Consider the following 57,671-nt stretch of genomic DNA (forward strand, 5'->3'; position numbering starts at 1 on the left):
CAGGCTTTATGCGGCCTGCACGTACTATTTTAATTATGCAACTGTCAAACTCCCGCCGACAAAATGGGTTAGTCATTGATTCTGCCATAAAAAAGTGATATAATTATAAACCAGATTTATATGTAAAGAAAAGCGAGGTACGCAAAAATGAAAAAAATAGAAGATTACGTAAGAAGTATCCCGGATTTTCCGGAACCGGGTATTATTTTCAGAGACATTACAAGTGTTCTGCAGGATGCAGATGGACTTCAGCTTGCAATTGATTCCATGCAGGATTGTCTCAAGGATACGGATGTAGATGTAATCGTAGGAACTGAATCCAGAGGCTTTATCTTTGGTGTGCCGATTGCATATAATCTTCATAAACCATTTGTACCGGTTCGCAAAAAAGGCAAACTTCCATGTGAGACTGTTTCCAGAAGCTATGATCTGGAATATGGAAGTGCAACTATAGAGATGCACAAAGACTCTATCAAACCAGGACAGAAAGTAGCAATCATTGATGACCTGATCGCTACCGGTGGTACGGTGGAAGCTGCAATTAAGCTGGTAGAAGAACTTGGCGGTGAAGTAGTCAAAGTTGTTTTCCTTATGGAGCTTGCAGGATTAAAAGGACGCGAAAGACTCGCTGGTTATGATGTGGCTTCTGTGATCAGATACGAAGGTAAATGATTCTGCGGCGGCAACAGCGTGAACAGTAATAAATAACGGCAGGCAGGTGGGAGATAATGGCAGATAAGAAAGAGAATGTACAGCTTGAAAAAACAATGGACAAGGCAGAACAGGAAAAGCTTGAATCCGTAAAAAAAGCAGATGCAGCGGTCAAAACCATGCAGGATTTTACCAGCCCAGAGGTTTTGTATGAGGAGCTGATAGCCAGTGTGAAGAAATATCACCCTTCTACGGATATTTCCATGATACAGAAAGCCTACGAAGTGGCCAGGGAAGCCCACAAAGATCAGAAGCGAAAATCAGGAGAGCCGTATATCATACATCCTCTTTGTGTGGCAATCATACTTGCAGATCTTGAGCTGGACAAAGAAACGATCGTTGCAGGTCTTCTTCATGATGCAGTTGAAGATACCTGGATGACAATAGAAGAAGTAGAGAAGGAGTTCAGTGCAGAAGTTGCACTTCTGGTGGATGGCGTTACCAAACTGGGACAGTTAAGCTATTCAGCTGATAAAGTAGAACTTCAGGCAGAAAACCTTCGAAAGATGTTTCTTGCCATGGCAAAGGATATCCGTGTTATTCTGATCAAGCTTGCAGACCGCCTGCATAATATGCGCACCCTGCAGTATATGAGACCGGAGAAACAGCAGGAAAAAGCCCGTGAAACGATGGATATTTATGCACCGATCGCTATGAGACTTGGTATCTCCAAAATCAAAGTAGAGCTGGATGACCTTTCGCTGAAATATCTGAAACCAGATGTATACTATGATCTGGTGGATAAAGTTGCTCTTCGTAAAAGTGAACGACAGGAGTTTGTAAACAATATCGTTAAACAGGTCAAGCAGCATATGGATGAGGCATCCATTAAAGCGCAGGTTGACGGAAGAATCAAACATTTCTTCAGTATCTATAAAAAGATGGTCAACCAGGACAAGACGATCGATCAGATTTATGATCTGTTTGCAGTACGTATCCTGGTAGATACTGTCAAAGACTGCTATGCGGCACTTGGCGTCATCCATGAGATGTATAAACCGATTCCGGGCAGGTTCAAGGACTATATTGCCATGCCGAAGCCAAATATGTATCAGTCTCTGCATACGACGCTGATCGGCCCGAACGGACAGCCATTTGAAATTCAGATCCGCACATTTGAGATGCACAAGACTGCGGAATATGGTATTGCTGCACACTGGAAATACAAAGAATCATCCGATGGTAAAGTACCTGTTGATAAGAGAGAAGAAGAGAAACTGAACTGGCTGCGTCAGATTCTGGAATGGCAGAAAGATATGTCTGACAACAGAGAATTTATGAGTCTTCTTAAGAATGACTTAGATCTTTTTGCAGACAGTGTTTATTGTTTCACACCGCAGGGAGATGTCAAGAACCTGCCAAATGGATCTACACCGATTGATTTTGCCTACAGTGTACACAGTGCTGTTGGTAACCGTATGGTTGGGGCACGTGTCAATGGTAAACTGGTTCCAATTGAGTATCAGATCAAAAATGGGGACCGTATTGAGATCATTACTTCACAGAATTCACAGGGACCGAGCCGTGACTGGCTGAATCTTGTCAAGAGCACACAGGCAAAGAATAAGATCAATCAGTGGTTCAAGAAAGAACTGAAAGAAGATAACATCCTGAAAGGCAAAGACATGCTGACACAGTATGCCAAGTCCAAAGGATATAAACTTGGAATCTATACAAAACCGCAGTTCCTGGAATCCGTTATGCGTAAATATGGATTCCGTGACTGGGATTCTGTACTGGCTGCAATCGGCCATGGTGGTCTGAAAGAAGGACAGGTCTTCAATAAGCTGATGGAAGCTTATGATAAAGAAAATCAGAAGAATCTTACAGACGAGCAGGTATTGGAGGCTACTGGGGAAGCACAGGAGAAACTGCATGTTACCAAAAACAAAGGTGGTATCGTTGTAAAAGGTATCCATGATGTTGCAGTTCGTTTTTCAAAGTGCTGCAGTCCGATCCCTGGAGACGAAATCGTTGGATTTGTTACAAGGGGACGGGGAATTACCATTCATCGTACAGATTGTGTGAATGTGCTGAATATGTCGGAAATGGATCGATCCCGTCTGATCGAAGCTGAATGGCAGCCAACGGACAATAAAGGTTCTGAGAAATATATGGCTGAGATTCAGGTCTATGCAAATAACCGTACTGGTCTTCTGGTGGATCTTTCCAAAATCTTTACAGAGAGAAAGATTGATATGAGAAGCATTAACAGCCGTACAAGCAAGCAGGAAAAGGCGACGATTTCAATCAGCTTTGAGATTGGAAGCAAAGAAGAGCTTTCATCACTTGTTGCCAAGATACGTCAGGTAGAAAGTGTGATCGACGTAGAACGTACAACCGGTTGATTTAGATGAGGATAATAGTATGAAAAGACTGGATTTACAGAAATGTATTGTTGGAAGTGTGTTTACGAACTGTTACTTCCTGAAAAATAAAGAAACAGAAGAAATGCTGATCGTTGATCCGGGCGATAATGCCGACAGAATCGAACAGAAGGTTCTTGAAATGCAGGGCAGACCGGTTGCAATTCTTCTGACACATGGTCATTTTGACCATATTCTTGCAGCAGAAGAAATCAAAAAGAAATATAATATTCCAATTTATGCATGTGCCAAAGAAGAAAAGACGCTGCAGGATCCAAGAATCAATCTGACAGCATTTCACACGAGCAGCTATACATTGAAGGCGGATGTGTATCTTACGGATCTTCAGGTTGTGGAACTGGCAGGTTTTTCGGTTCAGATGATCGAGACTCCCGGACATACGTTAGGAAGCTGTTGCTATTATTTGAAAGATGAAGGAGTTTTGTTCAGCGGAGATACTGTTTTCTGTGGGTCGGTGGGAAGAACTGATTTTCCGGAGGGAAGCACCGCGGCAATCGTAAACAGTCTGCACAGACTGCTGGAAGCACTTCCGGATGATACGGAAGTTTATCCGGGACATGATACGTCAACAACGATTGGTTATGAAAAGAGGTATAATCCATTTGTATAAGATTGGTATTCTGTTTCAGGACAGAGAGTTTGAACACGATATATATGAACTGATCCGTGCGTTTTATCCGGGAAGTGAGATTTGTTCTTTCTATGAAGAAGAGGAAGCGGGCTGTGATCTTTATTTTCGGATTGAAAAGCAGGGTGATTCCTGTGTGATCCGGTATGAGGAACATGAGAATAAAGGCGTGACAAGTGCAGAGTTTATAGAAGGGCAGTCTTCGGATGCCCTTATTTCTTGTGTGGATGCTGATGACAGTGAGGCAAAAGAACGTGCACATGCGATTCGTAAGGAGCGTAAGGATATTGTTAAGATTGCACTGTACAAGTTATTAGTAAAGCTGACGGGGAAAACACTTCCGTGGGGAAACCTGACAGGTATCCGGCCGGCGAAACTTGCAATGGGACTGATTGAATCTGGTATGAAGAATACGGAAGCGGCACAGGAAATGAGAGAGCGCTATATGGTGAGTCCGCAGAAAACAGCACTTGCGATCACAATAGCGAACAGAGAAAGAGAGATTCTCAAAGATATTGATTATGAAAATGGTTACAGTCTGTATGTGGGAATCCCGTTCTGCCCGAGTATATGTCTTTACTGTTCTTTCAGTTCCTATCCATTGAAACAGTGGAAGAACCGTGTGAACCAGTATCTGGAAGCACTTTGCAAAGAGATAAAAGAAGTTGCTGCAATCATGAAAGCAAAAGGCAGAAAACTGGATACGGTTTATATTGGAGGAGGTACACCGACAACGTTGGAACCGGAGCAGCTGAAAGTCCTTCTGGATGCACTGATGGAGAATTTTTGCTGCGAGAATCTTGCAGAATTTACGATTGAAGCAGGAAGACCGGACAGTATTACCAGAGAAAAGCTGATGATGATCCGCAATTATCCGATTACAAGGATTTCTGTAAATCCACAGACGATGAATCAGGAAACGCTGGATATTATTGGAAGACGTCATACAGTAGAGGAAACAAAGCAGGCATTTATGCTTGCAAGAGAGTGTGGTTTTGACAACATCAATATGGATCTGATCGTTGGTCTGCCTGGAGAAGATAAGATAATGGTAGAAAACACATTGAATGAAGTGAAAGCACTTGCACCAGACAGCATAACCGTACATTCCCTTGCTGTTAAGAGGGCGGCACGACTGAATATTTTTAAAGATAAATATCAGGAAATGACTTTTGAGAACAACCAGGAGATCATGGATATGACCATGAAAACAGCCTACGAAATGGAAATGGGTCCTTATTATCTGTACAGACAGAAAAATATGAAGGGAAATTTTGAGAATGTTGGCTATGCAAAGGTTGACAAAGCCGGGATTTACAATATACTAATTATGGAGGAAAAACAGCCGATCATCGCTTTGGGGGCCGGCGGTTCTTCCAAGCTTGTCTTTGATCAGGGCAAACGTATTGAACGTGTGGAAAATGTCAAAGATGTTACAAATTACATTGACCGTATTGATGAAATGATAGAACGAAAACGCAAAGGAATCAATACCTGGTTATGACAGCAGGAGGTGGACGTATTGCAGACAGCAGAGAAAGAGCCGGGACAGGCGGAAATATTCAAGTCTGGTGACAGATTGCTGGATTTTGATCTTTCTGAGGAACTGAATCATGGAATTGCTGTCAGTAATCTTGCGTATGCTGTAGCTGCCGAACTGGGGCAGGACGAGGAGTTCTGTTATCAGATGGCGATTGCCGGAATGCTCCATGATATTGGGAAGCTGAAGCTTACCGGCTATATCAACGGACAGGAAAATGATCCCCTTCTGATAGAAGAACTGAAGTATGTCCGTATGCATTCTTCGCTGGGATATGAAGAACTGAAGGATCAGGGGTATTCAGAGCTGGTACTTCAGAGTGTTTTGTATCATCATGAAAATTATGATGGCAGCGGCTATCCGTCGAATCTCAGGGGGGACAGCATTCCGCTTGGGGCCAGAATTTTGCGTGTCTGCGATGTTTATGCGGCACTGAGCTCAGACAGACCTTACAGAAGAGCGTTTGATGTCAGTACAGTGATAGAGCTTATGATCGATGAGATCAAAAATTTTGATATGGAAGTTTTTCTTGCATTTCAGAGAGTTGTACACAATAACAAATAACAGGAGGACAGTATGGCGTTAAAGAAGAAACCGGTTACCGGTATGAAAGACATTTTACCAAAAGAGATGGAAATTCGTAATTATGTGATGAACATGATTCGTGAAACATATGGAAAATTTGGATTTTCTGCAATTGAGACACCATGTGTGGAGCATATCGAAAATCTCAGCAGCAAACAGGGTGGAGAGAATGAGAAACTGATCTTCAAGATTCTGAAACGAGGAGAAAAACTGAAACTGGATACAGCAGAGTGTGAGGCTGATCTGGTTGATTCAGGCCTTCGTTATGATCTGACTGTACCGCTTTCCAGATATTATTCCAACAATGCAGGACAGCTTCCGACTCCGTTTAAGGCACTTCAGATGGGCAATGTCTGGAGAGCGGACCGTCCGCAGAGAGGCCGTTTCCGCCAGTTTATGCAGTGTGATATTGATATTCTTGGTGAGCCTACTTATCTTGCAGAAATTGAACTTGTCATGGCAACAACGACATTGCTTGGCAAACTGGATTTCCATAATTTCACGATCCGTATCAATGACCGAAAAATCCTGAAAGCTATGGCACAGTACAGTGGATTTCCGGAAGATAGCTTTGATACAGTTTTCATCATTCTGGACAAGATGGACAAGATTGGTCTGGAAGGTGTAGCTGAAGAACTGGAAAAAGAAGGTTTCAGCAAAGACAGTATTGATACCTATCTTGCTATGTTCAAAGAAATTACAACTGATATTGAAGGCGTACGTTACTGCAAAGAAAAACTGAGTGATGTTCTGGATCCGAAAGTAGCAGAAGATCTTGAGACCATCATCACAGCAGTTGATTCTGTGAAAAATGCAGACTTTAAGATTTCCTTTGATCCGACTCTGGTTCGTGGAATGTCTTACTACACAGGTCCGATCTTTGAGATCGCAATGGATGAGTTTGGCGGTTCTGTTGGTGGCGGCGGACGTTATGATGAGATGATTGGTAAATTCACCGGACAGAATACATCTGCATGCGGATTTTCCATTGGATTTGAGAGAATCGTTATGCTGCTTCTGGAGAGAGGGTATGAAATCCCGACAAATGCAGCTAAGAAAGCGTATCTGATCGAGAAGAACATGCCGGCTGATAAACTTCTTCCGATTCTGAAACAGGCAGAAGAAGAACGTAAGAATGGTGTTCAGGTCAACATTTCTATCATGAAGAAAAATAAGAAATTCCAGAAGGAACAGATGACAGCGGAAGGATATACAGAATTTGTAGAATTCTTTAATAAATAAGTGCTTCAAAAAGGAGAAAAATCATGGCTGAAAGTATGAAAGGTCTGCACAGGACATGCCGATGTGCAGAAGTAACAAAGGATATGGTCGGCAGCAAAGTAACCCTGATGGGATGGGTGCAGAAGGCACGTAACAAAGGAGGTCTTGTCTTTGTTGATCTTCGTGACCGTTCCGGTATCATGCAGGTAATCTTTGAAAATGGCAGCATTGACCAGGAAGGTTTTGAAAAAGCAGGCAAACTGAGAAGTGAGTTTGTAATCGCAGTTACCGGTACAGTTGAGAATCGCGGTGGTGCTGTAAATGAAAATCTTGCTACAGGTGCACTGGAACTCCGTGCAGAATCTTTAAGAATTCTCGCAGAGTCTGAGGTTCCGCCTTTCCCGATCGAAGAGAACAGCAAGACAAAAGATGAAATTCGTCTGAAATACCGTTACCTTGACCTGAGAAGACCGGACCTTCAGAGAAATTTGATGATGAAGAGCAAAGTAATGATGCTTACCCGTAAATTCTTCACAGATGAAGGATTCCTGGAAGTTGAGACACCAATGCTTGGTAAGAGTACACCGGAAGGTGCGAGAGATTATCTTGTTCCGTCCAGAATTCACCCAGGTTCTTTCTACGGCCTTCCACAGTCTCCGCAGCTGTACAAACAGCTTCTGATGTGCTCCGGATATGACCGTTACATTCAGATCGCACGTTGTTTCCGTGATGAGGACCTTCGTGCAGATCGTCAGCCGGAATTTACACAGATCGATATGGAGCTTTCCTTTGTAGACGTAGACGATGTTATCGATGTAAATGAGCGATTCCTTGCTTATCTGTTTAAAGAAGTTCTGGATGTGGATGTCAAGCTTCCAATTCAGAGAATTACATGGCAGGAAGCTATGGACCGTTTCGGTTCTGACAAACCGGATATGCGTTTTGGGATGGAACTGCATGATGTAAGTGAAGTAGTGAAAGATTGCGGATTCGTAGTATTCAAGAATGCACTGGAGGCTGGTGGAAGTGTCCGTGGTATCAATGCAGAAGGCCAGGGAAGCATGCCTCGTAAGAAGATTGACAAGCTTGTTGATTTCGCCAAGACTTATGGTGCAAAAGGTCTTGCTTACATCGCTATTGCAGAAGATGGTACACGCAAATCTTCCTTTGCTAAATTCATGACAGATGAAGAGATGGATGCTCTGGTTCGGGCGATGGAAGGTAAACCGGGAGATCTGCTTCTCTTTGCAGCAGACAAGAACAAAGTCGTATATGATGTTCTTGGTGCTCTTCGTGTAGAACTTGCAAAACAGATGGATCTTCTTGACAAAAACGAATATCGCTTCGTATGGGTAACAGAGTTCCCGCTTCTTGAGTGGAGTGAAGAAGAAAACCGCTATACAGCAATGCATCATCCATTTACGATGTTGATGGAAGAGGATATCCCACTGATCGAGAGTGGAGATCTTGGAAAAATCCGTGCAAAAGCTTATGATATCGTATTGAATGGTAATGAGATCGGTGGAGGTAGTGTTCGAATCCATCAGAATGATATTCAGGAAAAAATGTTTGAGATGCTTGGATTTACGAAAGATGCAGCTTACAAACAGTTTGGTTTCCTTCTGAATGCATTCAAATATGGAGTTCCGCCTCACGCTGGACTGGCATATGGACTTGACCGTCTGGTTATGCTGATGGCAAAAGTTGACAGTATTCGTGATGTCATTGCATTCCCGAAAGTAAAAGATGCCTCCTGTCTGATGACAGAATCACCGAGTGTGGTAAGCGAACAGCAGCTTGAGGAACTTGGGCTTGAAACAGCTAAAGAAGAAACAACAGAAGAATAAGAGCAGCAAATAGGCTGCAGATATAAAAGAAAACGGCTGTCCCGGATGTGGGACGGCCGTTTTGAAGTATAAAAATTAGTTTTGTTCAGAGGAATCAGCGGTATCGTTTGCTTCTTCGGATACCGGAGTACTGCTGAGTGTTCCGAAAATGGCATTTCCGATTGCAGCATTGCTGTCCTGGAGTTTCCAGGAAACACCATCATTGGTAAGATGGAAAACAGCAGCAGTCTGTACAGTCGCTGTATTTGATTTGATTTTTGACAGAAGCAGCTGCATGGATTTTTCATAACGTTTGACAGAACCATCAATTACAGCATCGGCAGAACTCAGATAAGTATCCAGTTCATTCTGATAGGCAGTAAGGATCGCATTGCTGTCAAAGGTAGTGATCTTAGTCTGAATGACAGCATTGTAGCTTTCTTCGTCACAGCTGGAAATATTGAAATCAAAAGTAGAGTGAAAAAGCTCCACCAGTGCGGCAGCAATAGAATTCTTGTCTGTATCGGAAGTATTGAACAGGCTTTCGATTCCAAGATAATTGCCCATTTGTTCTGTATTCATTGTTTTAAGGGTATTCAGATAGACGGTCAGGGTTTCCTCAGGTGAGAGGAGGTTGTTATCAGACAGATAAGTCATCAGACCGCCGACAAGATTGTTCTCCAGGGAGTGTGAACGTATGATCTCCCATTCGTCTTTGTCATCATTACTTCCCTTATTACAAAGTTTCACAGTACATTCTCGTTCTACGGTAGCATAATTGTTATTGCTGAGGAGTTGATCCAGCAGGAGATAACGTTCTTCCATGGAATCTGTGGTTTTTTCTGTAGCCTGTTCTTCGCTGTCAGCCGCTTTGAGAATTGCATTTTTCAGAGAAGCTTCGCCGTAATCTTTGGCAAGAGAGGCTGCATCTATTGTGGATAAGCGCAGGGAAGCTGTGGCTTCTTTTTTATCGTTGTCGACGTTTACACTCAGAATTTCGTAATCAAAATTCTGGAAGAAGAGAGAAAAGACTTCTTTTACTTCATTTGAGAGTTTGATCTCTTTGGTAGCGTCGGGAAAAAGTTCTTTGTAGGATACATATTTCTGGGTCGTATCAGAGTCCAGATTTTTCAGTAGATCCAGTTCATTTGTGATAACTGCCTGTACATCTGTCTTATCCACGTGGGAACAGCCGGTCAAACATATGACAGCCAGGATAATCAGCAGAAATGGCATCAGACCTTTTGCGATCTTCATAGGTATCTTTCCTTTCAAAAATAATCCTTTATATTTTATCAGATAAGCATGGAAAAGTCAAAAAATGGTAATTTTATGCTGTTTTGGAAGACATTTATGAAAATATTGTGAAAACCGGGATGATTTTGTACAGCTCTTTCATTTTCAGGTGTAATCTGATATGATATATAAGTTAAAAAGTGATTTTTACAAAGTAAACACATGAATAGTGTATCATTAAGTCAGTAATGTCTGGACTGATAGGAGGAAACACAGATTTATGAAAAAACGTATTTTAATCCTTCTCGGGATATTGATAATTGGTGGCGGCGCTGCTGCAGGAGTATGTTGGAAAATGGGCGTATTTGGTCAGCAGGAGACAAGTGGAGATTCTGTATATGTAACCAAAATAAGCGACCTTACCGGACAGACATCAGGAGTTTCCAACCGCTATGCAGGAGTAGTTGAGCCTCAGGAGACTGTTTCTGTAGAACTGGAGAGTGGACGGACAGTAAAAGAAGTCCAGGTTAAGACCGGTGATCAGGTCAAGAAAGGGCAGCTTTTGTTTGAATATGATCTGAGCAGCATTCAGGAGAGCCTGGAAGAAGCACAGCTTGACCTTGACCGCCTGAAAAATGAGGCAAGCAGTCTGAACGAGCGGATTGCCACGCTTGAAAAAGAAAAGAAAAAAGCAAGTCAGGATAATCAGCTTTCTTATACGATTGAGATTGAGACAAACAAAATGAATCTCAAGAAAAATGAATACAGTCAGAAAAGCAAGCAGGCTGAGATTGACAAACTCCAAAGTGCGACCGGCAATACAGAAGTCCGGAGTTCAATTGATGGTGTTATCCAGAAAATCGATACATCGAAGCTGACAACAGAGGATAACAGCAGCGTGGATGATACAGATTCAGGAGATTTTTCTCAGTCTGATGATAGCAGCAGCGGGGGCAGCAATGCATTTATTACAATCCTGAGTACAGGTGCTTACCGTATAAAAGGTACAGTCAATGAATTAAATGTAAACAGCATTGTTGAGGGCGAACCGGTAATCATTCGATCTCGTGTGGATGACAGTCAGACCTGGAAGGGGACCATGGGAACGGTTGATAAGGACAGTGCATCTTCCGGCAATAATAACAATTCTTTTTACGGAATGACGGACAGCAGTGATTCTCAGACGAGTACCAGTACTTATCCGTTTTATGTAAATCTCGATTCATCAGACGGGCTGATGCTTGGCCAGCATGTTTATATTGAGATGGATGAAGGACAGGAAAGTCAAAAGACAGGAATCTGGTTAAGTGAGGTTTATATTGTTGATGCAGATACAGACAGTCCGTATGTGTGGGCAGCAGATAAGAAGGGCAAACTGGAGAAACGTAGTGTGATTCTGGGACAGCATGATGAAGAACTTGGAGAATATGAGATTGCAGATGGTCTTTCCAAGGATGACTGTATAGCATATCCGTCTGATATACTTGAGGAGGGAATGTCTACGACGACCAATATAGAAGATGCAATGGATACAGACAATATAGATATGCAGCCGCTGGATGATAGCAGCTTCAGTGAAGATCCTCTTCCGGATACGGCTGATACAGAGGGTGTCAGTGAATATGAAATGAGCGATGACGGAACCGTTGTTGATGATCCGGAAGCAGTTGATGACAGCATTGTGGATGACAGTTCATCGGATGAAACATATATGGATGAATCAATGGATATGACAGACGGAAGTTCCGATTCAGGTGAGATACTGGATGATAATCTTATGCCGGTAGAGGAGGATACGGAGGAAGCACAATGATTTTGGATTTAAAGGGAATCTTTAAGAACTATCAGCAGGGAAAGATGAGTGTGCCGGTTCTGAAGGACGTTAATTTTTCCATGGAAGAGGGAGAATATGTGGCAATCATGGGACCATCCGGATCAGGAAAAACAACACTCATGAATATTATAGGATGCCTGGATAAGCCGACAGAAGGGAAATTTTTTCTGGATGGACAGGACATTCTCAACTGTTCAGAAAATGATATGTCAGATATCCGACTTAATAAAATCGGATTTGTATTTCAGAGTTTCCACCTTCTTCCAAGACAGTCTGCGCTTGCTAACGTAGAACTTCCATTGAATTATGCCAAAGTCCCGAAGAAAGAAAGACGGGAGCGGGCAATGAAGGCACTGGAAAGAGTAGGACTTGCTGATCGTGTAGACTTTCAGCCGAACCAGCTTTCCGGTGGACAGATGCAGCGAGTTGCGATTGCCAGGGCAATCGTAAATAATCCCAAACTCCTTCTGGCAGATGAACCAACAGGAGCACTTGACAGTAAATCAGGTGCTCAGGTCATGGAGCTTTTCCAGAAGCTGAATGATGAGGGGGTTACAGTCCTTATGATCACTCATGATCCGGACATTGCTGCACATGCAAAGCGGGTTGTGATGATTCGCGATGGAGAGCTGAAGGAAAAAGAGGTGAAGTAGTTCATGAAGAAAAAAATCATCATAGGTATCCTGATCGCAGCTCTGGTCGCAGGAGGATCTGCCGGCGGAGCAGTCTATTATAAAAAGTCTCATCAGAAAACGGTGTCTGTTGTAAGCGTTGACAGTCTGGCCGGTCAGTATTACATGGATGATACAAATCTTAATGGAAATATTGTTACCAGTGCGACGCAGAGTGTTAACATAGACAAAGATATGATCATTAAGGAGGTCTATGTATCAAAGGGGGATTCCGTTAAAAAAGGGGATCAGTTGATGTCTTTTGATATGACACTTGTTCAGATGGAACTGAATATAGCCAAGCTGAAACAAAAACAGCAGGAACAGGATCTGAATAAAGCGATTAACAGGCTGAGCAGCCTGAAAAACGGCGGTAAGATAGAAGAAAGTGATGGGGAGACACTGGATACTTCCGGCAGCACATCGGATGATACAGATACAAGCAGTGCGATGGATGACAGTAATGAAACTGCTTCGACGGGTGGAAGTGTGAAGGGCAATTATCTGGCTGCAATTATCCAGCCGGTTCTGGCGGCTGCTGTGGAGAAGACAGATATAGAATCTGCAAATACAGAAGAGACTGCTGTTGAGGATTCCGAAAGTGCAGCTGCACAAACACAGGGAACAGAGAGCGGCTCTGAGAACAGTTCAGATGGAAATGCAGATTCATCAGACAACAGTAGTACAGATGTGAAGGTTGAGTTTGAAGAGCCGGATACGACAGGAAATGATACCACAGTAACGATCAGTCCGGAGCCGACGAATATACCGGATGATAATGCCGATGAAGATTTCACAGACGAAATCGAGATCGTTGACACAGAACCGGATACTGGAACAGATGATCTGACGGATGGAAGTCCGATGTTTTATCAGGTTCTGGATGAAAATACAGAACCCTATACCGGAACAGGTACAGAGGATGATCCATATGTATTCCTCTGCAGTTCTGCAAAAGGCTATGTAGTTGCGAAGGGATCCTTTTTGAATAAAATGGCTGCTTTTCAGGCTGATGGTACGAAGGAACCTGGCAGAGAAGGATACTGGTATCAGCTGGAGTTTCATCAAAATGATACGATAACAAATCTGCTGGACCGTAAAGAATCCTGCACAGGCTATTATCTTGTAGATGGAGGCCTGCTGGAAAAAATGGTAACCGATAACTCTGAAGTTGAGTTTTCGCTGGACGGGGCATCTCATTATGAGAAGCCACCGGCTGATGGAGGCGGAGACGGAGGCGGCGGTGGAGATGATGGTGGTTCGGCATCTATCTCACGTGATGAGGCGATCAAGATTCAGCAGACTAAGATTGACAGCCTGAAACTGGACATCAGAGAAAGTAAACTGAATATTGAGAAACTCGAGAAAAAAGTAAAAAAAGAGGTAATATACAGCAAGCTGGACGGAACGGTTGCAAAAGTAGGCGATCCGGTGACTGGCGCATCTGATGGAAATTCTTTTATGACGATCAAAAGCAAAGAAGGTTACTACGTAAAAGGTACAGTCAGTGAACTGATGCTGGATCAGGTTAAGGAAGGTACGATACTGAACTGTTCAAGTCAGAATGGTGATTTTGAAGCAGAGGTGATCGATGTATCTGAGTATCCGGTTTCAGGTGATAATTATTCCGGCAATGGAAATCCAAATGTATCTTATTATACATATATTGCAACGATTCCGGACAAAACCGTCAAAGTATCGGACGAAGACTGGCTGACGATTTCTCTGACAAATAATACACAGAGCAAAGGAATTGTTCTGGACAGGGCATTTGTACGGTCAGAAAATGGAGCCAGTTATGTATACAAGGATGACAACGGAGTGCTGAAGAAACAGGTGCTTACCGTAGGTGGTAATGTAAATGGCGGCTACAGTGTACTGATAACCGGTGGAATCACCAGAGATGATAAGATTGCTTTTCCGTATGGTGACACGGTAAAAGAAGGTGCAAAGACCAAGGAAGTTTCTTCCAGTGAGATCTATGGATATTAGAAAGGTGGTATTTTATGCTTGAAAATATGAGGATATCCATTCAGGGAATCTGGTCTCATAAAATGCGATCTTTTCTGACTATGCTGGGTATCATTATTGGTATTGCATCGATCATTGCGATCGTGTCTACGATCAAGGGAACAAGTGAACAGATCAAAGAAGACCTGATCGGTGCGGGAAATAATACAGTTTCTGTGAGTCTGAATTATGGTGACAGTGATTATGATCCGGAGTATGGAATGACCGATGGTACGGAACCGCCGCTTCTCTCAGATCAGCAGAAAGAAGATGTTATGAATCTGGATCATGTGGAGAATGCGACATTCTTTTACAGCCGTACATATACCAGCAGCGTATATTATGAAAATACCAGTTTTCAGGGTGGAAGTATTTATGGAATTGATATGAATTATCTGGATACCTGTGGATATATGGTAAGATCCGGCCGTGGTTTTATACAGAAGGATTATGATGAGATGCGAAAGGTTGTACTGGTAGACAGCAATGCGGCAGATAATCTCTTTGCAGGAAAAGATCCTGTTGGAAAAACAATAGAGATTGGATCCGAACCGTTTACCGTTATTGGTGTGGTAGAACAGAATGATGATTATCAGCCAAATATCAAAACCATTGATGAGTACAATCAATATTATCAGATGATCATGGGAACAGTCATGATTCCGAATAAATGCTGGCCCATGGCATTTAAGTTTGATGAACCTGAGAATGCCGTGATCCGAGCAGATTCAACGGATAATATGAGTTCCGCCGGAAATGCAGCAGCGGATATTATGAATCAGGGAATCAACACCAATACATCCAAGTACAAATATAAAGCGGATGATGTAATGCAGCAGGTCAAGAACTTGCAGAAACTCAGTGAGAGCACCAATACACAGCTGATCTGGATTGCAAGTATTTCATTGTTGGTCGGAGGTATCGGCGTTATGAATATCATGTTGGTATCCGTCACTGAACGAACCAGTGAAATTGGTCTGAAAAAAGCAATCGGTGCACGAAAGAAAGTGATTCTGTTTCAGTTTTTGACAGAAGCCTCCATGCTGACAAGCATTGGAGGAGTGATCGGAGTTATTGTTGGAATTGCACTTTCCAAAGTGGTATCGGAACTGTCGGGGGCTCCGACAGCTATCAGTATACCGGCGATCATTGGTTCCGTTCTTTTTTCCACATTGATTGGCGTGATCTTTGGATTACTTCCGTCAGTCAAGGCTGCCGATTTAAATCCGATTGATGCACTTAGAAGTGAATGACAGAGGTTGGAGTTTGTTGATCAGAGACAGACTCCAATCTCTTTTTCTGTTATGAGGGGCATTTTTGATATTTTAATTGAGATGGAGAAAAAAATGTGTTAGACTATAATCAATATGCAATGATTCAGATATGAAGTAAAATACATGAGGAGATGCAGTATGAGAAAAATTGCAATTGTAACAGACAGTAACAGTGGTATTACGCAGGATGAAGGAAGAAAACTGGGAATCTCTGTTCTGCCTATGCCTTTTTATATTAACGATGTGATGTATCTGGAAGGAATCACTCTTTCACAGGAGGATTTTTATGAACGTCTGAAAAATGATGAATCCATATCTACTTCACAGCCGAGTCCGGCTGAAGTATGTGGTTTATGGGATAATCTGCTGGAAGAGTATGATGAGATTGTACATATTCCGATGTCCAGTGGACTGAGTGCGTCCTGTGATACAGCTACCATGCTTGCCAGAGACTACGATGGCAGAGTACAGGTCGTTAATAACCAGAGAATCTCAGTTACGCAGCGTCAGTCAGTACTTGATGCAATGACATTAAGAGATGCCGGAAAGAGTGCGGCAGAGATTAAAGAAAAACTGGAAGAAGAGAAGATGGAGTCAAGTATCTATATTACTTTGGAAACTTTGAAATATCTGAAAAAAGGTGGAAGAATCACTCCGGCTGCAGCTGCGATCGGAACGGTTCTGAATCTGAAACCTGTTCTTCAGATCCAGGGAGAGAAGCTTGATGCATATGCAAAAGTGCGAGGTAAGAAGCAGGCAAAGAGAGTTATGATGAAAGCAATGCAGGAAGACTGGGATACACGTTTTAAGAAATATGTAGAATCCGGTGAGATGTGTCTGCAGATGGCCTATGCAGGAAACAAAGAAGAGGCCGAGGAATTCAAAAAAGAAGTTCAGGCAGCATTTCCTGGAATAGATATCCATATGGATCCACTTTCTTTAAGCGTTGCATGCCATATCGGACATGGAGCACTTGCTGTTGCATGCGCAAAGAAAGTAACTGTATAAAATAAGGAGTCAGAAAAATGAAAAAACTTATGGAATTAATGGCAGAAGAACTTGCTTCTGCTTTTGAAAAAGCCGGATACAATCCGGAATACGGTAAAGTTACCGTTTCCAATAGACCGGATTTATGTGAATTTCAATGCAATGGAGCCATGGCAGGAGCCAAAGCATATAAGAAAGCACCATTTATGATCGCAGATGATGTAGTTGAACATCTGAAAGACAGTCAGATCTTTGCAATGGCAGAAGTTGTGAAGCCGGGATTTATCAATCTGCAGGTTAAAGAAGAATTTCTTGCTGATTACCTGAAGAAAATGGCAGCAGATGAGAAATATTCTGTAAAAACAGCTGAGAAACCGAAGACGATCATTATCGACTACGGCGGACCGAATGTTGCAAAACCACTTCATGTAGGTCATCTTCGTTCTGCAATCATTGGGGAGAGTATCAAACGTATCGGACGTTTTGTCGGACATAAAGTGATCGGTGATGTACATCTTGGAGACTGGGGACTGCAGATGGGGCTGATCATTACAGAACTGAAACACCGCAAGCCGGAACTGGTTTATTTTGACGATACTTACGAAGGAGAATATCCGAAGGAAGCACCGTTTACCATCAGCGAACTGGAGGAAATCTATCCATGTGCAAGTGGTAAATCCAAAGAAGACGAAGAATACCGTAATGAAGCTCTTGAAGCAACACATCAGCTTCAGCAGGGTAAACCTGGATATATGGCTCTCTGGAATCACATCATGCAGGTTTCTGTTACAGACCTCAAGAGAAACTATGCAAACCTGAATGTTTCCTTTGATCTGTGGAAAAAGGAATCTGATGCACAGCCGTATATTCCGGATATGGTTCAGAAAATGAAAGACCAGGGATTTGCATATGAAGATCAGGGAGCACTGGTAGTAGATGTCAAAGAAGAATCTGATACCAAAGAAATTCCGCCATGTATGTTGTTGAAATCAGACGGAGCTTCTCTGTATACCACAACAGATCTTGCAACGATCGTAGAGCGTGTCAAACTCTTTGATCCGGATGAAATTCTTTATGTAGTAGACAAGCGTCAGGAACTTCATTTCATTCAGGTATTCCGCTGTGCAAGAAAGACCGGACTTGTAAAACCGGAGACGAAACTTTCTTTCCTTGGATTTGGTACCATGAATGGAAAAGACGGAAAACCGTTCAAAACAAGAGAGGGCGGTGTTATGCGTCTGGAAAATCTCATCGCAGATATTGACGAAGAGATGTTCCATAAGATTGTCGAGAACAGAAGTGTCAAAGATCAGGATGCAAAAGAAACAGCGGAGATTGTAGGACTTTCTGCAATCAAATATGGTGACCTGTCCAATCAGGCAACCAAAGATTATGTGTTTGATATTGATCGTTTCACTTCCTTCGAAGGAAATACAGGTCCGTATATCCTGTATACGATCGTTCGTATCAAATCCATTCTCAATCGTTATAAAGAAGAAGGTGGAAACCTTGAAGCAGGAGAAATCCTTCCGGCTGTCAATGCAAGCCAGAAGAACCTTATGCTGGAGCTGACAAAATTCGGAAGTACCATTGAGAATGCTTTCGAAGAAAAAGCACCGCATAAGATCTGTGCATACATTTATGAAGTATCCAATGCATTCAACAGTTTTTACCATGAGACTAAGATTCTCAGCGAAGAAAACCAGGCACAGAAAGAATCCTTCCTGAAACTTCTCGGTCTTACAAAAGATATACTTGAAACAAGCATCGACCTTCTTGGGTTCTCAGCACCGGATCGTATGTAATTGAATTAAAGTCTCACCTCCCATCTGGAAGGTGAGATTTTTTTAGAAAAAATTTATTATTTTCCATTCCTTTTTATGATATACTTATTTCATCTCAAAATTCTATAAGTTGGAATTCCCAACATTTTTCCATACAGATATTTATAAAAATCAGCGAAAGGAGCGATCGATATCGATCTAACAGGAATCATACTGAAAGGACGCTACTGCATCGTTGAACAGATTGGCAGAGGCGGTGAAGGTTCCATGTATCTGGCACGTGATCTGGAACTTGGCATTTTTCGTGCGGTAAAAGAGCTGCCTGCCAGCAGCAGAAGAGAGGCCGGACTGCTCAGACTTCTTGAACATCCCTATCTGCCAAAGATGATTGATTACACAGAGAGGGGTAACTTTTGTTACATCATCATGGAATATATACATGGCAGATCTCTGGAAGAGTATATGCAGGAAGGATATGTTTTTTCCATAGAGGAGATACTGTGCATAGGTGATGTGACCTTGCAGGTACTGGAATATTTTCATTCCAGGAAACCGGCAGTTTTTTATGGGGATCTGAAGCCGGCAAATATAATGATGACAGATCAGAAACGCCCTTATCTGATAGATTTTGGAAGTGCGGTTTTTTCATATAGTGCTTCTTATAAAGAAACAAAGGGAACAAGAGGATATGCTGCCCCTGAACAGCTGCAAGGAAAGATAAGTGCAGCCAGCGATTTTTATGCACTTGGAAAAACAATGGAAGTGCTTTGTGGCAAAAAGAAATTCCGGTATTTTTTGAAATGTCCTGCTTTGGGGAAATTTATTTTCAGATGTTGCCGTACAGAGCCGGAGAAGCGCTGGCAGGGTACCGCGGAGGCAAGAAATGAATTATGTAAAATTCATCCGCTGAATTTGCGGCTGAAAGCTGTACTTTTCCCGCTGGCGGTAGCTTTGGTGGTGTTTGTGGCTGTTCTGGGTTCAGGATTAGACAGAGAAAAACTGCCAGAGCTGTCGCAGATGCTGACACCGGTGACCGCGCAGTATTTTACCATGGAATATCAGACTGGTTCTGCAATATGGAAAGAGAAAATACATGTTCACATAGAAAAAGAGCTGCAGAATTTGCAAAAAGTTTATCAGAAGACACAGGATCAGATTCGAATTCTGGAACTGCTTGCGTGGAACGGGCAGCTGGCAGACAAAGCAGATCATGCAGAAATCTACTATCGGCAACTGTTAACATATGAGCCGGAGTATAGTAAGGGCTATCTGGAATATGGATTATTTTTGTGCAGACAGGGCAGGTATCAGGAAAGCAGAGCAGTATATAGACAGTGGAAAAACAGGGCAGAAGAAAAAAGAATGCAGATAGCAGATGCATTTGCTGAAGAATGGCAGGAATGGAAGAAGGAGGCAGGAATTATTCTTGGAAGGACGAAACAATCTTTTTTGGAAGGTGCTTTTTAGTTTACTGATAATGGCAGTGTATGGAAGTTGTTCAGCTGCATATGCAGCTGAGTTTGGTGGGTTTGAGGTTTCAACAGGGACCGGTGAATATGAAGGAACCGGAGAAGAATGGGAGGATGAGCCGGTATGCAATACACCAGAACAGAATGACAGTAATACTTATGTAGATGAAGCACGAAATGACGGACAGGAATCAGAACAAAATACTTCAGGAACGGTATCCTCATATAATGAGGAGTATGAACAAGTGCCTGTACAGAATTGGAATGCACGGGAAAGTTCCACAACAACTGAAAAAAACCGTTCTTCTGTAACAGAATATGCGGAAAGGTATAGAGGAGAGAACGAAAATGTAAGTAGTTCGATCATGGATGAAGACAGAATCCTCGAGTCTGAGAGTACGGTAGTATCGATTCCCGCAGAAACGAGTCCGACATGGATACCAACCGTGACTCCAACTCCGGTTCCTGCGCCAACAGCAACTTCAATACCGGTATTTACAGAAGTCCCGAAAGAAGAGGTGGAAACAGTAACAGAGTACAAGGAAGAGTACCGTCTGCCGCCTGCAGAATGTCTGCGAAAAATGAAACTCTTATGTTTGAGACAGGAATTGGGAAAGGGAGAATATGCAGAAATTCGAATCAAGAAGAATACAGTGGTAGAAATTGTAAGTGTACGTGTAAACGGACAGGAAAAAGACTGGGATACAGAGGGAGAATTAGTCAGAGTACATGACCTTGTCAATGAGATAAATCTGCTGGAGATTGCAGCTATGATACCGGCAGATTTTACGTGGACGGGAGAGAAAAAGAATGTTATACTGACCTATAATGTTTTTTAGACGAATTTTTTGATACAAAAGAAAAATTATCTGTAAAAAATCGGAGGAATTATGTATAAAGCAATCTTATTTGATCTGGATGGAACGCTGACAGAGTCAGGTGAGGGAATCACAAAATGCGTGCAGTATGCGCTTGAAAAGCTTGGCAGACCAGAGTCGGATCTTGAAAAACTGAAAGTGTTTATCGGACCACCGCTGATGGAGCAGTTTATGAAGTATGCAGATATGGATGAAGCAACTGCGCGCAAAGCAGTGGAATATTACAGAGAGCGTTATTCTACGACTGGAATATTTGAGAATCGTCCATACCCGGGGGTGGAAAAGATGCTTCAGGAATTAAGGAGAAAGAAATACCTTCTGGCAGTTGCATCTTCCAAACCGGAATATTATGTGAAACAGATTTTAGATTATTTTAATTTGACGGAATATTTTGACGAAATTGTGGGAAGTGAAATGAATGGAGCCAGAACAAATAAGACAGAGGTGATTGAAGAAACCTTGAAACGCCTTGGATTGGATCATCACCGTGAGCAGGTGATCATGGTAGGGGATAAGGAGCACGATGTTCTTGGCGCCAGAAAGGCAGGACTTGATTGTGTGGCTGTTTCTTATGGTTATGGGACAGAAGAAGAACTTGCGGCCTCCCAGCCATTGCAGATTGTGGCATCAGCTGAAGAGATACTGGATTTTTTCGCCTGAGCCCCCGACGCAGACAAAGCCATGTCAGACAGATCTGGAGAGTAGCATATCCCTGTGGGATTCATTTTTTGATTTCACAGATCGTTGGCTACGCAGGTCTGTGGCTGATCATGAAATCTGGCGGGGGAATGGATACTTATTATCAAAATGCAATTCTTTTTACAGGGCTGACTGGATTACTTGCTATGATTCCCTGTCTGTGGTTTTACAGTAGAGACCGTGCAGCGAGAAAAATTGGCGGACTTGTAACTTCGCAAAAACCATGGCAGTTGAAAATTCCGGAAATGTTACTGTTGCTTGGAATGGGAGCGGCATTTTCTCAGTTTGCCAATATGCTTGTGGGAATACTGCAGTCGGTTTTGAATTATCAGGAATATCAGGAATCTATGGACCAGCTGATGGAAGGAAAACAAATGTGGTTCCTGATCTTATCTATGGGAATCATAGCACCGCTTGCAGAGGAAATCGTTTTTCGCTGGCTGATCTATCTGAGACTTCGGGATTATATGCGAATGGGAGCAGCTGCTGTAATTTCTGGCCTGATTTTTGGAATCTATCATGGAAATCTGGTACAGGCTGTTTATGCGAGCCTTCTTGGAATAGTGTTTGCATATATTCTGGATATCAGTGGATGTCTGTGGAGCAGTGTGCTATTGCATATGGGGGCTAATATCTGGTCACTGATATCGCCGGATTTGTATACATGGATCATTGCCAGGAATCCGGCTGCAATCATGATATTATTCCTGATCTTACTGATGGTAATGATTTTGGGCTGTTTTTATTTTACAAAAAGAGTACAGGGAAGATCAAAACGAGTTATATAGCAGAGAAAAGTAAAAATTATGATACAAATGAAAAGCTTTCAGATGAAATAAAATCTGGGAGCTTTTTTATATAAAGAAATAATGGTAATTAGATTTCGGGGTTTAGAAAGATTTTATAATTAGAAAGAGATTGCGCTTAAGGGGAATATATGATATCATAAGTGTATTAAAACAATTAATACACTAAATACACATGCGAAAAAATGATTTACAGCAGAAAGGAGGGACAATGATAATACTAGATTATCAGGACAGACGTCCGATATATGAACAGATAACTGAAAAGTTCAGGACGCTGATCTATCAGGGAGCATTGCCGGCCGGTTGCAGACTTCCTTCTGTCCGGCAGCTGGCAATGGAATTATCTATCAACCCGAATACGATTCAGAGAGCTTATATGACACTGGAGCAGGAGGGACTGATCTATCCGGTAAAAGGCAAAGGGAATTTTGTTGCAGAGACGCGGCAGATTCAGGAAAAAAGCAAAGAAGATTTTCGAAAAGAATTTCTGGAACTTGTCAGACGTGGAATCAACACAGGTATGACAGAAGAAGAACTGATGACATTGGTTCAGAAAGGGTATGAGGAGGAACAGAGATGATAGAGATAAGGGGATGCAGCAAAGCATTTGGGACGCTTATGGCAGTCAGTAAGGTTTCGCTGGAAATCGGGGAAAGAGAGGTCTTTGGTCTGGTTGGAAGCAACGGTGCAGGGAAGAGTACACTTCTTCGTATGATTGCAGGAATTCTGAAACCTGATGAGGGTGAAATAAAGATTGATGATATGGCAGTATTTGATAATGAAAAGGCAAAAGAACAGGTTTTCTACATATCTGATGATTGCTATTTTCCGACAAACTATACAGCGTTGGATATGGCTGCGTTCTACCAGCTGCATTATCCGAAATTTGAGAAGCAGAGATTTGCAAAACTGATGAATCAGTTCCAGCTTGATGAAAGAAGAAAAGTCGGCAGCTTTTCTAAGGGTATGAAAAAACAGTTGATGGTACTTCTTGGAATCAGTGCAGGGACAAAATATCTTCTCTGTGATGAAACATTTGACGGATTGGATCCGGTAGTACGTCAGGGGGTTAAGAGTTTGCTTGCAGCAGAAATCATGAGCAGAGATTTTACTCCGGTTCTTGCTTCACACAATTTGAGAGAACTGGAAGACATTTGTGATCATGTGGGACTTTTGCATAAAGGAGGCATGCTTTTGAGTAAAGACCTGGAAGATATGAAATTCCATATTCATAAAGTACAGTGTGTTTTGACAGACAGGAAACAGGAAGAGGAATTGAAAAAAGAACTGGACATATTAAAGGTTGATCATCAGGGATCACTTGTATTGTTTACAGCAAGAGGTACGCGGTCAGAAATTATGGCAAAGATACAGGAGAAGAATCCATTGTTCAGTGAAGTGCTTCCACTGACTCTGGAAGAAATATTTATCAGTGAAACGGAGGTGGCTGGTTATGAGATCCAGAATATTTTCTTCTAAATATATAAAGACGATTTCTAAAGGTCAGATATGGATGCCGGCATTTATAGCACTCGGATTTCTTCTGGCATTTCCGGTGACTGGTATGGTGAAGCTGAGTTCCTGGAGTGATCTGAAATATTCAGCTTTGCAAAGTCAGATTTTGTATAACAATTTGTGGAAGGATGGCTTTGTACTGTCAGGCCTGATCATTGCATCAATAGCAGCTTTCATAAACAGTGTGAATGGATTTATTTACCTGTATTCTGGCAAAAAAACAGACTATTATCATGGACTTCCGATGAAAAGATCAGAAATGTTTCTGGAAAGAATATTTTCAGGATTGGTATATTATCTGATACCATATATCGTTACAGAATTTCTGATGATCTGCATTGGAGCAGCGCGAGGATTTTTCAGCTTGAATATTATGGGGATGGCAGTCAGGATGCTTTTCCTGCATCTTATCATCTACCTGGTGATCTATTTTAGCATTGTGCTTATAATCAGTGTGACGGGAAATATGCTGATGGGTATTCTTTGTCTGGGTGGAATGTACTTGTATGGTATTGTGTTGAATCTGATTCTTGTAGCCTATGGACAGTCATTTTGGCAGACCTTCTTCTCGGCGGAATACCAGTATGGTCGCTTTAATGCGCTTTTACATATGGCATCTCCGGGAACGCTGATTCTCAATATGGTCAGTGATTATGCGGAAGGAAAGACAGGAAAATTACTTGCAGCAGTCATTATTCTTGGTGTTATATTTGGAGTCCTGGCATGGACAGCATATAAGAAACGGCCATCAGAATCAGCTGGAAAATCTATGGTTTATTCGTGGATTTCAATCGTAGTGAGATTTATGGTCGTGGTTCCGGGCGGCCTTGCAGTCGGCTGGATATTCTATTCTCTTACTACCGGAAAAGTCAGAATCCTTTGGTGGATTTTCGGAATGATACTTGGAACAGTCATAATACATGGTTTATCAGAAACGATATATCAGATGAGTTTCCAGGGATTTTTTACGAAAAAGTTACAGCTGGTAATTGCAGGGGCACTTGTAGCAGTTTGCGCACTTATTTTCCAGAAAGACCTGCTGCATTTTGACAGCTATATTCCAAAACAGGAAGATATTGCATCCATGAATCTCAACATGATGTCTTTTGACCAGGATTACTATGAGAATGTCCAAAAGACCAAAGATGGAGAATATGAAATAACAGATGCAAATAACTGGGCAGAACCGGCTATGGCATTTGTCGGTAAAAATGGTATAGGTGATCAGACTTATAAGGCTCTTCAGGATATCGTTTCCAGCAATCCCAAAGGTGAGGTGATTGATGGCGATTATACATATTATTCAATTATAAAATATACACTTAAATCAGGAAAAGAGATCTACCGAAAATACTGGATAGGGACGGAGAACTTAAGTGCTCTTGTAAAAGGATTATATGAGGAAGAAAATCTGAAAGAACAGAAATTTGGTTTTCTTAATCTTGATCAGAAATATCTGAAAAATATTGGATTGAATGATGCAAGCGGAAATGGATACAGTATCTTCCAGAATGATTCTGATAAAATGAAACAGCTCCTTGAAGCAATGAAGAAGGATGTCGACGCTGCAACAGCAGAAGATTTCATGCAGGCACCTGAGGTAAAAATGGATTTTGCTTATCAGTTTCCTGGCAAACAGGATGTGAATAATATGATACCAGGTAATACCAATGCAAATGTACAGTATGCGAACTGGATAGTCGGTATTTATCCTTCATTTAAAAATACGCTTGCAATTCTTAAGGAAACAGGTTATCCTCTGACGGTAGAAGATCTGGATATTGAAAAGATCATGCTGAACTATTTTAACGATGAGGATGGTCAGCAGGAAGATGTGACTTATGAGATGCTGGAAGAAATAAAAGCTCTGAAAGAAGCATTGACTGTAAGATATAATGGATACGTTGACAAAGATTCCGAGATCTATCAGAATATTTATGTATCTGTGTATACGGATAAAGGCGAGGCTGTGAATGCATACGGATTGAAGACAGAAAAGCTGCCTGATTTCGTAAAAGAAAAAATTACAGAGATGGGAATCATACAGAGTAGTATGCAGATGGATGCACCGGTAACAAAAGAAGAAACGGTGTATACGGATGACAGCGAAGATATGGTATCACAGGAGATCATAGGTGGAGCAGATGAACCAACTTCAATCTATCTGGAAAGCAGCGGCGATTCAGGTTCATCTGAGACAGAATAAGGAGTAGATATGGCAAAGGCAGTAAGGCTGGACAAATTTCTTGCTGACGCAGGAAAAGGAACCAGAAGTGAAGTGAAAAAATTCATACAGAAAGGGCAGGTTCAGGTCAACGGAGCTCCGGCGAAGAAACCGGAACTGAAGGTTGATCCGGAGAAGGATACCGTTATACTTTCAGGTGAAACAGTCGGTGTGGCACCGGAATTTGTTTATTATCTTCTGAATAAACCAGCCGGCTGCGTCAGTGCAACAGAAGACCGCAATGACAGAACAGTCATGGAATATGTACCTTCCGATCGCAAAGGAATTTTTCCGGTAGGAAGACTTGACAAAGATACAGAAGGATTACTTCTTATTACAGATGACGGTATGCTGGCACATGAACTTCTTGCCCCGGGGAAACATGTGGACAAAACCTATTTTGTCCGCGTGGAAGGAAAGCTTACAGTGGAAAAGATCGAGAAACTGGAAAATGGTGTGGATATCGGCGAAAAAAAACTGACGATGCCGGCTAAGGTAGAAATTGTTGGCGGAAGCTGGGAAGGTGCAGGTGAACCAGAACCAGGGCGCGTCCGCAGAGAAAATCTCCCGGAAGTCTATACAGAACTGCATCTGACGATCCACGAAGGAAAATTCCATCAGGTGAAACGCATGATGGAAGCGGTCGGAACCCCCGTCATTTACCTTAAGAGAATCTCCATGGGTCCCCTCATCCTCCCCGACGACCTTAAAAAAGGAGAATGCCGATCCCTGACAGATGAGGAACTAAGAAAGTTGAAAACATGATACCGATACAACAAATAAAATATCTTTTGAGGAAATTACAGATGAAAAACATCTCCGTGCAGGTATAGAAATACTCACGAGGCTTTCGTCATGAAGTGCAGGCAAGCTGCCGTCATCAAGCGCACTGTCTGAGGCGAAGCCGAGTTTGCGCGACTGACGGCAAATAAGCGCATGCACTGAATAGAAAACACAGTGGTATTTCTGAACCGCACGGAGAAACTTTCATCGTAAAACTCAAAAATAACTCAAAACCCTCTTTACACAGAGGGTTTTCTTATGCTATACTCTAGAAGTTGCAATGTGCGCAAAACCGCACAAATAAAAATCACGTACAGAGATTCCGATGGATGGTGCCCTTACGGTGTGAGGTTGGGTCCGGATAGAAAATGATCTGTACGGAAGAATTTAACCAAAAAGGAGAACAAATCATGAGCGTTATTTCAATGAAACAGCTTTTGGAAGCAGGTGTTCATTTCGGACATCAGACAAGAAGATGGAACCCTAAAATGGCTCCATACATCTACACAGAAAGAAACGGAATCTATATCATCGACCTTCAGCAGTCTGTAGGCATGGTTGACGATGCATACAATGCAGTAGCTGATATCGTAGCTAACGGCGGAAACATTCTTTTCGTTGGTACTAAGAAACAGGCTCAGGATGCTATCAAAGCAGAAGCAGAGCGTTGCGGACAGTTCTATGTAAACGAAAGATGGCTTGGTGGTATGCTTACAAACTTCAAGACAATCCAGAGCCGTATTGCAAGACTGAAACAGATCGAAGCTATGGAAGCTGACGGAACTTTCGAAGTACTTCCAAAGAAAGAAGTTATTGAATTAAGAAAAGAACTTGCTAAACTGCAGAAAAACCTTGGCGGTATCAAAGAGATGAAACGTCTCCCAGACGCAATCTTCATCGTTGATCCTAAGAAAGAAAGAATCTGTGTTCAGGAAGCTCATACATTAGGTATTCCGCTTATCGGTATTTGCGATACTAACTGTGATCCGGAAGAACTGGATTATGTAATCCCGGGTAACGATGATGCTATCCGTGCCGTAAAACTGATCGTTTCAAAAATGGCAGACGCTGTTATCGAAGCAAATCAGGGAACAACAGAAGCTGAAGAAGCAGAAGTTGAAGAAGCTACAGAGGAATAATTAATTTAATAATTCCAGGAGGAAAATACAATGGCTATTACAGCAGCTCAGGTAAAAGAATTAAGAGAAATGACCGGTGCCGGAATGATGGATTGTAAGAAAGCTCTTACAGCTACAGATGGCGATATGGACAAAGCAGTAGAATTCCTGCGTGAAAAAGGTCTTGCTACAGCTCAGAAAAAAGCAAGCCGTGTTGCAGCAGAAGGTCTTTGCAAGACTCTTGTTGCTGATGATGAGAAGAACGCAGTTGTTGTAGAAGTTAACTCTGAGACAGACTTCGTTGCTAAGAATGAAAAATTCCAGAGCTATGTTGCAGATGTTGCAGCACAGGCACTTACAACTTCCGCAGCTGACATCGACGCTTTCCTTGCAGAGCCATGGGCACTTGATACAACCAAGACTGTAAACGAAGCTCTTGCAGCTCAGATCGCAGTTATCGGTGAGAACATGCACATCAGAAGATTTGCTCAGGTGAAAGAAGAAAACGGATTCGTTGCTTCTTACACACATATGGGTGGAAAAATCGGCGTTCTTGTAGACGTTGAAACAGATGTTGTTAACGATGCAGTGAAAGAAATGGCTAGAAACGTAGCAATGCAGATTGCAGCTCTGAAACCGCAGTACACAAGCGACAGCGAAGTAAGTGCTGAATATATCGAGCATGAAAAAGAAATCCTTCTTGCTCAGATCCAGAACGATCCGAAAGAATCCCAGAAACCGGAGAAGGTTATCCAGGGTATGATCACTGGACGTATCAAGAAAGAACTCAAAGAGATCTGCCTTCTTGATCAGGTTTACGTTAAAGCAGAAGATGGAAAACAGACTGTTGCTAAATATGTAGAAGAAGTTGCTAAAGCAAACGGCGCTAAGATTGCAATCAAAGGTTTCGTTCGTTTCGAAACTGGCGAAGGTATCGAAAAACGTCAGGATGACTTCGCAGCAGAAGTTGCAGCTCAGGTAGCTGGTAAATAATTTCTGATCTGATTTAAATCAGAACATTTCAATCCCCTGAAATCCAGGGCACCTCATCGAGGTGCGAGGGTTTTGGGGGATTTTTTGTATGGAAAAGGAATATATCTTGTAATTTTGAGGTTTTTCATTCATAATATATGCAGTACAATTAGAAATGAGTATAAAAATATGGTGAACTACAAAAATGTAAAAATATCAGAAGACGCACGAATAGCGAAACAGTCTGTAATTATTGGTGATGTGACGATCGGACGAGACAGCTGCGTATTATATTATACAGTCATTCGTGGCGATGAAGCACCAATTGTAATTGGTGAGGAGACCAATATTCAGGAAAACTGCACGGTTCATGTAAGTCATAATAAGCCGGTTTCTATTGGAAACAATGTTACAATAGGGCATAATGCAGTGATTCACAGCTGTACGATCGGAGACCGGACGCTGATTGGAATGGGCGCGGTAATTCTGGATGGTGCACAGATCGGAAACGACTGTATCATTGGAGCCGGAAGTCTGGTAACAAAGAATACTGTGATTCCGGATGGTTCACTTGTGTTGGGAAGTCCGGCGAAAATAAAGAGAAATCTTACCTGGGAAGAGAAACTTGGTAATCTCGAAAACAGCAGAGAATACGTTAAGGTTTCCGGTGAGATGAAAGCACAGGGTATTTTGTAAGTTATTTGCAATATAAATGATGAAAACAGAATATAGGAAAAGATAAAGGAGAGTTCTATGGATCACGAAATTCCTGTCCGTATTGTAGACAACCAGGAATACATGAAGGTTGTCCGCTCAATTCTTGAGGAGGGAAAAGAAGTTCCCCTTGTTGTCACAGGAAACAGTATGATGCCGTTTCTTATTGACAGGAGGGATCAGGTGCTGATAAAAAGGATTGAACGTCCTCTGAAAAAAGGAGATATTGCTTTTTTTCAGAGAGAAAACGGACAGTATATTATGCACAGAATTCACTTTATGCGAAAAGATGACAGAACTGGTGAAAACCAGTTCTATTTTATTGGAGATGGACAGAAAAACATAGAAGGACCTATTAAAGAAACTCGGATTTTTGGCGTAATTACCGGGGTTTTGCGGAAAGGGAAATATTTGGATGAACACACATTTACATGGAGATTTTTTGAGAATATCTGGCGTTATGTGATACCATTTCGTCCCCTGATAATAAAAACATATTCACTTTTTAAGCGTTGAATTGCTTGAGAATCATAAAGTGCAGTGCTATAATTTGACCAAGTTGCGGGTAGTGAATTGTAGAGTGATGAGAAATCAGTAAAGATAAGTGGAGTACTATTTTGAAGCGGTGGATAAAGAAAATCATTGTCAGAATCAGAGAAGGATATCTGAAAGAAATATACAAAGAAATGGTGTGGATGTATCAGTATGTAAAACGTTATTGGTTTTCTATATGTTTTTATATCTTGGCAGGAGTCTTCGGTACCGTTATGGGACTTGGAAGCAGTGTTGTGTCCAAGTATCTGATCGATGCAGTCACCGGAGTCAGGAAAGATAAAATCCTTCTGTTCGCTGTGCTGATCATATGCATGACAGCAGCTGGAATTATCTCGAATGCAGTCATCAGCCGTATTTCAGCCAGAATCAATGTGATGATACAGAATGAGATACAGGCAGATATTTTTGAAAAGATCATACATACAGAATGGAAAGAACTCAAAGATTTTCGAAGCGGAGATCTTTTGAACCGCCTTTCAAATGATGCTGTACAGGTGGCTTCCAGCGTGATCAGCTGGATTCCGAACAGTATTACAAAGCTGGTGCAGTTTATTGGTGCATTTGCGATTATTTTTTATTATGATCCGGTCATGGCAGGAATTGCACTTCTCAGTGCTCCGGTTACGGTGATTTTTTCCAGAAAATTCATGGGGAAGATGCGGACCTATAATAATGAAATGCGCGAGATGACCAGCAGTCTGATGTCCTTTCAGGATGATACTTTTCAGAATATCCAGACAGTAAAAGCCCTTGATCTGACAGGAGTATTTGAAAAGAAGCTACAGAGCCTTCAGAACAGATACAAAGAAAAAATGTTGGATTATAATAAATTTACCGTGTATACGTCTTCCTTTATGTCAGCAATAGGAACCGGTGTTTCGTATATCTGCTTTGGATGGAGCGTGTACAGACTCTGGAGTGGGTACATCACCACCGGAACCCTGCTGATGTTTTTCCAGATGGCAAATTCACTGTCTTCCTCGTTTTCCTCACTGATTCAGATCATACCGGCTGCCATCAACGCTGCTACTTGTGCGGGACGCCTGATGTCGGTTTCGGAACTGGAAAAAGAAAATGCTCTGGATATGGAGAAGGTAGATCGAATTCTGGAAAAAGAGTATAAAGGGATCACGATTGAGTTAAAAGAAGTCAATATTCATTATAAAGACGGAGAGAATGTGATTCACAGGGGGGATTTTATTGCGAATGCAGGTGAGATCACTGCAGTCGTTGGTCCGTCAGGCGAAGGAAAGACAACATTGATTCGCGTATTACTTGGACTTCTGCATCCAATGGAAGGAAGGGCTGAACTTAAGAATGCAGAGGGAATAAAATGCAGACTTTCTGCCGGAACACGAGAATTTTTCAGCTATGTGCCGCAGGGCAATACCATCTTTGCAGGAAGTATTGCTGAGAATATGAGGATGGTAAAAGAAGATGCCACAGATGAAGAAATCAGAGAAGTTCTGGAAATGGCCTGCGCCTATGATTTTGTAAAAAAACTTCCGAAGGGCATGGAAACAGTGGTAGGTGAGAAGGGAAGTGGACTTTCGGAAGGGCAGGCACAGAGACTGGCCATAGCGAGGGCACTCCTGAAAAATGCGCCGGTTCTGATTTTGGATGAAGCGACTTCGGCACTGGATATAGATACGGAAGAACGGGTATTAAAAAACATTATGAAGAAGGAGAAAGGCAGGACCTGTGTTGTTACGACACATCGCCCAAGTGTTCTTTCTGTCAGTGATCATATTTATGAAATCAGAGAGAGGCATTTAAAGAAACTGAAATAGGAAGGCGGGACAGAAAGTTATGAATGAGAAAACAAAAAAGGAAGGTTATACAGATCAGTTAAATCAGGAACTTCTTGGCACACTGGGAGAAAAGGCTTCATCTGAACAGATCAGTGCAGCATATGAAAAAAGAGATGTACACAGGGATACAACATATCATAAAACGAATACAAAACATGCCAGTCCGTGGAAAGATACTGCTCCGGTAGAGAATACTTTAAAGACAAGAAAAAAGAAACATAGGAGTTCCAGAGACCGATACTTTCTGTTACTGTCGCTTGGCATTGCGGTAGGAGTACTGACAGCAGCGGGGCTGCTCATTTATGGAAGTCTTTTATTTCTACATTAACGAACAGAAGACCTGCGGGTAAATCTGAAAAGATTTATCTGTGGATCTTTTTTTGTGAAGAGAGATTTGTATTTTTAGAAAAAAGAAGGAAAAAACACATACTTTAGTATGTAGGAGTGGGAAGGAGAAAAGGGTAGAATTATATTCTGTATAAAGTTGTGCTGTAAAAAGGGGACAAAAATGATCGATATACATGCACATATTTTGCCAGATCTGGATGATGGTTCAGAAGATATGGAAGAATCACTTGAAATGGCAGAGCTGTCGGTGGAAAGTGGCGTAGAGATCATGGCAGCGACACCGCACAGCAATCAGATGGGGCGATTTGAAAATTTTCAGTCAGAGCAGCTGTTAGAAAAATACAGACAGCTTCGTACTGCATTGGAAAAAGAAAAAATCCCACTGCATATTCTTGAGGGCATGGAAATTTTTGCCTCAGAGGATATTGCACAGAAGATAAAAAATAAGCAGCTGAGTGGAATCAATGGGACGGATTATTATCTGGTTGAGTTTCCGTTTGACGCAGATCCCTGGTGGATCCGGGAATGTCTGGAGGATATCTTTGATACGGGGAAGATACCATTGATCGCACACCCGGAACGCTATTTTTGTATACAGGATTATCCGGAGCTTATATATGAATGGGTGCAGAATGGATGCGTTACGCAGATGAATAAGGGCAGCATTCTGGGAAGATTTGGGAGAAGTGTTATGGAGACTGCACATATCCTTCTGAAAAATGACCTGATATCATGCATTGCCAGTGATGCACATCATTCTTATATCCGTACACCACATATGAGCGAGACAAAAACAGCCCTTGTTCATATAGGTGGCTATGAATATGCATGGCACCTGACAGAAGAAAATCCGGAACGGATCATAAAAAACATACAGATTCCTCTGCACGGCCGGAGACCGGACAGGAGGAGAAAATATTTCAGACCTGTCTGACAGGTAAAGATCAAGAGGAGAATTACATGAAAAAGTTAAGGATATTTAGCATGGTGGTGTTTGTGATCGCAGCTGCGTCTTTTGGGTATTTCAAATATGAACAGATCAATTCTAAAGACAATCAGGCACCGGCGATCACAATGGATACAGACTCTATTCAGGTATCCTGCCAGGCAGAAGATGGAGAACTTTTGAAAGGAATTAAGGCAACGGATTCCAAAGACGGTGATGTGACGGGAAGTCTGATCGTGGAATCTGTCAGTAATTTTATGGAAAACCATACGCGTAATATGACGGTGGTTGCATTTGATTCAGATAATCATGCGACAAAGGCGGCAAGAAAAATTACATATACAGATTATGTTTCACCAACATTTTCTTTGACAGAACCTCTGCGTTTTGCGGTGAATACACAGGATATCATGGGAACGCTTACCTGTTCGGATGTGCTGGATGGAGATATCACCGGAAAGATTAAAATGTCCAGTGAATATTATGTCCAGGCTGATGTGGCAGGGGAATATCCAATGGTATATCAGGTTGCAAACAGTGCCGGAGATGTACAGAAATTACCGGTTACTGTTGAGATTTATGATCCGTCAAAGGAGGCCCAGAAACCGCAGTTTGAATTATCAGAGTATCTGGTATATACGTCAGTTGGAAATGCAGTTGATCCGTGGTCCTATGTTCAGCAAATCACTATGGGAGGGATTAAATTTGTACGGGGAGAAGATGGTGTTCTCCGTGATCCGAATCCGGCGGAAAAGCAGGAACGTACTGCTATTACTGCAGATGAGGTGCAGATCACGAATCAGGCAGATTTTAATACTCCTGGTACATATGAAATCCTGTATCAGATTACGGACGACAGTGGGAAAGAAAGTGTAACCGGTCAGGTACGTCTGATCGTTGTGGTGAGATAGTGGGAAAGAGGAATTTATGGAAGAGAGAATAGACAACGAAACCGTTCAGCAGATAGACCTGATCAGCATGCTGAAAGACATTGGAAGAGAGTGGCTGACCATTCTTTTGCTGGCAATAGCTGCTGCATTGTTTGCAGATATCTGGATCTGTGCGACTTATCAGCCGGAATACCGAACTTCGACAACATTTGTTGTTACGGCAAAAGGGATGAATAACAATATCTATCAGAATCTGAATTCTACGAAAGAGCTTGCATCACAGTTTACAGAAATTCTTGGAAGTAATGTACTTAAGAAAAAAGTTGCCCAGGATCTTGGGATGAACAACCTGAATGTGAAAACTTCTGTAGATCTTGTACCGGAGACGAATCTGATCACATTTTCTGTTAAGGCAGGAACTGCAGCAGAGTCCTACCGAGTACTTCAGTCTGTTATGGAAAATTATAATACAGTTTCTGATTATGCGATAAAAAATGTCATCATTGAGACAATCCAGCAACCATCTGTTGCCATGGCTCCGATCAATCCACTGGATGAAAAAAGAACTGTCATGAAGGTATTTGTTGTGGCAGCCGGATGCCTGATCGCTTTATTGGCAGGAATTTCCTATATACGAGATACCATTAAAAATCCGGGAGAAGTATCCACAAAACTGGATACCCGTTTGCTTGGAACGATTGCCTATGAGAAAAAATCAAAGGCCCTTTCCATGAAAAGAAAGAAGGATTATCTTTCTATGCTGATCCAGAATCCGCTTCGAAGTTTTGCTTATGTGGAATCCAGCAAAATGGCTGCATCCAGAGTAAGAAGCTATATGGATAAAGAGGATGCAAAAGTACTTCTTGTTACCAGTGTGATGGAAAATGAAGGAAAATCCACAGTAGCAGCAAATCTGGCACTGTCACTTGCGCAGGGAGGAAGCAGAGTTATGCTGATAGACTGTGACTTCCGAAAACCGGCACAGTACAAAATTTTTAATGTCCGTGATAATGAAGAGACGGATCTAGGAGATGTACTGATCAACCATGCAAGTACGGAGAAGATTATCCGGAACTGGAATAATTCCGGTCTGTATATGATTTTAAATAAAACTTCTTCAAATGCAATCGAAACTCTGCTGAAAAGCATGACGCTCAAACAGATCATCGCTTTTTGCCGTGAAAAAATGGACTATGTAGTTATCGACACTTCTCCGCTTGCCCTTGTGGCAGATACAGAGGAGCTGGCACAGATGACAGACGCATCTGTGCTGGTGGTAAGACAGGATACAGTATTGACGAAGGACATTAATGATGCAATTGATATCCTGAACAATACCAGAGGAAAAGTACTTGGCTGCATCCTGAATGGTGTGACGTCACAAAATATGGCAGGAAGCGGACATTACGGATATGGAGGACATTATGGGAAGCGAGCGTAATACAGAGATGGATTCCGGAATTCTGTATTTTACTACGATTCTGGATGATATGTGGCGAGGATTTAAGAAGTTTTTCGTCCTGTGTTTTCTGCTTATGGCAGTCTGTGGAGCCGTTATGTATATGAGAGAAAAGACAAATTATACTCCGGTATATCAGGCATATTCTTCTTTTGTTGTGGAGACTAAGACGGCATACGGATACAATCAGAGCTATTCGGATGAAACAACAGCAGGACAGCTCAGTAAAACATTTCCATATATCCTGACCAGTGGTGCACTTTCGGATATTGTGGCAGAAAGTCTCGGGGTTGATTCGATACCAGCAAGTATTTCAGCAGAAGCAATTCAGGATACATCAATTTTTACGATCAATGTAACTGCTTCTGATCCCCAGATTGCTTACGATGTGCTGCAGGCAGTTATCAAATACTATCCGCAGGTTGCAGAATATATTATAGGAGATACACAGCTGACGTTGATGGATGAAAGTGGCATTCCGGAAAAACCACAGAATCCGCAGAATTTTACAGGAGCAGTTGCAAAAGGTGTGGCTGTGGGGGCGGTAGTTAGTATTTTCCTTTTATTTGTATATGCATCAACAAGAAAAACGGTACGAAGGGAAGAGGACCTGAAAAACTATCTGAGTATTGCATATCTTGGAAGCGTGCCAAAATCACATGGAAAAAGACGCAAAAGTAAAAAAACAGTACTTCTTGACGGGAAAGGAAATACAACAGTTCTTCGGGAAAGCTTCCGAACGATTCGCACGCGAGTGACAAAAAATGCAGAAGAGAATGGAATAAAAAGTCTGATTGTGACCAGTGCCATATCCGATGAAGGAAAAACAACAGTGGCAGTAAACCTTGCAATTTCTCTTGCCAAAAAAGGAAAGAAAGTTGCGTTACTTGATGGAGATCTCAGACATCCATCTGTTGCATTGTCTATGGGAATTCGGACAAAAAAGTATGGGATTGCAGATGTTTTGAATAAAAAAACAGATCTCAAATCGGTTATGCTTCGCTATGGCGAGTATGAGCTGGACATTCTGCCGGGAATAGAGATGGTAAAAAATCCAACCGAACTGATTGGAAACGGATATCTGGAACGGCTGTTAAAGGTACTTCGTAAAAATTATGATTATGTGATCGTAGATACGCCGCCATGTGGCATGCTTTCGGACGCATCAGCAATCGCTCGTATGACAGATGGAGCAGTCATGGTAGTACGTCAGGACTCTGCACGCATAGACAGAATTCTGAACGGAGTAGAAAATATTGCAGATACCGGTGTAAATCTGATCGGGTATGTACTGAATGGAACAGAGATGGGAATTACCGGTTATGGATATGGTTACGGATATGGCTACGGGTATGGCTACGGATATGGCTATGGCCATTACGGCTACTATGGGAAAAAAGGATGAAGAGAAAGAAAATAAATTATCAGTTGTTATTAAGAAGAGTCTGTCTGATCGTTCTGGATATCGTATTAATCATTATTTCGTCTCTGATGGCATTACTTACAAGATTTGAATTTGATATCGAACAGATACCAGAAGAATTTCTTGATGTGCTTGTGAGTTATGGTATGTTGATGATCTTTGTGACACTGATTGTTTTTGCAGTGTTTCGAATCTACAGCAGTCTGTGGGAATATGCCGGGTTAGAAGAAACTTTCAAGATCATCGATGCAGTTGCTGTTTCATCTCTGTGTGATATGGCAATCGTCGTTGGATTTGGAAAACATCTTCCGCGAAGCTATTATGTGATCCGCACGTTTTATCTGATCGCGCTGGTAGGTGGAAGCAGATTCTTTTACAGACTGATCCGACTTCGATACCGAAAGAGACAGCATTATTCAATAAAAAAGAAAAAAAAGATCATGCTGATCGGGGCCGGAGAAGCCGGAAGGACATTGATTCAGGAAATTCAGAACAGTCGATATCTGGATCAGAAAGTCTGTTGTGTTATTGATGATAACAGACGTAAGATTGGACGATACATTCTTGGGATTCGTGTTGTCGGTGACCGGCATGCGATAAAAAGAAGTGTTGAACGCTATGGTATTGAACAGATCATCATTGCAATCCCGTCGGCAGGCAGCAGAAAACTCCGGCCGATTCTGGATATCTGTAAGGATACAGGCTGTGAGCTGAAAATCCTTCCGGGGATGTATCAGCTGGTAACTGGAGAGGTCAATGTCAGTAAACTTCGTCCGGTAAATATTGAAGATCTTCTTGGACGAGAAGAAATAAATGTCAACATAGATGAGATCATGGATTATGTATCCGGTAAAAAAATCCTTGTGACAGGCGGGGGTGGGTCAATTGGCAGCGAGCTTTGCCGTCAGATTGCCGCGCACAAACCAGAGCGTCTGATCATATTTGATATATATGAAAACAATGCATATGACATTCAGCAGGAACTGAAAATGAAATATCCAAATTTGAAACTGACTGTGCTGATTGGATCGATTCGCGATGAAGAGCGAGTGGATACAGTTCTTGGAAAGTATCGACCGGATATCATTTATCACGCTGCTGCACACAAACATGTGCCACTGATGGAGGCGAGTCCGAATGAAGCAATCAAAAATAATGTTCTTGGGACTTACAATCTGGTCTTGGCGGCAGACCGCTGGAAAGTAAAAAAATTTGTACAGATCTCTACCGATAAGGCAGTCAATCCGACCAATATCATGGGAGCATCCAAGAGAGTCTGCGAGATGATCATTCAGAGCTTTAACAGACACTCGAAGACAGACTTTGTGGCTGTCAGGTTTGGAAATGTGCTTGGAAGCAATGGAAGTGTTATTCCACTTTTTAAGAAACAGATTGCAGCAGGTGGTCCGGTAACAGTCACCGATCCGGAAATCATCCGATATTTTATGACGATATCCGAAGCAGTTTCACTTGTCCTTCAGGCAGGTGTTTACGCCAGGGGCGGAGAGATCTTTGTGCTGGATATGGGAGAACCGGTGAAGATCCTGGATCTTGCAAAAAACATGATCCGACTTTCAGGGTATATCCCGGAAAAGGATATTGCGATCGAATTTACCGGCCTTCGCCCAGGCGAAAAGCTTTATGAAGAACTTCTCATGGATGAAGAAGGAATGACAGAGACTCCAAATAAGCTGATTCACATCGGACATCCGATCGATGTTGATGAGGACAGACTTTATTATGCACTCCGGGTTATGAAAGAGGCAGCAGCAAATGAGACGGACGACATGCGCCTGCTGATGCAGAGTATTGTATCTACTTATCACATAAAGACAGAGGAAAATCAGCAATGCGAAAGCCTTCAGAAAGCTATTTAAAACTGAAAAAAGCGACCGATAAAATTCTGTCAGGTGCAGGACTGGTGGTTCTTTCACCGGTATTTGCCGGTATTGCAATTGCAATCAAGCTGGAAGATGGAATTACTGCACCGGTATTTTTTAAGCAAAAGCGGGTAGGAATCCACAAGAGTCATTTTATGCTTTACAAATTTCGAAGTATGCAGACCGATACTCCACATGACATGCCGACCCATTTGCTGACAGATCCGGAACAGTATCTGACCGGAACAGGCAGGTGGCTTCGAAAAACCAGTCTGGATGAATTGCCACAGCTTCTGAATATTTTTCAGGGAGATATGGCGGTAGTCGGGCCAAGACCTGCACTCTGGAATCAATATGACCTGTTGGAAGAAAGAGACCGATATGGAGCAAATGATATCCGACCAGGTCTGACCGGATGGGCTCAGATACATGGAAGAGATGAACTGGAAATTAAAGAAAAAGCCAGACTGGATGGTTATTATGTAAAACATATGAGTCCGGTCATGGATATTCGCTGCATTTTGGGAACAATCCGATCAGTGCTGAAAAGTGAAGGTGTGGTAGAAGGCGGAACCGGTGCAATGAAGTCGGAATGTAATGACAGGAAGAAAAAGCTTCTGATCGTAACAAACCATTCGTATATGCTGTACCGATTTCGAAAAGAACTGATTCAGAAATTACAGGAAGATTATAAAATTGTAATCAGTACCCCTTTTGTCGGACATGAAGAGGATCTGCGTAATCTGGGAGTCCGTTGTATCGAAACAGATGTGGAGAGAAGAAGTGTCAATCCTTTTACAGATCTGAAACTGTTTCATACATATAAAACAATATTAAAAAAAGAAAAGCCGGATCTGGTTCTTACATATTCTATAAAACCTAATATTTATGCCGGATATCTCTGTGGAAAAATGAAAATTCCATTTTATGCGAATGTGCAGGGGCTTGGAACTGCATTTCAGAAACCGGTCCTATCAGGAATTGTTACGCAAATGTATCGAATTGCATTTCAGAAAGTAGAAAAAGTCTTTTTCGAAAATCAGGAGAATGCAGCGGAGTTCAGAAAGCGGAAGATTCTACAAGAGGAGCAGGAAGTAATTCTTAATGGAGCAGGAATCAATCTGGAAGAATATAGATATTGTCTTTATCCGGATAATGATAAAATCCATTTTCTGTATCTTGGCAGAATCATGAGAGAAAAAGGAATAGATGAGCTGTTTGAGGCGGCAGAAAGACTGCAAAGAGAAGGCATTGAATTTGTACTGGATCTGGTCGGTTTTTTTGAAGATGAGTATAAAAATCAGGTTGAACATCTTCAGAAAGAAGGAATCGTAAGATTTTATGGATTTCAGGAAAATCCGAAACCTTATTATGCACAGGCAGACTGTGTAGTTCTTCCAAGTTATCATGAAGGTATGAGCAATGTACTTCTGGAGGCGGCAGCTACCGGAAGAGCTGTCATTACAACCGATATTCCGGGATGTCGTGAAGCTGTTGACAATGGAAAAAGCGGCATGCTCTGCAAGGTCAGAAACAGTAACAGTCTGTATAAGGCCATGAAGAGATTTACTGAACTGCCCCGTGTGAAACGAGAAGAAATTGGAAAAGCAGGACGGGCAAAAATGGAACGGGAATTTGATAAAAACAAAGTGGTTGAAGAAACTGTGAATGTATTGAAACAGGAAAGAGGAATGAAATGACACTGACAAATTACTGGTGGCTGCTGATCTGGCTGTTTACCGGCGGAATCGTACTTGCATTATATTTTCCCAAACACCGCGAAATGGTATGCGGAAAGATGGAAACAAGATGGGGCATTGTACCGGCGGTACTGATGGCAGTGCCATATATTGTCTGGGCCGGGTATCGAAGTGATGCGTTTGGAGATACGGCAGCGTATAGAGAGTCTTTCAAGAATGCACCTTCCTCTCTGGCAGAAATAGGCTCTTACATGAATACGGTTACCAAGGATAAAGGATTTTATTGGGTATCAGCTGTACTTAAGAGCATCGCTAATACAAGTGATAAAGGCTATTTTTTGCTTATAGCCGCTTTCCAGATATTAATTTTTGTATGGCTTTTTCGAAAATATTCATCTATGTATTGGATGAGCTTTTTCTTATTTATAGCTTCTACCGACTATCTGTCCTGGGTTCATAATGGCATGAGGCAGTTCATGGCAGTAACAATAATTCTGCTTGCAACTCCGTTCATGATCAGGAGGAAATACATACCGGCAGTTCTTCTGATACTTCTGGCATCTACGATGCATCAGTCGGCGCTTCTGATGCTGCCGTTTATGCTTATAGCTCAGGGAAAGCCATGGAATAAAAGAACACTCTTATTTTTAGCAACAACTTTGTTGGTGATTATTTACATAGGCAAGTTCACAACAATTCTTGATAATGCCATGCAGGAAACACAATACGCAAACATGGTAAGTGACTGGACGAGCTGGCAGGATGATGGAACAAGCCCGATGAGAGTCCTGGTTTATTCAATTCCAGCGATATTGTCTTTTATTGGACTGAAGTTTATACAGCGGGAGAACAATCCTGTGATTAACTTTTGTACGAATATGTCCATAATATCTGCCGGAGTGTATCTGGTTTCTATGGTGACAAGTGGAATTTTTATCGGAAGGCTTCCGATATATGCTTCCCTTTATGGATATATTTTGTTGCCATGGGAGATTGAGCATATATTTATGAAAAAATCTTCAAGAATGATTTTAGTAACAGCAGTAATGGCATATTGTATGTTCTTTTACTATCAAATGCATTATGTGTGGGGACTGATGTAAAATGAGTACAGATAATTATCCTGAAATCAGTATCATAATGGGAATTTATAACTGTGAATCAACTCTAAATGAGGCTGTTGCATCTATAAAAAATCAGACTGTTCAGAACTGGGAATTGATTATGTGCGATGATGGCTCGTCGGACAGGACATATGAAATTGCTGAAAATCTACAAAGAGCAGATAAAAGAATAGTTTTGCTGAAGAATGAGCACAATCTTGGATTGAATATAACGCTAAACAATTGTTTAAAAAAAGCAAGGGGTGCATATATTGCTCGTATGGATGGAGACGATCGTTGTAGATTTGATAGATTCGAAAAAGAATTAAATATTCTGAGGTTACATCCAGATATATCAATTGTAAGCTCTGATATGGAATTTTTCGATAATACTGGAATTTGGGGAAAGATTTCACACCCAGCGGAACCAAAAACAAAAGACTTTGTAAGAGAAAGTCCGTTTTGCCATGCAGCATGTATGGTGCGAAGAGAGGCATACAATATAGTCGGTGGATATACTGTAGCAAATAGACTTATGAGAGTGGAAGACTATCACTTGTGGATAAAGATGTATGCAGCAGGTTTCAGAGGCAAAAACATACATGAACCATTATATCAAATGCGAGATGACAGAAATGCATATAGAAGACGTTCTTTTCGAAATCGAATAAATGAGAGTTATGTAAAATGTATTGCTATCAGGACATTCAAGTTACCATTTTATAATTATATATATGCGCTAAGACCTTTGATAGTAGGTATGATGCCAGAGCGTATTTATGATGTACTACATCGACGCAGGTTAAAAAGCAGGTAAAGTTTTTTTTAAGTGAGGAAACGATATGATACCGAAAAAGATACATTATTGTTGGTTTGGAGGAAAAGAAAAGTCTAAGAAGACAGAACAATGTATTGCAAGTTGGAAAAAATACTGCCCTGATTATGAAATAATAGAATGGAATGAATCAAACTTTGATATTATGCAATATGATTATCTGAAATGGTGCCATGACAACAAGAAGTGGGCGTTTCTCAGTGACCTGGCTAGATTGCTGATTATTTACCAAGAGGGGGGAATTTACTATGATACTGATGTTGAACTAATAAAAAAACCAGATCAGCTTTTAAAAAACGAGGCATTTTATGGTTTTGAGAATGAACAAAATATAGCAACCGGATTAGGTTTTGGGGCATGTATGAATCATCCCTCTCTCCTGGCGATGATAAGGCAATATGAAAATTTGAAACCTGACATACATGGTGATTATACATGTGTTAAATGTCCACAGTTAAATACAGCTGCTTTGCTGGATTACGGACTGATTCTTAATGGAAAGATGCAAGACTGCGGTGGTGCAATAATCTTACCAGTAGAATTTTTTAATCCATATGACGATCCTACAGGCAGATTAAATATTACAGCAAATACAATATCTATTCACTGGTATGGGAAGAGCTGGATAGATAAAAAAACAATATTAAAAAGTAATCTTACAAGACCATTTCATCGCATATTTGGTACGGAGTGTTTTAGATGGGCAAAAAAATTATAATAATTTCGCATTCATTAGAAGTTGGAGGTGCAGAGAGAAGTCTTATAGGACTATTATCTTCGTTAAATCCTAAAAAAGTGGAAATAGATCTTTTTTTGTTAAGGCACGAGGGAGAACTGTATTCGCAAATTCCTCCATATGTAAATATTATACCAGAAGTGCCTGCATATACAGTCTTAGCACGTCCAATGAAAAAAACGTTCAAAGAAGGCCATTACTTATTAACGTCTGCAAGACTCTTGGGAAAAATTATGGCATGGTTATACGATAAAAGAAAACGTTATTCGGATAGCAGTGTTGCACTGGAATATAGCCATAAATATACATGGAGATTGATGCCAGAAATCATGCCAGAAAAAGAATATGATATGGCAATTAGTTTTTTGACACCACATTATATTGGTGTACATAAAGTTCGAGCTAAAAAGAGAATTGCCTGGATTCACACAGATTATTCCAGTGTTCAGGTTAATGTGGAGTCTGAACTTACTATGTGGGACGCATATGACTATATTGCTTCTATCTCAAATTCAGTAACAAAGAGTTTTTTAAAAGTATTTCCAAGTTTGGCAGATAAGATTCTTTTGATTGAAAATATTTTACCAGAAAAATTGATTTTCAATCAAGCGGAGGCCTTTTCTGTAGATTCAGAAATGTTACCAAAAGGAATAAAAATTTTGTCTATTGGACGATTCTGTAAGGCAAAAAATTTTGATAGTGTGCCAGATATCTGTACCAGATTGATTCATTTTGGACTGGATGTGTACTGGTATATAATTGGATTCGGTTCAGATGAGCAATTAATTCGAAGAAGGATTGCTGAATGTGGTATGGAAAACCGTGTTATTTTGTTAGGGAAAAAAGAAAATCCTTATCCATATATTAAAGCATGTGATTTGTATGTTCAGCCGAGCCGATATGAGGGAAAATGTGTTACAGTTCGTGAGGCACAAATGTTAGGAAAGCCGGTTGTCATTACTAATTATGAGACCGCTAAAAGTCAATTAGAAAATGGTGTAGATGGTATAATTGTGCCGTTGGATAATCAGAAGTGTGCCGAAGGAATTTTAAATCTGCTGAAGTGTGATGGTTTACTTGATGCCTTGGTATCGAATTGCCGGAAAAGAGACTACTCAAATGCGAACGAAGTGAAAAAAGTATATAGGATTTTGGAAAATGAATAATCAAGGTGTAAGAAGTAATACATTAGATATTGCCAAGGGAGTCACTATAATACTGATGGTAATTGGGCATTGCTATTCTAGCAATAATTGTATTTTAACATTAATATATGGATTTCATATGCCAGCGTTTTTTATGATCTCCGGCATAATTTTTGGAATGAAATTGATGGACAATGAAAACAAGAAATTTAATGTGCTGCATATCGTAGTGAAATATTTGAACCCGTATTTAGAATATAGTGTATTATTTGCACTGTTTCTCTTTATGTTGAAAATTGCAGGAAGAGAAAAAGTGCAAATAATAGGCGCCGGTTACGTCTGGAAGATTATTTCGATGCAGGGATTAAGTGTATTATGGTACTTACCATGTATTGTTCTTATCGAATTGATTTTCATATATGTTAACAAATTCTACAAGAACTTATTAATACCAATAAGTGTAGGTATATATTTATCTGCATTATTTTTTTGAGTTGGTGGAGAATTAACTGTTTTATGGAGGAGCTTTATAGGATTTGCTTATTTTACTATAGGATACTATATTCCAAGTTGGGAAAATAAGAAAAGAATAAAAATCTCTAATAGATTATTATCGGTAATATGGGCGATAGTTTCAGCTTTATATATCATCCTGGCACTTAAAAATGGAATGGTTAGTCTGGTTGAGTTGAGTTTTAATAATCCGTTGCTATATACTGTGGATTCAATTTTGGGATGTGCATCGTTGTTACTAATGTCGACGTTTCTGTCTACTTGGGCTCATACCTGTTATGTAAATATATTGATTGAGTTTGGTCGTAACACATTATACATTTTAGGTCTGCACATGTTTGTAATAGAAACGATTCGTTTAATAGATTATAAAGTATTTGGAAATATATTGCCTAAGTTGGGGATATTGGAAGGTATTATATTTGGGATTATAGTATGTTCTGTTTTAGGTGGAATATATTCTGTAAAAGGAAAAGTTAAGAAATAGAAGCTTTTACGAAACAAGGAGAAGCTGTAATGTCGATGATAAGTGTTATTGTACCGGTTTACAAAACAGAGAAGTTTCTCTCTGATTGTATAAAAAGCATTTTGAATCAAACATATCATGATTTGGAAGTAATATTAGTTAATGATGGCTCACCTGACTCTAGCGGGCAGATTTGTGAAGAGTATGCGAAGAAAGATAGTCGGATAAAAGTAATTCATCAAGAGAATGCTGGAGTTGCGTCAGCGAGGAATACGGGCTTGAATCTTGCCGCAGGAGAATATATTACTTTTGTTGACAGTGATGACTATATTTGTCCTCAAATGTACGAGGAAATGTTAAAATGCGCGAAAAAAAACCATTGTGATTTAGTCATGTGTGATTGTATGAAAGTGTATTCGGATGGAAGGCAAGAGATGTATTCTCATAATATTCGTGGTGGTTTTTATGACGAAGAACAATTACATATGGAATATTACCCACATTTATTGATTATGCCTTCAATAGAATATCCGGCAACAATTTCAAATTGTGCGTGTATGTTTAAGAATATTGGACAGAGAATGCCACGTTATAAGCCTGGAATTCGCTATTCTGAGGATTGGCTCTTCGGATGTCAAATGATGCTTCAGGTGAAATCGTTCTATTATTTGAAAGGACAGGCATATTATCTTTACAATTGTAGCAATCAGAACTCAGCAACGCATAGTTTTGCTGCTGATAAATGGGATGACTACAAGATTTTGTATTCATGCTTTCAAATAGAGTTTGGAAATAAAGAAATATATGATTTTAGTGGTCAGCTCGATAGGCTGTTGCTGTTTTTGGTTTACAATAGCGTGAGAGATATACTTTATTCAAGCTGGGATTCCCAGAGCCAAAGACGTAAAATTATAAGTAAAATATTGCAAGAAGATATTGTTAAGGATATGTTTAAACGATTGGATATTAGCAAACTGTGTGTTTCAAAAAAACAAAAAATATTGACATTTTGTTATGCACATCCGATAGTAATCCCTTTATTGTTCAGTTATTTTGCAAAGAGGAAGGATAGATAAAATGGAACCGTTAGTTTCTGTTATTGTGCCTGTGTGTAATAAAGTGAAATATTTGAATACTCTTTTTCAGTGTCTGATTAAACAGACATTTACAGATTTTGAGTGCATCTTCATAGATGATGGATCTACGGACGGGTCAGGGGACTTGTGTGATAATCTTTCTATAAATGATAAACGCTTTCAAGTCATTCATATACGGAATAGTGGAGTATCTCATGCTAGAAACGTAGGAATCCAGAAGGCATGTGGTGAGTACATTACCTTTATTGATTCAGATGATCGTATACCACAAAATTATCTGGAACGTTTATATCAAACTATCGTTGAGAGTGGTGCGGATCTTTCAATTTGTGCAATCACCAAAATATGGGATTCTGGAGAATCTCAAAGAATCGAGCCACCTGTTATTGGACTTCGTGATATGTCCAAGCTGCTCCCTGATTTTGCTGATTTTCAAAAAAGGACGGGGATTTATGGATATTGTTGGGGTAAGATGCTTTCAAAAGGTTTGATTGGAAATGTTTGTTTTGATGAGAAGATTCATTTGGCTGAAGATTTCGATTTTTACTTAAGACTGTATCCCAAAATGAACAGTATATGTTTCACGGATCAGACAGAGTATTTCTATCTTCAGGAAGCAGAGAATTCGTCATCGATGGTTGAAGATAGTGCAATAGATTATCGAGCACAATTATCCATCAATATTCATTATAAACATTTTCTTGAAAAGGAAAATGTCTATTCTGGCAATAATCAGATAGTTGTTTCTCAGCTACTAAGCAATTATCTTTTTTATTCATTGCTTTATTGTAGTATTGATAAATTAGAAACTTGTTTTGTTGAGTTAGGTTTAATTATTGAAAGTGAGTGTATTAAAATTAATGGACGAACTGCCTTTGAAAAATGGATTTTAATATTACTACGTAACAATCAATACTATTTGTTAAAGATTAGTTTGCAGTGCTATCGTTTGGTAAGAAATTTACTAAGGGGAAGATGATATGCCTTATTTCACAGTGTTTACTCCGACATATAATCGGGGATATACGCTTTACAGATTATATGAATCATTAAAATCTCAGAGAACAATAGATTTTGAATGGATGATTGTTGATGATGGATCAACAGATAATACATGTCAGTTGGTTGAAAAATGGATACGCGAAGAAAGAAACTTTTCAATTCGTTATATAAAAAAAGAAAATGGTGGTAAACCTAGAGCAATCAATTACGGCATTCAATATGCAAAAGGTAGATTCTTCTTTATAGTAGACTCTGATGACTTTTTATTGCCAGATGCAGTAACAAAAATGCAATATTGGTGTAAGGAGATTGAGAGTGATCCACGATATATTGGTGTAGGCGCTGCAAGAGGCTTGCCGGATGGAGCATATATAAAAGGTGTTGCACCAAATGTGAATAAAAAAGGATATGTGGATGCTACGAATCTGCAGAGAGATAAATATAATCTTGATGCAGATATGTGCGAAGCCTATAAAACAGATATTTTTAAGAAATATCCTATGGCGGAATGGCCAGGCGAAAAATTTGCGCCAGAACAAATTGCTTTAAATGAAATCGCCTTGGATGGATATAAAGTCAGATGGCATGCGGATATTATTTATATATGTGATTATTTGAATGATGGACTTACAAAGGGAAGTCGAATATTGGAAAAAAATAATCCAATGGGATATGCAATGATGTACAACCATATGCTGAAATATCCTGAACTGAACAAAAGAAGAAAGCTTTATGCAGCATGTCAATTTGTAGCTTTGTCTCTATATGGAAAATATCCGCCATATATTTTACAATGCAATAATTTGGCATATATTATTCCTGCATTTTTCATAGGATGCATTTTGGCTGTTCGACGAAGCTGGCAGTATCAGGAGGTTGACAGATGATAAGTGTGATTGTTCCGGTGTTTAATGCGGGAAGAAAATTGCAGAAACTTTTTCAAACTCTTAAGAATCAAACGCTGAATGATCTTGAGATTATTATAGTAAATGACGGAAGTACAGATGAAACGGATTATATATGCGCAGAGGCAGAGAAAACTGACCCAAGAATTCGCTGTATAAAACAGAGGAATAAGGGGACTTCAAAAGCACGAAATCTGGGATTACAGATAGCCAACGGTGAATACATTGCATTTTTGGATGCGGATGATCAGATAAATGAGAACTATTTTGAAGAATTATACAGAAACATTAAAACGTCAGATATTGCGCTCTGTGATGTCTGCGTGGAAGATAGATATGGAAAAGAAATATTTCGATTTTCGGCAGAAAGTCTGGTTATGGATTCTACAATAGCTTTGAATTTATTGCTGACAAGAACCAAAATTAATTCTGGGCCATGTGGAAAACTGTTTCGAAAAGATATTATTAAAGGAATTAAATTCCCAAATATGAAAGTGTATGAAGATATTTTGTATCTAAAAGATGCATTTTCAAATGCGGGAAAGATTGCATCTACAAATCAGACAACATATCATTATATACAGAATGAGAACAGTGTAATGCATACATTAGAAGCGAGATCTCTGGATGACATTGTGACTGCAACAGATATTTTAGCAGATTTTATCATAAAGAAACCTCAGCTTGATGCGAGGTGTTTTTACATTACTTTATCACATTTGTATCAGTATGTTATTGAATATGGACAGAACAATCCTTCTTTTGTAAATGCATGCAGAAATATATATTGGAAGTATTATAGGCAACTTGTACATTGCTCAATCTACACATGGAAAGAAAAAGCTTTATATAGTTTATTTATGATGGGTTTTAAGACATATGAGGAAAAATGAACATGCAGAGAGTATTTTTATATGCACATGGTGGTGCGGGAAATCATGGCTGTGAGGCAATTGTCCGTTCAACTGTAAAAATATTTAAAGAGAACGGATTCGGAGAAATTTCATTGATATCATCCAGGCCAGAAGAAGATAAATATTATGGCCTGGATACGATCTGTAATATTATTCCAGAAAAAAAACAATATACAAAGATTTCTTTTGAATTTATCAAAGCATATCTGAGTTTGAAATTGAAAAAAAATTATCTGCCATTAGACAGAATTGAATATAAGACAGCATTTGACAATATAAAACATGGAGATATTGCAGTGTCTATTGGCGGAGACAATTACTGCTATGCAGACATAAACAGGTATATTATGATGCATGAGATGATGCTGAAAAGAGGGGCAGTAACAATTTTGTGGGGATGTTCAGTAGAACCTGATATTGTGAAAAGACCGGAAGTGTCATACGATCTTGCAAAATATAGTCTGATTACGGCACGCGAGAGTATTTCATATAATGCGTTACGGCGGGTGAATGAGAATACAATGCTTCTGCCAGATCCTGCATTTCTGCTTGAGAGTGTACCGTTGAAACCGACAGCTGGATACGACATAAAAAATATGGTAGGAATCAACCTTAGTCCTATGGTAATGGAAAACGAAAGTATTCAGGGAATTACGATAGCAAACTATCAGAATACAATTGAATATATTCTGGATGAGACAGATATGGGAATAGCATTGATTCCGCACGTTGTATGGCAGGAGGGGGACGATAGAATACCACTTCGACTCCTATATGACAAATATAAAAAATCTGGCCGTATTATGTTTGTAGAAGATCATAATTGTATGGAACTTAAAGGAATTATAGCGCAGTGTCGCTTTTTCATCGGAGCAAGGACACATGCAACGATCGCAGCGTATTCAAGTGGGATTCCGACATTAGTAGTGGGATATTCTGTAAAAGCGCGTGGTATCGCGAAGGACTTGTTTGGTAAGGAAGATGGATATGTGATTCCAGTTCAGTTACTGAAGCATGAGGATGATATTAAAACTGAACTGAAAAAGATAATAGGCAGAGAAAACGAAATAAGAAAAGCGCTGAAGAAGCAGAAAAAGTATGTAGAGATGTACAGGAAGGAATGAAAATCAGGTGAAAAGCGGATATGTTTCTATTATAGTTCCATGCTATAATGCGGCGGCTACATTGGGAAGATTTATGGATTCCGTGATGAATCAGACTTATTCATATATACAGGTCATTGCCATAAACGATGGTTCTACTGATCAAACAGCTGAAATACTGAAAAACTATAAAGCTAAATTTGTGACTTCTGAAAGAGAATTCATAATTATCACGCAGAAAAATTTAGGACTGGGCTCAGCTATTAATTCTGGATTAAAACATATACAGGGAGAATATATCTGCTGGGCTGATCCAGATGATTTTTATATGAAAGATTCTGTTGAAAAACGTGTTACTATATTGAAAAGTAATCCGGATTATGGAGCTGTCAGCAGTGATGCATATTATTATGACGAAGATAATCTCGAAAGGCCTGTAGGGAGAGCATCTGATGGACTGAGAAATTGTAATTCGTCGTATCAGTTTGAATTGCTGCTGGAAGAAGCATCTATTTTCTGCCCTGGGTGTCATATGGTACGATATTCAGTTATGGAAGAGGTAAACCCAAAGTTTTATATTTATCCTGCACGCAGAGGTCAGAACTGGCAGTTGCTTTTACCTGTATATTATAAATACAAACGTTATTTTCTGAATGAACCATTATATGGCTATGTCAGATATTCTGACAGTATGTCGAATGGTGATAACAGTGAAGAAAAGTTAATGTATCGATTAGAAGAACATGAAAAGATAATATTAGAAACGTTAGATGGTATGAGTATGCAGGAGAAAGAGAGAGAAAAATATAAAAATAAAATCAGATGCCGGTACACTTTAAAAAGATTTTATGTTGCAATAGATCACAGGGATTACAAGAGGGTCAGGGAAGAGTATTCAAATATAAAAACAATGCAATGTAATACGATAGCCATAGACAAATTATATAAACAAAACAAATCATTATGCGCAAAAGTAATATATAAAATTTGGCATTTTAGATAGTTGGCAGGAGATTATACAGTATGACATCACGAATAAAGATGACTGCGAAAAACGCATTCTGGAGTTATTTCTCCATGCTTGTATCACTGGTTCTGCAGTTTATTTCCAGAACTGTCTTTATTTATTATCTTGGTGAGGGATATCTGGGGATAAACGGACTTTTTTCTAATATTCTTGGAGTTCTGTCATTTGCAGAACTGGGAATAGGAACTGCGATAAATTTTAGTTTATATAAGCCGGTTGCTGAAAAGGATATAAAGAAAATTAAAGCTTATATGCATTACTACAAATGGGCCTACCGTATGATTGCCGGAGCGATTGCCGTTCTTGGACTTATGCTTGCTCCATTTCTGGATTTACTGATTAAGAATCCAGGTAACGTTGGAAATGTCCATATATATTATTTTATTTATTTGTTTAATACTGTTACGTCGTATCTGGTTTCGTATAAATATAGTCTTGTAAATGCAGAACAGAAAAATTATATTTATACGAATGTAAATTTGCTTATTTCTTCTTCAACAATTATTTTGCAAATCATTACAATCGTCATTTGGAAGAATTTTTTAGTATATTTGTCTGTGACGGCTATATTTGGAATATTTCAGAAAATTTTTATAAGTATTTATTTCAACAGACTATATCCATATTTAAAGGAAAAAAATACAGAGAAACTTACCAAGGAAGAAAAACATCTTTTAATATCCAAGATTAAGGCTTTGATTCTTCATAAGATTGGAGACGTAAGTGTTCACCAGACGGATAATATTATCGTATCGGCTTTTGTAAGTACAAAAATGGTTGGATTATTATCAAATTATAATTTGATAATCAATACTGTGAGTAGTTGTATCAATGTTCTTTTTAATTCTGTGATAGGCAGCCTGGGAAATATGGCTGCAATGGAGTCAAAAGATTATCAATATAAAGTATTTAAGAAATATCGTTTTATAGGTTTCTGGTTTTATGGATTTACATCGATTGCACTGGCGATTCTGATGACTCCATTTATAACCATTTGGATTGGAAAAAAAATGATTGTGGATGTGCTTGTAATCAATCTGTTGGTGATAGACTATTATATGATTGGACAGAGAATCTGTTTGAATAATATAAAATCAGCAGCGGGAGTGTATGAGCCTGATAAATATGTTGCTTTGCTTCAGGCTGCTGTAAATTTAATTTCGTCAGTTATACTGGCAAAAATAATCGGTCTTCCGGGAGTATTTGTCGGAACCATTTTGCAGGGGATGCTTTCAAGTATATTGAAACCGATTCTTTCATACAAAATGTTATTTGGAATCAGTAGTAAATTCTATTTCATTGATTCTGCAAAATATGCTGGAGCAGTAATTGGCGCATATGTTATTTGTTATATATTGTCTAAACTAATAATAGCAGATATTACAGTTGTTAACTTTGCTGTATTGGCAATCTGTGTTGTAATCATACCAAATGTTATGTTTGGATTTCTTTTTTATAAAACTGAGGAATTTCAATATTACTATAACATGCTAAAAAGTATAGCTTTAAAAAAATAATTATCATTGGTAAAGAGGTATTTTGTTTATAGTAGCTTTTGAATTATTGCTAGAAGGGAGTGTGTTCATGTCAGGGTTTCATCTCCAGATAAAAAAATTCTGGCTGATATTTTGGATGTTTGGCTTGTTTCTGATCATTGATATCCTTGTTTCCCGATTTGTTCTTGCAACCACTCATTTTGAACTGACTTCATCAAAAATTGATAGTTTTACAACCCTTCGCATCCTTCAGCTTTCAGATTTACACAACAGTGAGTTTGGTTCGCACAATACTCGCCTTATCGCAACTGTTCAGTCCGAGGCCCCTGATTTTATTCTTCTTACCGGTGATCTTCTGAACTCGGATGAAGAACGTACCGACATCGCAACGAATCTGATCAGGCAGCTTTGTAAAATCGCTCCTGTGTACTGCTCGAATGGAAATCATGAGATAGAGTATCAGCAAAAGTATGGAACGGATGTGGATGAATTATATCGTCAGGCAGGAGCCGTGGTTCTGGAAAAGGAGTATCAGGATGTTGAAGTAAAAGGTCAGAAGATACGAATTGGAGGAATCTATGGATACTGTTTGCCGGGGAAATATCTGGAAACAGGAGAGGCAGATCCGGAGGAATGTGCATTTCTGACAGATTTTCAGAACACAGAATTGCCTACATTTTTGATGTGCCACATGCCGGTCTGCTGGATGATCAATGGAAGTCTGGATGAATGGAAGGTAGATTATGTTTTTGCGGGACATGTGCATGGTGGTGAAGTGATTTTTCCATTCATTGGTGGACTGTATGGACCGGATCTGGGCTGGTTTCCAGGCAGAATGGAAGGCATTTATTCATCAGAAGATGGAACTAGAAGCCTCATATTATCGAGAGGTCTTGGAACGAATGAGAAGATTCCAAGATTTCATAATATTCCGGAGATCGTGGTTGCAGACATTCAGGGAAAGGGATGAATTGAAGATATGGAACGAACAGAAGTGTTATTCATGGAAGCTGTGAAGGCATCTCTGCAAAATAGACGGGTATCGTGGGAGAAACCGCTGACGCTTAAAGAGTGGCAGCGGATATTTTATCTTTCAGAAGCACATCATGTACTGCCAATGGTTTATGAGGCAGTATTTTGTTGTGAGTCAGCCAGGAAAGCAGAACAAAAAGAACTACGGGAATTGTTCCAGCTGTACAGAAGAAAAACCTTGAATCTAGTGATGCTGCAGACGATAAAAACCAAGGAATATCTGGAACTGGTACGCTTTTTGCAGGAAAGGGGAATCCAGATACTTACGGTCAAAGGGATTGTCTGCAGAGAGCTTTATCTGAAACCGGACGACCGTCTTTCCGGGGATGAAGACATCCTGGTGGGGGCAAAACAATTCCGAAAATGTCACAAAGCGCTTCTGGAATATGGTATGAAACTGGCAAAAAAGAATGTAGATATAGACGCAGAATATGAGATTTCCTATAGAAAGCCAGGCTCTCCGCTGTATATAGAAGTACATAAAAGTCTGTTCCCAAAAGAGTCAGAAGTTTATGGGAATTTTAATCGTTTTTTTGAGGATGTTTTTCAAAATCAGGTGCAGATAGAAATAGACGGAATTCAGATTTCTGCTTTAAATTATACAGAGCATCTGTTTTACCTGATCTGTCACGCATACAAACATTTTCTGCACAGTGGTTTTGGAATCAGGCAGGTTTGTGATATTGTCATGTACAGTAACAGATATGGAGAACGGATCAACTGGCAGTTATTATTAGGCTGGTGCAGAGAAATTTATGGAGAATTTTTCACAGCAGCCCTCTATCAGATTGGCGAAAAATATCTTATCTTTGATTATGAAAAGGCATGTTTTCCGGAGGAATGGCGTAAAATAAAAGTAGATGAGTCTATGCTTCTGAGAGATATCCTGGATGCAGGTGTTTACGGATATGAAGGAATGGAACGAGTGCACAGCAGCAATCTGACACTTCATGAAGTTGGGCGGCAATGGAACGGAACAAAAGGAAATCCTGTTCTGAGAACGATTTTTCTGCCATACAAAAGTATGAAAAAAGACTTCACTTTTTTGAAAAAATTCCCTTTTCTGTTGCCACTTGCATGGCTTATCCGTATACTGAAGTTTGGAAAGGAGTTATACAGAAACAATCATAAGAAGCTGACGGGAGCCTTAAAAACAGGGAATCGCCGGATCGAACTTATGAAAAAATACAAAATCATAAAGTAAGTAATATCCGGCGGGATGCTGCTTACATACAAAAGTGAAAACTACTGCTTTGGATAACTCAGTAAAACAGAGGGAGAGAAGCGTAGGAAAAAGAAAAAGATGAAAAAGAAGGAATACTAAAAGGAAAGGAAGGAAATATGTAATGGAAGGAAACATTATTATAGCAGGAGGCTAATATGCAAAAACAGTCAATTGTAATAGAACCTCACGAGGCGATATCGGAATTCCGGTTATATCTTTATGAAAGAGAAAATGCACAGGCAACAATTGATAAATACCTTACAGATATAAGAACGTTCTGTAAATTTTTAAACCAAAATTATGAAATTACAAAACAAAGAGTTCTGGAATACAAGGAATGGTTGCAGGAACATTATGAGATTTCCAGTGCCAACTCTATGCTGGCAGCACTTTCACAGTTTCTGGAATTTCTTGGTGTCAGTTCTATGAAAGTGAAACGGATCAAGGTGCAGAGACAGATGATCCTGCAGGAAAATCAGCTGCTTTCGGAAGAAGAATACCATAGGCTGATCAAGACTGCCTATAAGAAGGGGCAGAAGAGCCTTGGCATGATCATGGAAACGATTGCGGTAACTGGGATTCGAATCAGCGAACTGAGATATTTTACAGTAAATGCGGTAAAACACGGTACGATTATTATTCACAATAAAGGAAAAATCCGACGTATTTTAATACCGGGAGCGATCAGAAAGAAGCTCCTGTACTATTGCTTTATACACAAAATAAATGATGGAATTATTTTTATAACGAAGAATGGAAATGCGCAAAACAGGAGTAATATCTGGACACAGATGAAGAAGATATGCAAGGCTGCAGGTGTTGCAGGAGAAAAAGTATATCCGCATGCGTTCAGGCATTTATTTGCCAGAATGTACTATCAGCTTACCAGTGATATTTCCGGGCTGGCAGACATTCTTGGCCACAGCAGCATAGAAACAACGCGTATTTATACAGCAGATTCTGAGCAGAAATACCTGGTCAGTATGGAACGGCTGGAGCTTATATTAAGTGGGAATAATCCCACGAAAGCTGTGACAGAATAAACAAAAAACACTACATAATAATAATTAAGTAGTGTTTATCGGTCATTCTGTTGTCGATTTTGCATTAAAAACTGATTTTGGGGATTGTATTAACAGAAGAGAGTTTAAAAAAACTTGAACATTATATGCCTATATGTTAAAATACAAAAAGAATGAAGAAAATTTGTTTTTTTATAACATTCACGACACTACTTAATTATTATTATGTAGTGCCAGGCTTTTTACAAAAAAGCAGGACAGTCATTTCACATATAAAATGGCATGATGCAGTGGCAAAAGTCGTGTTTTATAAATGCAAATACAGAACATTCGGAATGATAGAAGACTGATCTGTGTTTTTTTTGCATGCCATAAAATATGTGATTTCTGTTCTGTGCAGTGATTACAGGGAGAAGAAAAATATTATGAAGATCGACAGAAATTTTGTACTTCGAGAGATCGCCGGTGAGTATATTATCATTCCTACAGGAAAAACAGCACTGGAGTTTAACGGGCTGATCACAGTAAATGAGATTGGTATGGAACTCTGGAAGATGCTGCAGGAAGATGTTACTTTTGAAGATCTTCTGAGGGGCATCATGGAAGAATATGATGTGGAAGAAGACGTGGCAAGAGAGGATATTCAGGACTTTCTGGATAAGCTGACTGATGGAGGAATCCTTACAGAAGATGACATTACAGAGAACAGATGAAGTACTTACTTTTACAAAAGAACATTATATAGACAAGACACAGGAGCTGAAGAAGGGGATAGAGACATTCCCTTCTATTTTTATTGAGGGGGCAGCGGAATCAGGGAAAACAGTTGCTGTAAATATGCTTATGAAGGAACAGAAGGACACAGATTTTGTCCTTTTTCTTATGGACAGGGAAAAGGATGATGGAAGTTTTATAAGGAAACTTTCTTTAATCCGAAGGCGAATGGAGAAGGAGAAAATCTGGGTCGTATGTGAAAATATGAATCAGCCTTTATCAGATGCAAAAGCAGAGGCCCTTGTTGAATTTGTAAAGAGACTTGCAGACGGAAACCGTTGCATATTTGTCAGCAGAGAAAAACCTCACAGAAAGATTCTGGAACTGTTATGGAAAGAAAAGATGCATCTGATTTCACAGAAAAGTCTGCTGTTCAGTATTGAGGAAAT

Annotated in this window: 51 protein-coding genes (1 of these 51 running past the window's edge); 50 read left to right on the forward strand and 1 reads right to left on the reverse strand. The window is 40.2% G+C overall.

The window, feature by feature from the left end; all coding sequences use genetic code 11:
* The first annotated feature begins 147 nt into the window (after positions 1–147).
* The 7 genes from LI112_RS12050 to aspS are packed head-to-tail and all read left to right on the forward strand — an operon-like array spanning position 148 to position 8,919.
* Positions 148–672 (forward strand): adenine phosphoribosyltransferase, encoded by a 525-nt coding sequence (locus tag LI112_RS12050; protein ID WP_005426474.1) that lies wholly within the window; start codon positions 148–150, stop codon positions 670–672.
* A gap of 56 nt (positions 673–728) precedes the next feature.
* Complete coding sequence (locus tag LI112_RS12055) at positions 729–3,059, forward strand: bifunctional (p)ppGpp synthetase/guanosine-3',5'-bis(diphosphate) 3'-pyrophosphohydrolase (protein ID WP_005426473.1); 2,331 nt, start codon at positions 729–731, stop codon at positions 3,057–3,059.
* Between the two features lie 19 nt (positions 3,060–3,078).
* The gene (locus LI112_RS12060) at positions 3,079–3,708 is read left to right on the forward strand and encodes an MBL fold metallo-hydrolase (protein ID WP_173908869.1); all 630 of its coding nucleotides are present in this window, start codon (positions 3,079–3,081) and stop codon (positions 3,706–3,708) included.
* Positions 3,680–5,230, forward strand: a complete 1,551-nt coding sequence (hemZ, locus tag LI112_RS12065; RefSeq protein ID WP_227190793.1) for a coproporphyrinogen dehydrogenase HemZ — start codon at positions 3,680–3,682, stop codon at positions 5,228–5,230. Before LI112_RS12060 ends, hemZ begins: the two co-directional genes overlap by 29 nt.
* A 9-nt stretch (positions 5,231–5,239) precedes the next feature.
* On the forward strand, positions 5,240–5,830 hold the full coding sequence (locus LI112_RS12070) for an HD domain-containing phosphohydrolase (protein ID WP_319638645.1): 591 nt from the start codon (positions 5,240–5,242) through the stop codon (positions 5,828–5,830).
* 12 nt (positions 5,831–5,842) lie between these two features.
* Entirely contained in the window at positions 5,843–7,093 is a 1,251-nt protein-coding gene (hisS, locus tag LI112_RS12075; RefSeq protein WP_178528887.1) for a histidine--tRNA ligase, read from the forward strand.
* A 23-nt stretch (positions 7,094–7,116) separates the two neighbouring features.
* Complete coding sequence (gene aspS / locus LI112_RS12080; protein WP_117739644.1) at positions 7,117–8,919, forward strand: aspartate--tRNA ligase; 1,803 nt, start codon at positions 7,117–7,119, stop codon at positions 8,917–8,919.
* Between the two features lie 75 nt (positions 8,920–8,994).
* On the opposite strand, the gene LI112_RS12085 is transcribed toward aspS, so the two are convergent.
* Positions 8,995–10,155, reverse strand: coding sequence for a hypothetical protein (locus LI112_RS12085; protein WP_227190794.1), 1,161 nt, complete (start codon positions 10,153–10,155; stop codon positions 8,995–8,997).
* 259 nt (positions 10,156–10,414) lie between these two features.
* Here LI112_RS12085 and LI112_RS12090 point away from each other — a divergent pair, with 259 nt between their 5' ends.
* From LI112_RS12090 to LI112_RS12305, 43 genes are all read left to right on the forward strand, one after another.
* Positions 10,415–11,947: an efflux RND transporter periplasmic adaptor subunit gene (locus tag LI112_RS12090; RefSeq protein WP_227190795.1), complete on the forward strand. Its 1,533-nt coding sequence runs from the start codon at positions 10,415–10,417 to the stop codon at positions 11,945–11,947.
* Positions 11,944–12,621, forward strand: a complete 678-nt coding sequence (locus LI112_RS12095; protein WP_227190796.1) for an ABC transporter ATP-binding protein — start codon at positions 11,944–11,946, stop codon at positions 12,619–12,621. The genes LI112_RS12090 and LI112_RS12095 overlap by 4 nt, the downstream gene beginning before the upstream one ends.
* Positions 12,622–12,624: 3 nt before the next feature.
* Positions 12,625–14,631, forward strand: coding sequence for a hypothetical protein (locus tag LI112_RS12100; RefSeq protein WP_005426459.1), 2,007 nt, complete (start codon positions 12,625–12,627; stop codon positions 14,629–14,631).
* A 14-nt stretch (positions 14,632–14,645) separates the two neighbouring features.
* On the forward strand, positions 14,646–15,902 hold the full coding sequence (locus LI112_RS12105; RefSeq protein ID WP_005426456.1) for an ABC transporter permease: 1,257 nt from the start codon (positions 14,646–14,648) through the stop codon (positions 15,900–15,902).
* Positions 15,903–16,061: 159 nt separating this feature from the next.
* A complete protein-coding gene (locus LI112_RS12110; protein ID WP_117739642.1) occupies positions 16,062–16,931 on the forward strand; it encodes a DegV family protein in 870 nt (289 codons plus the stop codon).
* 17 nt (positions 16,932–16,948) lie between these two features.
* A complete protein-coding gene (argS, locus tag LI112_RS12115; RefSeq protein ID WP_055056517.1) occupies positions 16,949–18,715 on the forward strand; it encodes an arginine--tRNA ligase in 1,767 nt (588 codons plus the stop codon).
* A 222-nt stretch (positions 18,716–18,937) separates the two neighbouring features.
* Entirely contained in the window at positions 18,938–20,161 is a 1,224-nt protein-coding gene (locus LI112_RS12120) for a serine/threonine-protein kinase (RefSeq protein ID WP_227190827.1), read from the forward strand.
* Positions 20,121–21,002, forward strand: a complete 882-nt coding sequence (locus LI112_RS12125; protein WP_129795737.1) for a hypothetical protein — start codon at positions 20,121–20,123, stop codon at positions 21,000–21,002. Before LI112_RS12120 ends, LI112_RS12125 begins: the two co-directional genes overlap by 41 nt.
* A gap of 51 nt (positions 21,003–21,053) precedes the next feature.
* On the forward strand, positions 21,054–21,701 hold the full coding sequence (locus LI112_RS12130; RefSeq protein WP_118045793.1) for an HAD-IA family hydrolase: 648 nt from the start codon (positions 21,054–21,056) through the stop codon (positions 21,699–21,701).
* 68 nt (positions 21,702–21,769) lie between these two features.
* Positions 21,770–22,528, forward strand: coding sequence for a CPBP family intramembrane glutamic endopeptidase (locus tag LI112_RS12135; RefSeq protein WP_022388006.1), 759 nt, complete (start codon positions 21,770–21,772; stop codon positions 22,526–22,528).
* Between the two features lie 229 nt (positions 22,529–22,757).
* Positions 22,758–23,129, forward strand: a complete 372-nt coding sequence (locus tag LI112_RS12140) for a GntR family transcriptional regulator (protein WP_022388005.1) — start codon at positions 22,758–22,760, stop codon at positions 23,127–23,129.
* Positions 23,126–24,028 (forward strand): ABC transporter ATP-binding protein, encoded by a 903-nt coding sequence (locus LI112_RS12145; RefSeq protein WP_005426444.1) that lies wholly within the window; start codon positions 23,126–23,128, stop codon positions 24,026–24,028. Before LI112_RS12140 ends, LI112_RS12145 begins: the two co-directional genes overlap by 4 nt.
* Positions 24,003–26,270, forward strand: a complete 2,268-nt coding sequence (locus LI112_RS12150; RefSeq protein ID WP_227190797.1) for a DUF6449 domain-containing protein — start codon at positions 24,003–24,005, stop codon at positions 26,268–26,270. The genes LI112_RS12145 and LI112_RS12150 overlap by 26 nt, the downstream gene beginning before the upstream one ends.
* Before the next feature lie 9 nt (positions 26,271–26,279).
* Complete coding sequence (locus LI112_RS12155; RefSeq protein ID WP_005426442.1) at positions 26,280–27,053, forward strand: pseudouridine synthase; 774 nt, start codon at positions 26,280–26,282, stop codon at positions 27,051–27,053.
* A 428-nt stretch (positions 27,054–27,481) separates the two neighbouring features.
* A complete protein-coding gene (rpsB, locus tag LI112_RS12160; protein ID WP_015541316.1) occupies positions 27,482–28,210 on the forward strand; it encodes a 30S ribosomal protein S2 in 729 nt (242 codons plus the stop codon).
* Between the two features lie 30 nt (positions 28,211–28,240).
* Positions 28,241–29,182 (forward strand): translation elongation factor Ts, encoded by a 942-nt coding sequence (tsf, locus tag LI112_RS12165; protein WP_005426440.1) that lies wholly within the window; start codon positions 28,241–28,243, stop codon positions 29,180–29,182.
* 171 nt (positions 29,183–29,353) lie between these two features.
* Positions 29,354–29,857 (forward strand): gamma carbonic anhydrase family protein, encoded by a 504-nt coding sequence (locus LI112_RS12170; RefSeq protein WP_055056529.1) that lies wholly within the window; start codon positions 29,354–29,356, stop codon positions 29,855–29,857.
* A gap of 57 nt (positions 29,858–29,914) precedes the next feature.
* Positions 29,915–30,391: a S24/S26 family peptidase gene (locus LI112_RS12175; RefSeq protein WP_227190798.1), complete on the forward strand. Its 477-nt coding sequence runs from the start codon at positions 29,915–29,917 to the stop codon at positions 30,389–30,391.
* 101 nt (positions 30,392–30,492) lie between these two features.
* Positions 30,493–32,220 (forward strand): ABC transporter ATP-binding protein, encoded by a 1,728-nt coding sequence (locus LI112_RS12180; RefSeq protein ID WP_227190799.1) that lies wholly within the window; start codon positions 30,493–30,495, stop codon positions 32,218–32,220.
* Between the two features lie 19 nt (positions 32,221–32,239).
* Positions 32,240–32,569, forward strand: a complete 330-nt coding sequence (locus tag LI112_RS12185; protein WP_173908845.1) for a hypothetical protein — start codon at positions 32,240–32,242, stop codon at positions 32,567–32,569.
* Positions 32,570–32,749: 180 nt separating this feature from the next.
* A complete protein-coding gene (locus tag LI112_RS12190) occupies positions 32,750–33,523 on the forward strand; it encodes a tyrosine-protein phosphatase (protein WP_117628232.1) in 774 nt (257 codons plus the stop codon).
* Between the two features lie 26 nt (positions 33,524–33,549).
* Positions 33,550–34,446 carry a DUF5011 domain-containing protein gene (locus LI112_RS12195; RefSeq protein WP_227190800.1) on the forward strand — a complete coding sequence of 299 codons (897 nt, stop codon included), beginning with the start codon at positions 33,550–33,552 and terminating at the stop codon, positions 34,444–34,446.
* Between the two features lie 16 nt (positions 34,447–34,462).
* Entirely contained in the window at positions 34,463–35,866 is a 1,404-nt protein-coding gene (locus LI112_RS12200) for a tyrosine-protein kinase family protein (protein WP_055066016.1), read from the forward strand.
* Positions 35,850–37,289 carry a polysaccharide biosynthesis tyrosine autokinase gene (locus LI112_RS12205; RefSeq protein WP_227190801.1) on the forward strand — a complete coding sequence of 480 codons (1,440 nt, stop codon included), beginning with the start codon at positions 35,850–35,852 and terminating at the stop codon, positions 37,287–37,289. The genes LI112_RS12200 and LI112_RS12205 overlap by 17 nt, the downstream gene beginning before the upstream one ends.
* Positions 37,286–39,184, forward strand: coding sequence for a nucleoside-diphosphate sugar epimerase/dehydratase (locus LI112_RS12210; protein ID WP_227190802.1), 1,899 nt, complete (start codon positions 37,286–37,288; stop codon positions 39,182–39,184). The genes LI112_RS12205 and LI112_RS12210 overlap by 4 nt, the downstream gene beginning before the upstream one ends.
* Positions 39,157–40,887, forward strand: a complete 1,731-nt coding sequence (locus LI112_RS18280) for a sugar transferase (protein WP_273701128.1) — start codon at positions 39,157–39,159, stop codon at positions 40,885–40,887. Before LI112_RS12210 ends, LI112_RS18280 begins: the two co-directional genes overlap by 28 nt.
* On the forward strand, positions 40,884–41,990 hold the full coding sequence (locus tag LI112_RS12225; RefSeq protein WP_227190803.1) for an EpsG family protein: 1,107 nt from the start codon (positions 40,884–40,886) through the stop codon (positions 41,988–41,990). Before LI112_RS18280 ends, LI112_RS12225 begins: the two co-directional genes overlap by 4 nt.
* A 1-nt stretch (position 41,991) precedes the next feature.
* Positions 41,992–42,807, forward strand: a complete 816-nt coding sequence (locus LI112_RS12230) for a glycosyltransferase (RefSeq protein ID WP_227190804.1) — start codon at positions 41,992–41,994, stop codon at positions 42,805–42,807.
* Between the two features lie 25 nt (positions 42,808–42,832).
* On the forward strand, positions 42,833–43,543 hold the full coding sequence (locus LI112_RS12235) for a glycosyltransferase family 32 protein (protein ID WP_227190805.1): 711 nt from the start codon (positions 42,833–42,835) through the stop codon (positions 43,541–43,543).
* Complete coding sequence (locus LI112_RS12240; RefSeq protein ID WP_227190806.1) at positions 43,525–44,727, forward strand: glycosyltransferase; 1,203 nt, start codon at positions 43,525–43,527, stop codon at positions 44,725–44,727. Before LI112_RS12235 ends, LI112_RS12240 begins: the two co-directional genes overlap by 19 nt.
* Positions 44,720–45,199 (forward strand): acyltransferase family protein, encoded by a 480-nt coding sequence (locus tag LI112_RS12245; RefSeq protein ID WP_227190807.1) that lies wholly within the window; start codon positions 44,720–44,722, stop codon positions 45,197–45,199. The genes LI112_RS12240 and LI112_RS12245 overlap by 8 nt, the downstream gene beginning before the upstream one ends.
* A gap of 536 nt (positions 45,200–45,735) precedes the next feature.
* A complete protein-coding gene (locus LI112_RS12250) occupies positions 45,736–46,761 on the forward strand; it encodes a glycosyltransferase (protein ID WP_227190808.1) in 1,026 nt (341 codons plus the stop codon).
* 1 nt (position 46,762) lies between these two features.
* On the forward strand, positions 46,763–47,761 hold the full coding sequence (locus tag LI112_RS12255) for a glycosyltransferase (protein ID WP_227190809.1): 999 nt from the start codon (positions 46,763–46,765) through the stop codon (positions 47,759–47,761).
* A gap of 1 nt (position 47,762) precedes the next feature.
* Positions 47,763–48,671, forward strand: a complete 909-nt coding sequence (locus LI112_RS12260; protein WP_227190810.1) for a glycosyltransferase family A protein — start codon at positions 47,763–47,765, stop codon at positions 48,669–48,671.
* Positions 48,668–49,582, forward strand: coding sequence for a glycosyltransferase (locus LI112_RS12265; protein ID WP_227190811.1), 915 nt, complete (start codon positions 48,668–48,670; stop codon positions 49,580–49,582). The genes LI112_RS12260 and LI112_RS12265 overlap by 4 nt, the downstream gene beginning before the upstream one ends.
* A 2-nt stretch (positions 49,583–49,584) precedes the next feature.
* Entirely contained in the window at positions 49,585–50,727 is a 1,143-nt protein-coding gene (locus tag LI112_RS12270; protein WP_227190812.1) for a polysaccharide pyruvyl transferase family protein, read from the forward strand.
* A gap of 7 nt (positions 50,728–50,734) precedes the next feature.
* The gene (locus tag LI112_RS12275; protein WP_227190813.1) at positions 50,735–51,709 is read left to right on the forward strand and encodes a glycosyltransferase family A protein; all 975 of its coding nucleotides are present in this window, start codon (positions 50,735–50,737) and stop codon (positions 51,707–51,709) included.
* A gap of 74 nt (positions 51,710–51,783) precedes the next feature.
* On the forward strand, positions 51,784–53,250 hold the full coding sequence (locus tag LI112_RS12280; RefSeq protein ID WP_227190814.1) for a lipopolysaccharide biosynthesis protein: 1,467 nt from the start codon (positions 51,784–51,786) through the stop codon (positions 53,248–53,250).
* 67 nt (positions 53,251–53,317) lie between these two features.
* Positions 53,318–54,199, forward strand: coding sequence for a metallophosphoesterase (locus tag LI112_RS12285; RefSeq protein ID WP_227190815.1), 882 nt, complete (start codon positions 53,318–53,320; stop codon positions 54,197–54,199).
* 9 nt (positions 54,200–54,208) lie between these two features.
* Positions 54,209–55,465: a nucleotidyltransferase family protein gene (locus tag LI112_RS12290; protein WP_227190816.1), complete on the forward strand. Its 1,257-nt coding sequence runs from the start codon at positions 54,209–54,211 to the stop codon at positions 55,463–55,465.
* Positions 55,466–55,641: 176 nt separating this feature from the next.
* Positions 55,642–56,529: a tyrosine-type recombinase/integrase gene (locus LI112_RS12295; RefSeq protein WP_227190817.1), complete on the forward strand. Its 888-nt coding sequence runs from the start codon at positions 55,642–55,644 to the stop codon at positions 56,527–56,529.
* Between the two features lie 404 nt (positions 56,530–56,933).
* On the forward strand, positions 56,934–57,221 hold the full coding sequence (locus LI112_RS12300) for a PqqD family protein (protein WP_227190818.1): 288 nt from the start codon (positions 56,934–56,936) through the stop codon (positions 57,219–57,221).
* On the forward strand, positions 57,199–57,671 hold the 5' end (the start) of the coding sequence (locus tag LI112_RS12305) for a response regulator transcription factor (protein WP_227190819.1). It continues 1,723 nt past the right edge of the window; 473 of the gene's 2,196 nt are visible here — the first part of the coding sequence; the start codon lies at positions 57,199–57,201; its stop codon lies beyond the right edge, outside the window. The genes LI112_RS12300 and LI112_RS12305 overlap by 23 nt, the downstream gene beginning before the upstream one ends.

Source organism: Blautia sp. 210820-DFI.6.14, assembly GCF_020558815.1.
GTDB classification, from domain to species: Bacteria; Bacillota; Clostridia; order Lachnospirales; family Lachnospiraceae; genus Blautia_A; species Blautia_A obeum.

What these genes read in the sequence shown, in the direction of transcription:
- LI112_RS12185 (WP_173908845.1), top strand. Translation starts at nt 32,240, where the DNA reads ATGAATGAGAAAACAAAAAAGGAAGGTTATACAGATCAGTTAAATCAG.
- argS (WP_055056517.1), top strand. Translation starts at nt 16,949, where the DNA reads ATGAAAAAACTTATGGAATTAATGGCAGAAGAACTTGCTTCTGCTTTT.
- LI112_RS12205 (WP_227190801.1), top strand. Translation starts at nt 35,850, where the DNA reads ATGGGAAGCGAGCGTAATACAGAGATGGATTCCGGAATTCTGTATTTT.
- LI112_RS12060 (WP_173908869.1), top strand. Translation starts at nt 3,079, where the DNA reads ATGAAAAGACTGGATTTACAGAAATGTATTGTTGGAAGTGTGTTTACG.
- LI112_RS12295 (WP_227190817.1), top strand. Translation starts at nt 55,642, where the DNA reads ATGCAAAAACAGTCAATTGTAATAGAACCTCACGAGGCGATATCGGAA.
- LI112_RS12150 (WP_227190797.1), top strand. Translation starts at nt 24,003, where the DNA reads ATGAGATCCAGAATATTTTCTTCTAAATATATAAAGACGATTTCTAAA.
- LI112_RS12210 (WP_227190802.1), top strand. Translation starts at nt 37,286, where the DNA reads ATGAAGAGAAAGAAAATAAATTATCAGTTGTTATTAAGAAGAGTCTGT.
- LI112_RS12200 (WP_055066016.1), top strand. Translation starts at nt 34,463, where the DNA reads ATGGAAGAGAGAATAGACAACGAAACCGTTCAGCAGATAGACCTGATC.
- LI112_RS12090 (WP_227190795.1), top strand. Translation starts at nt 10,415, where the DNA reads ATGAAAAAACGTATTTTAATCCTTCTCGGGATATTGATAATTGGTGGC.
- LI112_RS12190 (WP_117628232.1), top strand. Translation starts at nt 32,750, where the DNA reads ATGATCGATATACATGCACATATTTTGCCAGATCTGGATGATGGTTCA.
- LI112_RS12300 (WP_227190818.1), top strand. Translation starts at nt 56,934, where the DNA reads ATGAAGATCGACAGAAATTTTGTACTTCGAGAGATCGCCGGTGAGTAT.
- LI112_RS12280 (WP_227190814.1), top strand. Translation starts at nt 51,784, where the DNA reads ATGCTTGTATCACTGGTTCTGCAGTTTATTTCCAGAACTGTCTTTATT.
- LI112_RS12245 (WP_227190807.1), top strand. Translation starts at nt 44,720, where the DNA reads ATGAATAATCAAGGTGTAAGAAGTAATACATTAGATATTGCCAAGGGA.
- LI112_RS12255 (WP_227190809.1), top strand. Translation starts at nt 46,763, where the DNA reads ATGGAACCGTTAGTTTCTGTTATTGTGCCTGTGTGTAATAAAGTGAAA.
- LI112_RS12130 (WP_118045793.1), top strand. Translation starts at nt 21,054, where the DNA reads ATGTATAAAGCAATCTTATTTGATCTGGATGGAACGCTGACAGAGTCA.
- LI112_RS12195 (WP_227190800.1), top strand. Translation starts at nt 33,550, where the DNA reads ATGAAAAAGTTAAGGATATTTAGCATGGTGGTGTTTGTGATCGCAGCT.
- LI112_RS12105 (WP_005426456.1), top strand. Translation starts at nt 14,646, where the DNA reads ATGCTTGAAAATATGAGGATATCCATTCAGGGAATCTGGTCTCATAAA.
- hemZ (WP_227190793.1), top strand. Translation starts at nt 3,680, where the DNA reads ATGAAAAGAGGTATAATCCATTTGTATAAGATTGGTATTCTGTTTCAG.
- LI112_RS12250 (WP_227190808.1), top strand. Translation starts at nt 45,736, where the DNA reads ATGTCGATGATAAGTGTTATTGTACCGGTTTACAAAACAGAGAAGTTT.
- LI112_RS12110 (WP_117739642.1), top strand. Translation starts at nt 16,062, where the DNA reads ATGAGAAAAATTGCAATTGTAACAGACAGTAACAGTGGTATTACGCAG.
- rpsB (WP_015541316.1), top strand. Translation starts at nt 27,482, where the DNA reads ATGAGCGTTATTTCAATGAAACAGCTTTTGGAAGCAGGTGTTCATTTC.
- LI112_RS12155 (WP_005426442.1), top strand. Translation starts at nt 26,280, where the DNA reads ATGGCAAAGGCAGTAAGGCTGGACAAATTTCTTGCTGACGCAGGAAAA.
- LI112_RS12260 (WP_227190810.1), top strand. Translation starts at nt 47,763, where the DNA reads ATGCCTTATTTCACAGTGTTTACTCCGACATATAATCGGGGATATACG.
- LI112_RS12230 (WP_227190804.1), top strand. Translation starts at nt 41,992, where the DNA reads ATGAGTACAGATAATTATCCTGAAATCAGTATCATAATGGGAATTTAT.
- LI112_RS12100 (WP_005426459.1), top strand. Translation starts at nt 12,625, where the DNA reads ATGAAGAAAAAAATCATCATAGGTATCCTGATCGCAGCTCTGGTCGCA.
- LI112_RS12095 (WP_227190796.1), top strand. Translation starts at nt 11,944, where the DNA reads ATGATTTTGGATTTAAAGGGAATCTTTAAGAACTATCAGCAGGGAAAG.
- LI112_RS12235 (WP_227190805.1), top strand. Translation starts at nt 42,833, where the DNA reads ATGATACCGAAAAAGATACATTATTGTTGGTTTGGAGGAAAAGAAAAG.
- LI112_RS12240 (WP_227190806.1), top strand. Translation starts at nt 43,525, where the DNA reads ATGGGCAAAAAAATTATAATAATTTCGCATTCATTAGAAGTTGGAGGT.
- aspS (WP_117739644.1), top strand. Translation starts at nt 7,117, where the DNA reads ATGGCTGAAAGTATGAAAGGTCTGCACAGGACATGCCGATGTGCAGAA.
- LI112_RS12285 (WP_227190815.1), top strand. Translation starts at nt 53,318, where the DNA reads ATGTCAGGGTTTCATCTCCAGATAAAAAAATTCTGGCTGATATTTTGG.
- LI112_RS12270 (WP_227190812.1), top strand. Translation starts at nt 49,585, where the DNA reads ATGCAGAGAGTATTTTTATATGCACATGGTGGTGCGGGAAATCATGGC.
- LI112_RS12140 (WP_022388005.1), top strand. Translation starts at nt 22,758, where the DNA reads ATGATAATACTAGATTATCAGGACAGACGTCCGATATATGAACAGATA.
- LI112_RS12290 (WP_227190816.1), top strand. Translation starts at nt 54,209, where the DNA reads ATGGAACGAACAGAAGTGTTATTCATGGAAGCTGTGAAGGCATCTCTG.
- LI112_RS12055 (WP_005426473.1), top strand. Translation starts at nt 729, where the DNA reads ATGGCAGATAAGAAAGAGAATGTACAGCTTGAAAAAACAATGGACAAG.
- LI112_RS12085 (WP_227190794.1), bottom strand. Translation starts at nt 10,155, where the DNA reads ATGAAGATCGCAAAAGGTCTGATGCCATTTCTGCTGATTATCCTGGCT.
- LI112_RS12265 (WP_227190811.1), top strand. Translation starts at nt 48,668, where the DNA reads ATGATAAGTGTGATTGTTCCGGTGTTTAATGCGGGAAGAAAATTGCAG.
- tsf (WP_005426440.1), top strand. Translation starts at nt 28,241, where the DNA reads ATGGCTATTACAGCAGCTCAGGTAAAAGAATTAAGAGAAATGACCGGT.
- LI112_RS12175 (WP_227190798.1), top strand. Translation starts at nt 29,915, where the DNA reads ATGGATCACGAAATTCCTGTCCGTATTGTAGACAACCAGGAATACATG.
- hisS (WP_178528887.1), top strand. Translation starts at nt 5,843, where the DNA reads ATGGCGTTAAAGAAGAAACCGGTTACCGGTATGAAAGACATTTTACCA.
- LI112_RS12225 (WP_227190803.1), top strand. Translation starts at nt 40,884, where the DNA reads ATGACACTGACAAATTACTGGTGGCTGCTGATCTGGCTGTTTACCGGC.
- LI112_RS12145 (WP_005426444.1), top strand. Translation starts at nt 23,126, where the DNA reads ATGATAGAGATAAGGGGATGCAGCAAAGCATTTGGGACGCTTATGGCA.
- LI112_RS18280 (WP_273701128.1), top strand. Translation starts at nt 39,157, where the DNA reads ATGCGAAAGCCTTCAGAAAGCTATTTAAAACTGAAAAAAGCGACCGAT.
- LI112_RS12050 (WP_005426474.1), top strand. Translation starts at nt 148, where the DNA reads ATGAAAAAAATAGAAGATTACGTAAGAAGTATCCCGGATTTTCCGGAA.